The organism is Arthrobacter sp. GmRoot5-12 (assembly GCF_059739365.1).
Genome location: NZ_AP046056.1, coordinates 3,515,846 through 3,572,187 on the forward strand (window position 1 = coordinate 3,515,846; position 56,342 = coordinate 3,572,187).

At 66.0% G+C, this 56,342-nt stretch carries 53 protein-coding genes and 1 tRNA gene (2 of these 54 running past the window's edge); 33 read left to right on the top strand and 21 right to left on the bottom strand.

Going from position 1 to position 56,342, the window contains the following annotated elements:
- The 4 genes in view from hisN to AC6JAM_RS16260 are tightly spaced (at most 44 nt apart) and all read right to left on the bottom strand, a layout consistent with a single transcriptional unit that may run on beyond the window.
- A protein-coding gene (hisN, locus tag AC6JAM_RS16245; protein ID WP_018768451.1) for a histidinol-phosphatase crosses the window boundary here: on the bottom strand, positions 1-31 show its start. It extends 782 nt beyond the left edge of the window; only the first 31 of its 813 coding nucleotides appear in the window; it begins with the start codon at positions 29-31; its stop codon lies off the left edge, out of view.
- Between the two features lie 44 nt (positions 32-75).
- On the bottom strand, positions 76-1,191 hold the full coding sequence (gene rsgA, locus AC6JAM_RS16250) for a ribosome small subunit-dependent GTPase A (protein WP_018768450.1): 1,116 nt from the start codon (positions 1,189-1,191) through the stop codon (positions 76-78).
- Positions 1,175-2,563 carry a 3-phosphoshikimate 1-carboxyvinyltransferase gene (gene aroA, locus AC6JAM_RS16255; RefSeq protein WP_497935259.1) on the bottom strand — a complete coding sequence of 463 codons (1,389 nt, stop codon included), beginning with the start codon at positions 2,561-2,563 and terminating at the stop codon, positions 1,175-1,177. Before aroA ends, rsgA begins: the two co-directional genes overlap by 17 nt.
- 6 nt (positions 2,564-2,569) lie before the next feature.
- Positions 2,570-3,118 (bottom strand): DoxX family protein, encoded by a 549-nt coding sequence (locus AC6JAM_RS16260; RefSeq protein ID WP_018768448.1) that lies wholly within the window; start codon positions 3,116-3,118, stop codon positions 2,570-2,572.
- A gap of 275 nt (positions 3,119-3,393) precedes the next feature.
- On the opposite strand from AC6JAM_RS16260, the gene AC6JAM_RS16265 reads away from it, so the two are divergent.
- A complete protein-coding gene (locus tag AC6JAM_RS16265; RefSeq protein WP_235509705.1) occupies positions 3,394-4,167 on the top strand; it encodes a sigma-70 family RNA polymerase sigma factor in 774 nt (257 codons plus the stop codon).
- A complete protein-coding gene (gene rsrA, locus AC6JAM_RS16270; RefSeq protein ID WP_018768446.1) occupies positions 4,164-4,424 on the top strand; it encodes a mycothiol system anti-sigma-R factor in 261 nt (86 codons plus the stop codon). The genes AC6JAM_RS16265 and rsrA overlap by 4 nt, the downstream gene beginning before the upstream one ends.
- A gap of 104 nt (positions 4,425-4,528) precedes the next feature.
- Here rsrA and AC6JAM_RS16275 read toward each other — a convergent pair whose 3' ends face one another.
- From AC6JAM_RS16275 to AC6JAM_RS16295, 5 genes are all read right to left on the bottom strand, one after another.
- Complete coding sequence (locus tag AC6JAM_RS16275; protein WP_369299106.1) at positions 4,529-4,603, bottom strand: 50S ribosomal protein bL37; 75 nt, start codon at positions 4,601-4,603, stop codon at positions 4,529-4,531.
- Positions 4,604-4,722: 119 nt separating this feature from the next.
- A complete protein-coding gene (locus tag AC6JAM_RS16280; RefSeq protein WP_497935260.1) occupies positions 4,723-5,184 on the bottom strand; it encodes a PadR family transcriptional regulator in 462 nt (153 codons plus the stop codon).
- A complete protein-coding gene (locus AC6JAM_RS16285) occupies positions 5,184-6,017 on the bottom strand; it encodes a DUF4097 family beta strand repeat-containing protein (RefSeq protein WP_018768444.1) in 834 nt (277 codons plus the stop codon). Before AC6JAM_RS16285 ends, AC6JAM_RS16280 begins: the two co-directional genes overlap by 1 nt.
- 87 nt (positions 6,018-6,104) lie before the next feature.
- Complete coding sequence (locus AC6JAM_RS16290) at positions 6,105-6,704, bottom strand: GDSL-type esterase/lipase family protein (RefSeq protein WP_134163829.1); 600 nt, start codon at positions 6,702-6,704, stop codon at positions 6,105-6,107.
- A gap of 155 nt (positions 6,705-6,859) precedes the next feature.
- Positions 6,860-10,678: a multifunctional oxoglutarate decarboxylase/oxoglutarate dehydrogenase thiamine pyrophosphate-binding subunit/dihydrolipoyllysine-residue succinyltransferase subunit gene (locus AC6JAM_RS16295; RefSeq protein ID WP_497935262.1), complete on the bottom strand. Its 3,819-nt coding sequence runs from the start codon at positions 10,676-10,678 to the stop codon at positions 6,860-6,862.
- Positions 10,679-11,271: 593 nt separating this feature from the next.
- Between AC6JAM_RS16295 and AC6JAM_RS16300 the strand changes: the two genes are divergently transcribed.
- The 5 genes from AC6JAM_RS16300 (at position 11,272) to AC6JAM_RS16320 (ending at position 16,423) form a co-directional block, all read left to right on the top strand.
- Entirely contained in the window at positions 11,272-12,606 is a 1,335-nt protein-coding gene (locus tag AC6JAM_RS16300) for a hemolysin family protein (RefSeq protein WP_495634577.1), read from the top strand.
- Positions 12,603-13,673, top strand: coding sequence for a hemolysin family protein (locus tag AC6JAM_RS16305; RefSeq protein ID WP_018768440.1), 1,071 nt, complete (start codon positions 12,603-12,605; stop codon positions 13,671-13,673). Before AC6JAM_RS16300 ends, AC6JAM_RS16305 begins: the two co-directional genes overlap by 4 nt.
- 76 nt (positions 13,674-13,749) lie before the next feature.
- Positions 13,750-14,727, top strand: a complete 978-nt coding sequence (locus AC6JAM_RS16310; RefSeq protein WP_497935263.1) for a metal ABC transporter solute-binding protein, Zn/Mn family — start codon at positions 13,750-13,752, stop codon at positions 14,725-14,727.
- Positions 14,724-15,539: a metal ABC transporter ATP-binding protein gene (locus AC6JAM_RS16315; protein WP_018768438.1), complete on the top strand. Its 816-nt coding sequence runs from the start codon at positions 14,724-14,726 to the stop codon at positions 15,537-15,539. Before AC6JAM_RS16310 ends, AC6JAM_RS16315 begins: the two co-directional genes overlap by 4 nt.
- On the top strand, positions 15,539-16,423 hold the full coding sequence (locus AC6JAM_RS16320; protein WP_056388024.1) for a metal ABC transporter permease: 885 nt from the start codon (positions 15,539-15,541) through the stop codon (positions 16,421-16,423). Before AC6JAM_RS16315 ends, AC6JAM_RS16320 begins: the two co-directional genes overlap by 1 nt.
- Here the strand turns inward: AC6JAM_RS16320 and AC6JAM_RS16325 are convergent.
- Positions 16,401-16,862: a Fur family transcriptional regulator gene (locus AC6JAM_RS16325; RefSeq protein WP_018768436.1), complete on the bottom strand. Its 462-nt coding sequence runs from the start codon at positions 16,860-16,862 to the stop codon at positions 16,401-16,403. The genes AC6JAM_RS16320 and AC6JAM_RS16325 overlap by 23 nt on opposite strands.
- 116 nt (positions 16,863-16,978) lie before the next feature.
- Here AC6JAM_RS16325 and AC6JAM_RS16330 point away from each other — a divergent pair, with 116 nt between their 5' ends.
- The gene (locus AC6JAM_RS16330) at positions 16,979-17,635 is read left to right on the top strand and encodes an MBL fold metallo-hydrolase (RefSeq protein ID WP_018768435.1); all 657 of its coding nucleotides are present in this window, start codon (positions 16,979-16,981) and stop codon (positions 17,633-17,635) included.
- On the opposite strand, the gene AC6JAM_RS16335 is transcribed toward AC6JAM_RS16330, so the two are convergent.
- Positions 17,632-18,744, bottom strand: coding sequence for a PLP-dependent cysteine synthase family protein (locus AC6JAM_RS16335; RefSeq protein WP_326498082.1), 1,113 nt, complete (start codon positions 18,742-18,744; stop codon positions 17,632-17,634). The two genes, AC6JAM_RS16330 and AC6JAM_RS16335, sit on opposite strands and share 4 nt — an antisense overlap.
- A gap of 108 nt (positions 18,745-18,852) precedes the next feature.
- On the opposite strand from AC6JAM_RS16335, the gene AC6JAM_RS16340 reads away from it, so the two are divergent.
- From AC6JAM_RS16340 to AC6JAM_RS16350, 3 genes are read left to right on the top strand one after another with little or no spacing between them, the layout of a single operon-like run.
- On the top strand, positions 18,853-19,767 hold the full coding sequence (locus AC6JAM_RS16340; protein ID WP_056388021.1) for a sulfurtransferase: 915 nt from the start codon (positions 18,853-18,855) through the stop codon (positions 19,765-19,767).
- Positions 19,764-20,957 carry an NAD(P)-dependent alcohol dehydrogenase gene (locus tag AC6JAM_RS16345; RefSeq protein ID WP_268003274.1) on the top strand — a complete coding sequence of 398 codons (1,194 nt, stop codon included), beginning with the start codon at positions 19,764-19,766 and terminating at the stop codon, positions 20,955-20,957. Before AC6JAM_RS16340 ends, AC6JAM_RS16345 begins: the two co-directional genes overlap by 4 nt.
- Entirely contained in the window at positions 20,954-21,382 is a 429-nt protein-coding gene (locus AC6JAM_RS16350) for an HIT family protein (protein WP_018768431.1), read from the top strand. The genes AC6JAM_RS16345 and AC6JAM_RS16350 overlap by 4 nt, the downstream gene beginning before the upstream one ends.
- A gap of 25 nt (positions 21,383-21,407) precedes the next feature.
- Here AC6JAM_RS16350 and AC6JAM_RS16355 read toward each other — a convergent pair whose 3' ends face one another.
- The 3 genes from AC6JAM_RS16355 to AC6JAM_RS16365 form a co-directional block, all read right to left on the bottom strand.
- Entirely contained in the window at positions 21,408-22,391 is a 984-nt protein-coding gene (locus AC6JAM_RS16355; RefSeq protein ID WP_134163838.1) for a beta-ketoacyl-ACP synthase III, read from the bottom strand.
- 30 nt (positions 22,392-22,421) lie between these two features.
- A complete protein-coding gene (hrpA, locus tag AC6JAM_RS16360) occupies positions 22,422-26,390 on the bottom strand; it encodes an ATP-dependent RNA helicase HrpA (RefSeq protein WP_497935264.1) in 3,969 nt (1,322 codons plus the stop codon).
- Between the two features lie 78 nt (positions 26,391-26,468).
- Positions 26,469-26,636 carry a hypothetical protein gene (locus AC6JAM_RS16365; protein ID WP_166673023.1) on the bottom strand — a complete coding sequence of 56 codons (168 nt, stop codon included), beginning with the start codon at positions 26,634-26,636 and terminating at the stop codon, positions 26,469-26,471.
- Between the two features lie 81 nt (positions 26,637-26,717).
- Between AC6JAM_RS16365 and AC6JAM_RS16370 the strand changes: the two genes are divergently transcribed.
- Entirely contained in the window at positions 26,718-27,686 is a 969-nt protein-coding gene (locus AC6JAM_RS16370) for a GlxA family transcriptional regulator (RefSeq protein WP_497935265.1), read from the top strand.
- Positions 27,687-27,699: 13 nt separating this feature from the next.
- Here AC6JAM_RS16370 and AC6JAM_RS16375 read toward each other — a convergent pair whose 3' ends face one another.
- Positions 27,700-28,032, bottom strand: a complete 333-nt coding sequence (locus AC6JAM_RS16375) for a protealysin inhibitor emfourin (protein WP_056388014.1) — start codon at positions 28,030-28,032, stop codon at positions 27,700-27,702.
- Between the two features lie 57 nt (positions 28,033-28,089).
- Positions 28,090-29,142 carry a M4 family metallopeptidase gene (locus tag AC6JAM_RS16380; RefSeq protein ID WP_497935266.1) on the bottom strand — a complete coding sequence of 351 codons (1,053 nt, stop codon included), beginning with the start codon at positions 29,140-29,142 and terminating at the stop codon, positions 28,090-28,092.
- 125 nt (positions 29,143-29,267) lie between these two features.
- Here AC6JAM_RS16380 and AC6JAM_RS16385 point away from each other — a divergent pair, with 125 nt between their 5' ends.
- Positions 29,268-30,218, top strand: a complete 951-nt coding sequence (locus tag AC6JAM_RS16385) for a cation diffusion facilitator family transporter (protein WP_497935267.1) — start codon at positions 29,268-29,270, stop codon at positions 30,216-30,218.
- 83 nt (positions 30,219-30,301) lie between these two features.
- Here AC6JAM_RS16385 and AC6JAM_RS16390 read toward each other — a convergent pair.
- The 4 genes from AC6JAM_RS16390 to AC6JAM_RS16405 form a co-directional block, all read right to left on the bottom strand.
- Positions 30,302-30,374, bottom strand: a tRNA-Arg gene (locus tag AC6JAM_RS16390).
- A gap of 110 nt (positions 30,375-30,484) precedes the next feature.
- Entirely contained in the window at positions 30,485-32,035 is a 1,551-nt protein-coding gene (locus tag AC6JAM_RS16395; RefSeq protein WP_134163841.1) for an FAD-dependent oxidoreductase, read from the bottom strand.
- Positions 32,032-32,904, bottom strand: coding sequence for an FAD:protein FMN transferase (locus AC6JAM_RS16400; protein WP_497935268.1), 873 nt, complete (start codon positions 32,902-32,904; stop codon positions 32,032-32,034). Before AC6JAM_RS16400 ends, AC6JAM_RS16395 begins: the two co-directional genes overlap by 4 nt.
- 3 nt (positions 32,905-32,907) lie before the next feature.
- Positions 32,908-33,399 carry an FMN-binding protein gene (locus AC6JAM_RS16405; protein ID WP_166673024.1) on the bottom strand — a complete coding sequence of 164 codons (492 nt, stop codon included), beginning with the start codon at positions 33,397-33,399 and terminating at the stop codon, positions 32,908-32,910.
- 210 nt (positions 33,400-33,609) lie between these two features.
- Here AC6JAM_RS16405 and argS point away from each other — a divergent pair, with 210 nt between their 5' ends.
- The 10 genes from argS (at position 33,610) to AC6JAM_RS16455 (ending at position 46,286) form a co-directional block, all read left to right on the top strand.
- Complete coding sequence (gene argS, locus AC6JAM_RS16410; RefSeq protein ID WP_018768420.1) at positions 33,610-35,259, top strand: arginine--tRNA ligase; 1,650 nt, start codon at positions 33,610-33,612, stop codon at positions 35,257-35,259.
- Between the two features lie 4 nt (positions 35,260-35,263).
- Positions 35,264-36,736: a diaminopimelate decarboxylase gene (gene lysA / locus AC6JAM_RS16415; protein WP_018768419.1), complete on the top strand. Its 1,473-nt coding sequence runs from the start codon at positions 35,264-35,266 to the stop codon at positions 36,734-36,736.
- Positions 36,737-38,053 (top strand): homoserine dehydrogenase, encoded by a 1,317-nt coding sequence (locus tag AC6JAM_RS16420; RefSeq protein ID WP_018768418.1) that lies wholly within the window; start codon positions 36,737-36,739, stop codon positions 38,051-38,053. It abuts the gene before it with no gap.
- Positions 38,054-39,160, top strand: a complete 1,107-nt coding sequence (gene thrC, locus AC6JAM_RS16425) for a threonine synthase (protein ID WP_497935269.1) — start codon at positions 38,054-38,056, stop codon at positions 39,158-39,160.
- A 2-nt stretch (positions 39,161-39,162) separates the two neighbouring features.
- The gene (gene thrB / locus AC6JAM_RS16430; RefSeq protein ID WP_018768416.1) at positions 39,163-40,137 is read left to right on the top strand and encodes a homoserine kinase; all 975 of its coding nucleotides are present in this window, start codon (positions 39,163-39,165) and stop codon (positions 40,135-40,137) included.
- A gap of 293 nt (positions 40,138-40,430) precedes the next feature.
- Positions 40,431-42,614, top strand: a complete 2,184-nt coding sequence (gene rho / locus AC6JAM_RS16435) for a transcription termination factor Rho (protein ID WP_018768415.1) — start codon at positions 40,431-40,433, stop codon at positions 42,612-42,614.
- 106 nt (positions 42,615-42,720) lie between these two features.
- The gene (gene prfA, locus AC6JAM_RS16440) at positions 42,721-43,794 is read left to right on the top strand and encodes a peptide chain release factor 1 (protein WP_497935270.1); all 1,074 of its coding nucleotides are present in this window, start codon (positions 42,721-42,723) and stop codon (positions 43,792-43,794) included.
- A gap of 37 nt (positions 43,795-43,831) precedes the next feature.
- Positions 43,832-44,719, top strand: a complete 888-nt coding sequence (gene prmC, locus AC6JAM_RS16445) for a peptide chain release factor N(5)-glutamine methyltransferase (RefSeq protein WP_018768413.1) — start codon at positions 43,832-43,834, stop codon at positions 44,717-44,719.
- Positions 44,716-45,528 carry an L-threonylcarbamoyladenylate synthase gene (locus AC6JAM_RS16450; RefSeq protein WP_018768412.1) on the top strand — a complete coding sequence of 271 codons (813 nt, stop codon included), beginning with the start codon at positions 44,716-44,718 and terminating at the stop codon, positions 45,526-45,528. The genes prmC and AC6JAM_RS16450 overlap by 4 nt, the downstream gene beginning before the upstream one ends.
- Positions 45,528-46,286 (top strand): WecB/TagA/CpsF family glycosyltransferase, encoded by a 759-nt coding sequence (locus tag AC6JAM_RS16455; protein ID WP_018768411.1) that lies wholly within the window; start codon positions 45,528-45,530, stop codon positions 46,284-46,286. Before AC6JAM_RS16450 ends, AC6JAM_RS16455 begins: the two co-directional genes overlap by 1 nt.
- Before the next feature lie 42 nt (positions 46,287-46,328).
- On the opposite strand, the gene AC6JAM_RS16460 is transcribed toward AC6JAM_RS16455, so the two are convergent.
- A complete protein-coding gene (locus tag AC6JAM_RS16460) occupies positions 46,329-47,225 on the bottom strand; it encodes a glycosyltransferase (protein ID WP_497935271.1) in 897 nt (298 codons plus the stop codon).
- Positions 47,226-47,500: 275 nt separating this feature from the next.
- Between AC6JAM_RS16460 and AC6JAM_RS16465 the strand changes: the two genes are divergently transcribed.
- The 10 genes from AC6JAM_RS16465 to atpD form a co-directional block, all read left to right on the top strand.
- Positions 47,501-48,613 carry an MraY family glycosyltransferase gene (locus tag AC6JAM_RS16465; protein WP_018768409.1) on the top strand — a complete coding sequence of 371 codons (1,113 nt, stop codon included), beginning with the start codon at positions 47,501-47,503 and terminating at the stop codon, positions 48,611-48,613.
- Between the two features lie 111 nt (positions 48,614-48,724).
- On the top strand, positions 48,725-49,207 hold the full coding sequence (locus tag AC6JAM_RS16470; protein WP_018768408.1) for a Cg1360 family ATP-synthase-associated protein: 483 nt from the start codon (positions 48,725-48,727) through the stop codon (positions 49,205-49,207).
- Positions 49,200-49,538: an AtpZ/AtpI family protein gene (locus tag AC6JAM_RS16475; RefSeq protein WP_018768407.1), complete on the top strand. Its 339-nt coding sequence runs from the start codon at positions 49,200-49,202 to the stop codon at positions 49,536-49,538. Before AC6JAM_RS16470 ends, AC6JAM_RS16475 begins: the two co-directional genes overlap by 8 nt.
- 81 nt (positions 49,539-49,619) lie before the next feature.
- The gene (atpB, locus tag AC6JAM_RS16480) at positions 49,620-50,420 is read left to right on the top strand and encodes a F0F1 ATP synthase subunit A (protein WP_026265641.1); all 801 of its coding nucleotides are present in this window, start codon (positions 49,620-49,622) and stop codon (positions 50,418-50,420) included.
- Between the two features lie 109 nt (positions 50,421-50,529).
- Positions 50,530-50,748, top strand: a complete 219-nt coding sequence (gene atpE, locus AC6JAM_RS16485; protein ID WP_003804776.1) for an ATP synthase F0 subunit C — start codon at positions 50,530-50,532, stop codon at positions 50,746-50,748.
- A 54-nt stretch (positions 50,749-50,802) separates the two neighbouring features.
- Positions 50,803-51,354, top strand: a complete 552-nt coding sequence (locus AC6JAM_RS16490) for a F0F1 ATP synthase subunit B (protein ID WP_018768405.1) — start codon at positions 50,803-50,805, stop codon at positions 51,352-51,354.
- Entirely contained in the window at positions 51,354-52,181 is an 828-nt protein-coding gene (locus AC6JAM_RS16495) for a F0F1 ATP synthase subunit delta (protein ID WP_018768404.1), read from the top strand. Before AC6JAM_RS16490 ends, AC6JAM_RS16495 begins: the two co-directional genes overlap by 1 nt.
- Positions 52,182-52,258: 77 nt before the next feature.
- Positions 52,259-53,896: a F0F1 ATP synthase subunit alpha gene (gene atpA, locus AC6JAM_RS16500; RefSeq protein WP_018768403.1), complete on the top strand. Its 1,638-nt coding sequence runs from the start codon at positions 52,259-52,261 to the stop codon at positions 53,894-53,896.
- Positions 53,897-53,968: 72 nt separating this feature from the next.
- Positions 53,969-54,859, top strand: a complete 891-nt coding sequence (locus AC6JAM_RS16505; RefSeq protein ID WP_018768402.1) for a F0F1 ATP synthase subunit gamma — start codon at positions 53,969-53,971, stop codon at positions 54,857-54,859.
- Between the two features lie 83 nt (positions 54,860-54,942).
- Positions 54,943-56,342, top strand: the 5' portion of a protein-coding gene (gene atpD / locus AC6JAM_RS16510) for a F0F1 ATP synthase subunit beta (protein ID WP_018768401.1). It continues 55 nt past the right edge of the window; 1,400 of the gene's 1,455 nt are visible here — the first part of the coding sequence; the start codon lies at positions 54,943-54,945; its stop codon lies off the right edge, out of view.

The following is a 56,342-nucleotide window of genomic DNA, read 5'->3' on the forward strand; positions in this document are numbered from 1 at the left end:
CATCGTTGTAGCTCGAAGCGGGTTGGATCATGGTTCCAAACTACCGTCTGTGGACGGTTCTGCCGGGAGAACGCGTCAGTTGACGCTGCCGAGCTCCTTGGTTTCCTGTGCTTCCATCCTCGGGTCCGTACCAAGCAGGCGCCGCAGCGAGGCCAGCCGGGCCGCGCCGGTGGGACCTGCGTGTCCGCCTGCCACCCAGTCGTCGAGGCCGCAGTTCACTGCTGTTGCGGTGTGCTTGCAGCCCCGTTCGCAGTTCTCGATGCCGGGGGAGAGGTCCGGGAAGGAGCGCAGGATGCGGTCAGGGTCCACGTGCGCCAGGCCAAAGGAACGGATGCCGGGGGTATCGATGATCCAGCTGCCGGGAGGCGCGTCCGCCAACCGCAAGGCAAGGGCCGACGACGACGTGTGGCGGCCGCGCCCGGTCACGGCATTCACGCCGCCGGTGGCCCGCTCGGCGCCGGTCAGGGCGTTCACCATGGTGGACTTGCCGACGCCGGAGTGCCCCAGCATAACGGTGACCTTGCCATCGAGATGGTCCCGCAGCGCCGCCACTGCGGCGCTGTCCAGCCGCGCCGAGAGCCCGTCATCGGACCGGGCATCGATTCCCGACGCCTGCGCATCCGCCGTCTTGCTGATGATCACCGGGAAGTCCAGGTGCGTGTAGTTGGAAAGCAGGTCCGCGGGGTCTTTGACGTCGGCCTTGGTGACCAGCAGGATGGGTTCGATTCCGGCGTCGTATGCGGCCACGAGCGCGCGGTCGATGAACCCCGTGCGGGGTTCCGGGTTGGCGGCAGCCACCACGATCACCAGTTGGTCGGCGTTGGCCACCACCGCGCGCTCCACGGGGTCGGTGTCGTCGGCGCTGCGGCGCAGGAGGGTGTGGCGGTCCTGGATCTTCACCAGCCGGGCCAGCGTGTCCGGCGCGCCGGAGACGTCCCCCACGAGCGAGACGAAGTCGCCTGCCACAACGGGCGAGCGCCGAAGTTCCCGGGCGCGCGCGGCAATGACAACGCGCTCATTCTCCGAGTCCTCGTCCACTACCGCGGTGTACCGCCCGCGGTCCACCGTGATGATCCGTCCGGTCACGGCGTCGTCGTGGCTGGGGCGGTCTTTGGTGCGCGGCCGGGAGCCCTTCTTGCTGGGACGGATCCGAACGTCCGATTCGTCCCAGGAATCAGTGCTCCGCGCCACTGCCGCGCCCTTCCGGTCCGACTGCGGACCCTTCTCCCTGGGCCAGCATGCCGGCCCACAGCTGCGGGAAATCCGGCATGGTCTTGGCCGTGGTGCCGATGTCCTCCACCTGTACGCCTTCGACGGCGAGTCCCAGGATTGCGCCGGCCGTGGCCATGCGGTGGTCGGCGTAGCTGTGGACGACGCCGGCGTGCAGCCGGGCGGGCCGGATCACCAGGCCGTCGCTGGTTTCCTCTGCGTCACCGCCCAGCCGGTTGATCTCCGATACCAGGGCCGCGAGCCTGTCCGTCTCGTGTCCCCTCAGGTGGGCGATGCCGCTGAGGCGGGAAGGCCCCGTGGCAAGGGCACACAGGGCCGCGACCGTGGGAGCCAGTTCACTGGTGTCCGCGAAGTTGCCGCCCTTGATCTCCGGGCCGCCGGTGACGGTCAGGACACCGTCAGCCAGGGTGACCGAGGCGCCCATGCTGGCCAGGATTCCGCGCCACAGGTCCCCCACCTGCTGCGTTTCAGCAGGCCAGTTGGGAATCCGTACGGTGCCCCGCGTGGCCAGGGCCGCAGCCAGGAAGGGCCCGGCGTTGGAAAGGTCCTGTTCAATCCGCTGGTCGAAGGCGCGGATGGGTCCCGGCGCCACCACCCAGTGGTTGGGGACGGAGTCGTCCACTGAAACGCCGGCACCGCGCAGGACGGCCACTGTCATGTTGATGTGGTCCAGGCTGGGTACCGGCTTGCCCACATGTTCCAGGTGCAGGCCGTCGTCGAACCTTGCGCCCACCAGGAGGAGGGCGGAGACGAACTGCGAGGAGGCGCTGGCATCGATCACCAGATGGCCGCCGCGGACTGCGCCGTTGCCTTCCACCACAAAAGGGAGCGACGACGGCGCGCTGCCGTCTTCGGCGGAAACGGCCACGCCCAGGGCTTTGAGGGCTTCGATGATGGTTCCCATGGGGCGCTTGCGGGCGTGGGGATCGCCGTCGAACACGCTGGCTCCGTTGCGGAGCGCCGCCAGCGGTGGAACGAACCGCATGACGGTGCCGGCAAGTCCGCAGTCGATCCTGGTGTGGGACGCAGCCGCTGCCGCCGGCAGCGGAACCACCTCCAGGTCGGGCCCAAAGGCGCCGTCCCCGGGCACTTCGGTGATGACGGCACCGAGCTGCCGCAGTGCGTCGACCATGAGTGCTGAGTCCCTGGAATGCAGGGGGGCCCGCAGCCGGGAGGGGCCGTCCGCGAGGGCTGCCAGGACCAGGTACCTGTTTGTCAGGGACTTCGATCCGGGCACCGTCACGGTGGCGTTAACGGGCCGGGACGCAAAGGGTGCGGCCCAGTGCTGGACAGGCGTTCCGGACCCGTCCCGGGTGGCAACTGCTGCGGTCATTCGTGTTTATGCTCCCGTAGCGTGTTCGACGGCGCGGCGCACGGCCTTGTCCGCCTTGTTCAGCTTCTTGGTGGTGGTCCTGCGCGCGTCGGCGGCCAGGTGCGAGGCGTTCCGACGGGCATCGGCCGCCAGGTGCTCGGCGCGCCAGGCCAGGCCGGGCTTGCCGGCGGTGTCCACGGAAGCGAGCAGGGCGCCGCCGCTCAGCGAGAGGTTCTTGAGCAGCTGGTTCCGGCGGCTTTCGCGGCCTTCCTTGCTGCTGATATCCGCGCTGCGCCATTCAACGAAGGTGTTCAGGAGCGAAATCACCGTCAACAGGCCCGCGGAGAGCCGGGAAAACTTGCCAAGGCCGAACAGGACGCCGGCCCCTACCTGGGTTCCGCCAATCACACGTGCGAGGGTGGTTTCGTTCGCCTGGAAGGGAAGCGAGGCTGCAGCCTTGCGCAGCAGCGGTGAGAGCTGCTGTGCGGTGTCGTCTGCGTTCCTGAGCTTATCCAGTCCGGCGAGAACGAAACTGGAGGCGAGCATGGGCCGTGCGAGCGTGCGGACAAAGGACATGGATTTCCTCCTGGATGGACGAGCCGCGCCGAGCGGCGGAGTCGGTCCTAGTCTTGCACTTTTGGGGAATATTTGCCCGTGGGAGGCGGTTATGGCAAACAGGTCCGCAACAGGGGCCTGACAATCATTCACCCGAAACAGAGCGGAGTTGGCCCTTGGGGAAGGTGTTGGACGGAACCAGGCAGGCGGGCCCGGTGGCAGTGGACAAGCTGGCCTCGGAACCGCCGGAATACGGCACGCCCCGGGCAGGGAGCCTGACAGTAGACTTGAAGGCAATGAACACCCTGGATCCGGCCGTTGCGGCCATGTATGAGGCTACCCCCGGCGAAGCAAACGGCAGGGCCGGTACCGCGCCTGTGCCTGCCGGACAGGCAGGCCCTGAATCATTGGCCGCAGAAGCGGATGCCGAGGATGCCACGCTGGACGTCGCCACCGAGAGCGTGGAGGAGCGCCGCCTTCGCTTTGAGCGGGATGCCATGCAGTACGTCGACCAGCTGTATTCCGCTGCCATGCGCATGGCCCGGAACCCGTCCGACGCGGAGGATCTGGTCCAGGAGGCCTATACCAAGGCTTTTTCGGCCTTCCACCAGTACAAGCCGGGAACAAACCTGAAAGCCTGGTTGTACCGGATCCTGACCAACACGTACATCAACCTCTACCGCAAGAGGCAGCGTGAGCCCCTGCAGTCCAACTCGGACAGCATTGAGGACTGGCAGCTGGCACGGGCGGAGTCGCACACCTCGAGCGGACTGCGCTCAGCCGAGGCTGAAGCCCTGGATCATCTTCCGGATTCGGACGTGAAGCGGGCGCTGCAGGACATCCCCGAAGAATTCCGGCTGGCGGTCTACTTCGCCGACGTTGAGGGCTTTGCCTACAAGGAAATCTCGGACATCATGAACACGCCCATCGGCACTGTGATGTCCCGGCTCCACCGCGGCCGGCGAATGTTGCGGGACATGCTCGCGGAATACGCCGCCGAGCGGGGATTTAAAACGGCCGCAGATGCCTCGGATGCGGCAGGAAGCAAAGCACAGGAGAACAGGAAATGAGCGACTGCCAGGGATTGGGCGATTGCGACGACACCAGGATGCAACGCATCTACGAATACCTTGACGGGGCGCTGACCCGCGAGGACCTCACGGAAATCAAGAACCACCTTGATGACTGCCCTGAGTGCACGGAACAGTATGACCTGGAGTGCGTCATCCGCAATATGGTCAAGCGCTCCTGCACGGAGTCCGCGCCGGACAACCTGAAGAACGCCATCCTGGACAGGATCCACACCATCCGTCCCGTGGAGGCCTAGGAACAGGCACGCGTTGCGCCGGTCAGGGCCGCAGACAGCAAAGGACCCCGGAAGCCGTTTGGCTTGCGGGGTCCTTCGCTTGAACCGTAGTTCCTGGCATTTGCCTAGGTGTTGGGGCGCTTCCCGTGGTTCGCGCCGCCACGCTTACGGTCACGACGCTTGCGTGCACGCTTGCTCATAGCTGGCCTCCTTACTGTTGGTACTCAAAAGAGCTGCCCTCAAGTCTCCCACATGATGTGGCGGCCCGCGAACCGGGTAGGGGCGGATGACCTGTGGAAGTGCGGCAGCAGGCGCCGCCTTAGGACTGCAGGGTGCTGCGGATGGCCGCGCGGGCGTCGTCGAGGGTTGTCCTGACGGTTTCCAGCGTCACAGGGCTGATGGGGCGGCGCATGGCCTGCCGCCGCAGGTCCGCGCAGAGCTCATCATGGAACTTCTGCACCATCAGTTCCACGTCAAGCCGTTGGACGGAGACGGCGATGTCATTCTCGACCCCCGCCAGATCGTCGCGGCGCCGGTTCAGTTCGGCAAGGCCGGCGGCTGTAATGCGGTAGTTGGTGCGCCGCCCGGCCGGCTCGGTGGCCACCAGGCCATCCTCCTCGAGCTTGCCCAGCCGGGGGTAGATGGTTCCGGCGCTTGGCGAATAAGTCCCCGCGAACCTTTCCTTGAGCGCCTTGATGAGCTCGTACCCGTGCTTGGGCCCGCTTTCCAGCAGCGCCAGCAGGTAGAGGCGCAACGCACCGTGTGCGAAGACGGGCGGCATCAGCCTTGCGCTTCCCCGTCGCCGTCAAGTGGTGCAGGAGCGTGGGATATGGACGTCTTGCCGGATACCGAATTGGTCCGGACGAGCATCAGCTGCCCGTCGGGCCCGGCAATGGTCTCCACTTTGCCGTTGGCCAGGAGGCACTGCCGGCCGTCAAGGATCACCGCTCCGCCGGCAGACTTGGCCACGATGTCGACGCCGACGTCGTGCGGCAGCCTGATAGCCAGATCCCCGGACACCGAGTTGGAGCCGAAGTCCCGGGTGAAGTCGAGCAGTTCAACGTCGAGGTGCCCGCTGACGGTGTTGGTGCGCACGTTGGTGAAGTATCCGGAGGCGGTAACCCTGCCTGAGACGCTCTTGGCCATGAGTACCCCGCGGTGGTTCCTGACCTCCACGCTGCCGCTGATGGTATTGACCTGCAGCTCGCCGGAGGTACTGTCCGCCACTACGGAACCTGACACGGTGTTCAGCCGGACACGGGCAGAGACGCCCGAAACCAGCCCGTCCCCGCTGACGGTCCCGGCCTCCACCTCCACACCCTGGGGAACAGCGATGGTGATGAGCGCGGAGTTGTCGCTGCTGTGGTTGACCGTCTCCATGAGGTTCTTGAACCAGCCCTGGGCTCCGTGCAGCTGGTGCCGCACTTCGAGCCTGCCGCTGTTCAGTGACACGGCTACCGGATCGCCGTGCACGTCGGCGAACTCCAGCCGCACCTGGGACCCCGCGTGCGCCGTGATCCTGAACCTGCCACGGACCATGCCCAGCTTCAGGGCCGTCACGCCGTCGACGTCCATGGTTTGCGGGTCGGTCACACTCCAGTTTTGCTCGGCCATGGTCCCCTCCAAAAGACGATATATCGCGTAGCCCCTACAACGTATCGCCGCAGGCGGGCAGGGTCAAGATATATCTCGAGCGGGCTACTACTGGGGGGCTTCCAGTCCCAGCCACTGGAACCAGCCGCGGTGCAGCACCAGCCATGCCATGAGGCCATAGCCTGCCTGGCCGGGCGTTCCACCGTTTGCGGCAAGGTCCTGGCGCCACTGTTCGTGGTTCAGCAGGGGCGAGAACGTGTCGACGTAGAGGTGCTTGCGGCGGGTGGTGACATCGGCGAAGGCCGTGTTCAGTTCGTCAAGCCGCCGGTTCTGGGCCGGGTCCAGCGTGGGAGGCGGCCCCACGACGAATACCTCGATCCGGTTCTGTGACGCCGAGTCCAGGATATTGGCCAGGTTCAGCCTGCTCCGTGCGGTGGAAAGACCGAATTCAATGTCCCGCCCGGACAGGCCGATGACCAGCCGGTTCTCCGCCTGGGGGCTGAAACGGCGGCCGGCTTCCTCCAGCCAACGTGCCGCAAGCCCCTCGGTGCCTTCCTGCGGACAGGGGAGGGCGTAGCTTTCCAGGAGCATTCCGTCCTGGGGAGTGCGGGCCAGGACGCGGCCCAGCCAGCCAAGTGCCCGGGGATCCCCCAGTCCGGCCAGCAGTTCGTCTCCTACAGCTGCGATCCGCAGCTTCCTGTCTTCCACGCGTTCCTCTTTACTTCGGTACGGGTTTACTTCGGTACGGCCGCTGCATCGTCGCCGCCGCGGCTGCGGGGGTACGGGGCGGCGCTGTCCATCCATTAAACAGAACTGCCCGGCCGGAGTCTGGTATTTCGACTCCGGCCGGGCAGCCTTACTGCTTACTTCCGTGCAAATGCCTGCTTCAGGAGGACATCCTGTTCCGCAGCGTGCCGCTTCATGGAGCCGGCTGCCGTGGAGGCGGATGCCGGCCGGGACACAAGGCGGACCCGCCGGTCAAGGGCCTCGGGCAGGTGCAGGCCGATGAATGGCCAGGGGCCCTGGTTGGCGGGCTCATCCTGTGCCCAGACCACTTCGGCGTTGGGGTACTTGGCGAGCTCCGCCGCGATCTCCTGGTGCGGCAGCGGGTAGAGCTGCTCCACGCGGATGATGGCGGTGGTCTTGTCGCCGGTCTTCTGCCGGGTGGACAGGAGATCGTAGTACAGGCGGCCGGAGACCAGAAGCACGCGTTCGACGGCGGTGGCCGGCAGCTGCTCATGCTCACCAATGACAGGACGGAAGGTGCCGCTGGTGAAGTCCTCCACGGACGAGGCGGCAGCCTTCAGGCGCAGCAGCTGCTTGGGCGTGAAGATGATCAACGGTTTGCGCGGCCGGTTGTACGCCTGGCGCCGCAGCAGGTGGAAGTGCGAGGCCGCCGTGGTGGGGTTGGCCACGATCATGTTGTCTTCCGCGCACAGTTGCAGGAAGCGCTCGATCCTCGCCGAGGAGTGGTCCGGGCCCTGGCCTTCGTAGCCGTGCGGGAGCATCAGGACCAGCGAGGACCGCTGGCCCCACTTCTGCTCTGCGGAGGAGATGAATTCGTCGATGATGGTCTGCGCACCGTTGACGAAGTCGCCGAACTGGGCCTCCCAGAGGACCAGGGCGTCCGGGCGTTCCACGGAGTAGCCGTACTCGAAGCCCATGGCCGCGTATTCGGACAGCAGTGAATCGTAGATCCACAGCTTGGCCTGGTCGTCGGAAAGGTTGCCCAGCGGCAGCCATTCCTTGCCGTTGGCACGGTCGTGGAAGACGGCGTGGCGCTGTACGAAGGTGCCGCGGCGGGAGTCCTGGCCGGCAAGGCGTACGGGGACGCCTTCCATGATCAGGGAGCCGAAGGCTGCGATCTCGCCGAAGCCCCAGTCGATGCCGCCTTCGCGGGACATCTGCTCGCGCTTTTCCAGCAGCTGCTTCAACTTGGGGTGGACCGTAAAGCCATCGGGGATCTCGACGTGTGCCTTGCCTATCCGGGCCAGGGTGTCGGCGCTGATGGCAGTGGAGGCCGGTGCGCTGACGCTGGAATCGGACTGCTGGGCCATGGGCCGCTCGATATCGGACACGGCAGCGGAATCCGCGGTCACGATCGGGATGGGGGAGGTCTGGGCGGCGTGGGTCTCGGCGAAGACCCGCTCCAGCCGTTCCTGGTAGTCGCGGAGCAGCTGCTCGGCTTCTTCCTCGGTAATGTCCCCGCGGCCGATGAGCGACTCCGTGTACAACTTGCGGACGGAGCGCTTGGCCTCGATCAGGTTGTACATCAGCGGCTGGGTCATCGAGGGGTCGTCACCCTCGTTGTGGCCCCGGCGGCGGTAGCACACCATGTCGATGACGACGTCCTTGTGGAAGCGCTGGCGGAATTCGTAGGCGAGCTGGCCGATGCGGACCACAGCCTCGGGGTCGTCGCCGTTCACGTGGAAGACCGGTGCCTGGATCATCTTGGCAACGTCCGTGGAGTACGTGGATGAGCGCGACGACGACGGGGCGGTGGTGAAGCCGACCTGGTTGTTGACCACGATGTGGATGGTTCCACCGGTGCGGTAACCACGCAGCTGGGACAGGTTGAGCGTTTCCGCAACCACGCCCTGGCCGGCGAAGGCAGCGTCGCCGTGGACCATGATGGGCAGGACGGGGAACGACTCGCCCTGGTCAAGGCGGTCCTGCTTGGCCCTGACAATGCCCTCGAGGACGGAGTCCACGGCTTCCAGGTGGGACGGGTTGGCGGCGAGGTAGACCTTGGTCTCCTTGCCGGTGTCCGAGGTGAAGGTACCTTCGGTGCCCAGGTGGTACTTGACGTCGCCGGAGCCCTGGACGGAGCGCGGATCCTGCGTGCCTTCGAATTCGCGGAACACCTGTGCGTAGGTCTTGCCGGCGATGTTCGTCAGGACGTTGAGGCGGCCGCGGTGGGCCATGCCGATGGCAACCTCGTCCAGGCCGTCATCGGCTGCATCGGACATGATGGCGTCCAGCAACGGAATCAGGGACTCGCCGCCTTCCAGCGAGAAGCGCTTCTGCCCCACGAACTTGGTCTGCAGGAAGGTTTCGAAGGCCTCGGCCGCGTTCAGCTTGGAGACGATCCGCAGCTGCTCTTCCCGGCTGGGCTTGGAGTAGGGGTGTTCCAGCTGGTCCTGGAACCACTTGCGCTCGGCAGGCTCCTGGATGTGCATGTATTCGATGCCGGTGGTGCGGCAGTAGGCATCCCGCAGGACTCCGAGGATGTCGCGGAACTTCAGCATCGGCTTGCCGCCGAAGCCGCCCGTGGGCCATTCGCGGTCCAGGTCCCAGAGGGTCAGGCCGTAGGTGAGGACGTCGAGGTCCGGGTGCTTGCGCTGCACGTACTCCAGCGGATCGGTATCCGCCATGAGGTGGCCGCGTACGCGGAAGGAGTGGATCAGCTGCTGGATCCGGGCAACCTTGTTGATCTCGTCAGCCGGATCCACCTGCAGGTCCGCACTCCAGCGGACAGGCTCGTAGGGGATGCGGAGGGCTTCGAAGATCTCGTCGTAGAAGTTCTGTGCGCCCAGCAGCAGCTGGTGCACCAGCTTGAGGAACTCGCCGCTGCCGGCGCCCTGGATGACGCGGTGGTCATACGTCGAGGTCAGGGTGAGGACCTTGCTGATGGCGTTGTGGGCGATGATCTTTTCGCTGGCACCCTGGAATTCGGCCGGGTAGTCAAGGGCGCCGACGCCGATGATGGCCGCCTGGCCCTTGGAAAGGCGCGGCACTGAGTGCACGGTGCCGATGCCGCCGGGGTTGGTCAGGGAGACAGTGGTGCCCTGGTGGTCCTCGGCGGTGAGCTTGCCGTTGCGGGCGCGCTTGATGAGGTCCTCGTACGTGTGCCAGAACTCGGCGAAGTTGAGGGTCTCGGCCTTCTTGATGTTCGGGACCATGAGCAGGCGGGTGCCGTCGGGCTTGGGCATGTCGATGGCGATGCCGAAGTTGACGTGGGCCGGCTGGACCGCAACGGGCTTGCCGTCCACCTCGTCGTAGTACACGTTCATCGACGGGAACTGGGAAAGGGCCCGGATGACTGCGTAGCCAATGAGGTGCGTGAAGGAGACCTTGCCGCCGCGGGCGCGGGCCAGGTTCGAGTTGATGACCACGCGGTTGTCGATGAGCAGCTTGGCCGGAATCGCCCGGACGCTGGTGGCCGTGGGCACCTCAAGGCTGGTGACCATGTTGGTGGCGATGGCCTTGGCAGGTCCGCGGAGGACGGAGACGACGTCCTCCTCCGGCGCGGTGGGGGCCTTGACGTTCTTGGGCAGCTGCGCCGGAATGGGCTGCGAGCCGGTGCCTGCTTCGGTCTTCTTGCCGCCGTCGCGTGCCTCCGTGGCGGGGGCCTTTTTGACCGGCGCAGGGGCTGGCGCAGGAGCGGCAGCCGGGGCGGCGGCGGGTGCCGCCGGGGGAGTGGCAGGGGCTGCGGCCGGCGACGGTGCCGAAGCAGCGGGTGCCGTCTTCACCACGGGCAGCTCGCGCGTAGGAGGATTGGCAGCGTGCGCGGAATTTCCATTGTTGGAAGAACCGTTACCCGAGTCGAAAGATTCAAACAGCGGCCACCACTTGGCGTCCACGGCGTTCTTGTCCTGTTGGTACTGCTCGTACAGTTCGTCAACGAGCCACTCGTTCCCGCCAAATTCCTCTGGTAGACGGTGGCTTGGCTGCTCTGGCACTTGAAATACGCCTCTTCCATGAGTTTGATTTCTCTTTGGCCCCCCGGTGCTTCAGCACTGCGATCGAACCAGTCTCTGCGTCCTCTGAACCCAGACCCTTAGCAAGTCTAGTGAGCATCTTGTGTTAACTGCCAATAAGGGTGACCCAAATCATGAAGTGACGAACATGGGGCTGAATGTGAGCCCAAAATTGCATCTGAATTGCCATCTGATACGCCCGGCTCCTGGAGCGCCAAGGGTCGCCGGGAAGCCCCGCAAAGTGCTGGGGCGGCCGGAGGCCGGGCCGCCCCGGCGGCGGACTGCCGCGCATCCGGCCGGGGCCGCTCCTGTAGACTGAAATTCTTATGGACAGTAAATCTAGGTGCCGGCCTGGGCACTGTCAGCGGAGCTCCACGAGGAGCGCCGCACAGTCCGCCCCCAGAGCCGGCAAACCCCGACAACGCGCCCATCACCAGCCAGCGGCCCAGCTTGCCGCATCCCGTGCGGACCAGTCCTCGGGATCCGCCGACCATCCTCCGCCGGGCCGAAGCAGCTCCTCCCTTTTCCGGTGGGCTGCGCTCCCGGCGGTCCTGCCGCTCCAGGCGGGATGCTGAATGGAGTGGCTCCTCCTGGCAGCAGGCCTGCTGCTGATCGCCGGCACCGGATTCTTTGTGGCCGTCGAGTTTTCCCTCATCGCTTTGGACCAATCCACCGTCCAGCGCGCCATTGACGACGGGGACAGCGGCGCTGTGCCGTTGCTCACCTGCCTCAAATCGCTGTCAACCCAGCTGTCCAGCTGCCAACTCGGCATCACCCTGACCACGCTGCTCACCGGCTACGTCATGGAACCCTCGGTTGGCCACCTCCTCGAGGCGCCGCTGGCCGCCGTCGGACTTCCCGCCGTGGCCGTGCAGTCCATCTCCCTCATCCTCGCCATGGTGCTGGCTACGCTGCTGTCCATGCTCCTGGGTGAGCTGGTGCCCAAGAACATGGCGATCGCGCTGTCGTTTCCCGTGGGCCGGGCGCTGGCCCGGCCGCAGCTGATCTTCACGGCGATCTTCAAACCGGCCATCCTTGTCCTGAACGGCTTTTCCAACAAGGTCCTGAACGTTTTCGGGCTGGAAGCCAAGGAAGAAATTTCCGGCGCGCGGACTCCGGCGGAGCTTGCCTCGCTGGTCCGCAGGTCGGCTGCGATGGGAACGCTCGACGCCGGGACTGCCAACTTCATCGCCCGCACCCTGAATTTCTCAACGCGGACGGCCGCGGACGTCATGACGCCGCGCATCCGGCTCGAGACAATCGACGCCGACCAGCCGGTCTCCGACGTGGTGGACGCAGCACGCAGGACCGGGTACTCCCGGTTCCCTGTTATTGGCGAGTCCGCCGACGACATCCGCGGACTGGTGCACGTCAAGAAGGCCGTCGCTGTTCCGTGGGACCGGCGCCGCAACCTTGAAGCGGGCGCCATCATGACCGAGGTACTGCGGGTGCCCGAGACCATCCACCTTGATGCACTCCTGGCCGAGCTCCGCGAGGGAAACCTCCAGCTGGCCGTCGTGCTTGATGAATACGGGGGTACGGCAGGCATCGCCACCCTTGAGGACCTGGTGGAGGAAATCGTGGGCGAGGTGGCGGACGAGCACGACAAGGTCCGTCCGGGGCTACTGCAAAGCGCCTCCGGCGACTGGTACTTTCCCGGGCTCCTCCGTCCGGACGAGTTGTCCGAACAGATCCCGGGGCTGAGTGTTCCGGACGAAGCGGCCTACGAGACCGTGGGCGGCTACGTCATGAGCAAACTCGGCCGGATCGCCGTGGTGGGGGACTCCGTCCCGGTGGGCGGCGGAACGCTCAGCGTTACCAGGATGGACGGCCGGAGAATCGACCGCATCTGCTTCCACCCGGCGGATCAACCGGCTGCACAGGACGCCAACGACAGGAGCAAGCCATGAGTGACTGGGCGGGCATCCTCTGGCTGGGCTTGCTCCTGCTGGGCAATGCCTTTTTCGTGGCGGCTGAGTTCGCCATCATGTCCGCGCGCCGCAGCCAGATTGAGCCCTTGGCCGACACCGGATCCAAGCGCGCCCAGACAACCCTGCGCGCCATGGAGAACGTGTCCTTGATGCTGGCCTGCGCGCAGCTTGGCATCACCGTCTGCTCCCTGCTGATCCTGCTGGTGGCCGAGCCGGCAATCCACCACCTGCTTGCCGTCCCCATCGAGACGGTGGGCCTGCCGGCGGAAGCTGCGGACGTTGCGGCCTTCGCCGTGGCCCTGATGCTGGTGACCTTCCTCCATGTCACATTCGGCGAGATGGTGCCCAAGAACATCTCGGTGTCCGTGGCGGACAAGGCCGCGCTGCTCCTGGCCCCGCCGCTGCTGTTCATCTCGCGGCTGGTCCATCCGGTGATTTCAGTCCTCAACTGGTCCGCCAACTACATCCTTAAGCTGATGCGGATCGAGCCCAAGGATGAGGTGACGTCCTCCTTCACGCTGGAGGAGGTGCAGTCGATCGTCCAGGAGTCCACCCGCCACGGCCTGGTGGACGACGACGCCGGGCTCATTACCGGTGCCCTGGAGTTCTCGGAGCACACGGCGGAGGACATCATGGTGCCGCTCGGGAAGCTGGTCATGCTGGGGGCTTCCACCACTCCGGTGGAGTTTGAAAAGGCCGTCAGCCGTACGGGATTCTCCCGGTTTCCCATGCTTGATGACGACGACATGCTCTACGGCTACCTCCACGTGAAGGATGTGCTGTCCATTCCGGAGTCCGCCTACGAACTGCCGATTGCCGAGAGCCGCATCCGCTCGCTGGCCAACCTGGCGCTGGGGGACGAGATCGAAAAAGCCATGTCCGTCATGCAGCGCACGGGATCCCACCTTGCACGCGTGATCGGCCCGGACGGCAAGACGCGGGGTGTGCTCTTCCTTGAGGACGTCATCGAACAGCTCGTCGGTGAAATCCGGGACGCGACGCAGGCCACCGGAATCCGCCGGTTGGGCCAGCCGAACGGAAATTGACCTAAATAGGAATCATTCGCATTTAGGTATAGGCTTGCACTGTCGTCCTCCCCATCTGCGTGAACTGAGGTTTCCCGTGCGCCGTACCGCCGCTGCCAGCTCTTTCCTTGCCGCCCTGACGGGCCTTGGCCTTCTGCTCAGTGCGTGCAGCCCGCAGCAGTCCGGGACGCCCGCTTCCACGCAGGGGATCAACGTCGTGGCCTCGACGAATGTGTACGGCGACATTGCCAGGAGCATCGGTGGGGATAAGGTCAGCGTGACCGCGATCATCAACAACGCCGGCCAGGATCCGCATTCCTATCAGGCAACCGCCCAGGACCGCCTCACTGTTTCGAAGGCGCAGCTGGTCATCGAAAACGGCGGCGGCTACGACGACTTCCTTCATACCCTGGTCGAGAGCAGCAAGCTCGACGGCGGTTCGGTGCTGACCGCCGTCGAAGTCTCCGGCCTTGCCCACCCGGAGGAGGAGGCTTCCGCCTCGACCGGGCCGGCCGCCGAAGGCCCTGGCGGGCACGATCACGGCAACTTCAACGAACACGTCTGGTACAGCCTGCCGGCCATGGAGCGGATGGCCGACAGCGTTGCGGCGAAGCTCGGCATGCTGGATCCCGGTTCTGCCGCCACGTTCACAGCCAACGCCGGCGCCTTCAAGGCCTCCCTCTCAGACCTGCACGGCAAGCTGGAGGCCCGGAAAGGCGCGGCGGCCGGAGGACAGGTTGCGGTCACCGAACCCGTTCCCCTCTACCTGCTCGAAGATGCGGGCCTGAAGAACGCCACACCTGAGGCCTACACTGCCGCGATCGAGGAGGGCACTGACGTCCCGCCCGCCGCCATGAAGGAGGCCACAGACCTGGTGGCGTCCGGGACAGTGCGGCTGCTGGCCTACAACGCGCAAACCGAGGGCCCGCAGACGGAAGCGCTGAAGAAGGCTGCTGAAGCCGCAGGGGTTCCGGTGGTGGACTTCACCGAAACCCTGCCTGAGGGAAAGACCTACGTGCAGTGGATGACGGACAATGTGAACAACGTCAGCAAAATTCTGGAGTCAAACAGGTGAAATCCGTCGTCAGCCTCAGCGGGGCGTGCCTCAGGTTCGGTCAGCGCACGCTTTGGGAGGATCTGGACCTGGACATCAGGCCCGGGGAGTTCTTCGCCGTGCTGGGTCCCAACGGCAGCGGCAAAACCAGTTTCCTGAAGGTCCTCCTGGGCCTGCAGAAGCTGCACTCCGGACAAGCGTTACTGGGCGGGCGGCCCGTGGAACGCGGCAGCAACCTGATCGGCTACATTCCACAACAGAAGTCGTTTCCGCAAGACACGCCCCTGCGTGCCCGCGATCTGGTGGCCCTGGGAGTCGACGGGCACCGGTGGGGCATCCGGTTGTCGGCCGGCAAGACAAACCGCAGGGTGGACCAGCTCCTGGAACTGGTGGGCGCCTCCGACTACGCCAAGGTCCCCGTTGGCCAGCTCTCCGGCGGGGAGCAACAGCGGCTCCGCGTGGCGCAGGCACTGGCAACTGATCCGCAGGTCCTGCTCTGCGATGAGCCGCTGTTGTCCCTTGACCTGCACCACCAGCAGGCAGTCAGCGCCCTGATCAACAAACAAAGCCGCGAACACAACAGCGCCGTTGTCTTCGTTACCCACGAAATCAACCCCATCATCGACTACGTGGACCGGGTCCTGTACCTGGCAGGGGGACGGTTCCGGGTGGGGACGCCGGAAGAGGTCATGACCACGGAAGTGCTCTCCGACCTCTACGGCACCCAGGTGGAGGTGATCCACGCCAACGGCCGGATCGTCGTCGTTGGCCTGCCCGATGCCACCACCCACCACCACGCCGAGGCTGACGCCCTGGCAGGGGAGGCAGCGTAATGGACGCCGACAGCATCCTCGGTGCCATCTTCAACTTCGACAACTACGGCGAACTGCTGGTCCTGGTCCAGAACTCAATCTGGGCGGGCGCCATCCTGGGGCTCCTTGGCGGCCTCGTGGGCACGTTCGTCATGAAGCGGGACCTCGCTTTCGCGGTCCACGGCATCTCCGAACTTTCCTTCGCCGGCGCCGCCTTCGCCCTGCTGGTCGGTGCGGACGTGGTTTTTGGCTCGCTCATAGGATCGGTGGCGGCAGCGCTGCTGCTGGGCCTGATGGGTGTCCGGGCCAGGGACAAGAACTCAACCATCGGCGTGATCATGCCGTTCGGCCTGGGACTCGGAATCCTGTTCCTGTCCCTGTACCAGGGCCGGGCCGCAAACAAGTTCGGGCTCCTCACCGGGCAAATCGTTTCCGTGGACACCGTCCAGCTCCAGGCCCTCGCCGGGACCGCTGTCGTGGTGATGCTGGTGCTGGTGGCCATCTGGCGGCCGCTAACCTTCGCCAGCGTGGATCCCGAACTCGCCGAGGCGCGGGGAGTCCCGGTCCGCACGCTGGCCCTCGTCTTCATGGTCCTCCTGGGCGTCAGTGTGGCCTTGTCCATCCAGGTGGTCGGCGCCCTGCTGGTGCTTGCGCTGCTGATTACGCCGGCGGCCGCGGCCCTGCGGGTCACGTCGTCGCCGGTTGCGGCGGTGGTCCTGAGCGTCGTTTTTGCTGTCACCGCAACGGTGGGCGGAATCCTGCTGGCACTGGGCGGACGGATCCCCATCAGCCCCTACGTCACCACGTTGTCGTTCCTGATCTACGTGGCCTGCCGCGCCATCAGCTCCGTGCGCGCCGCGCGCGGCATCAACGGGCGGGTCCTTACAGCTTCCCGGCAGCCTTAAGGGCGGTGCAGTCAGGGCACAGGCCGAAAATCTCCACGGTATGGTCCACCTCGGTAAACCCATGCTCGGCGGCCGTGCGCACCGCCCACGTTTCGACGGCGGGTGCCTCCACCTCCACTGCCTTTCCGCAGTTCCTGCACAGCAGGTGGTGGTGATGCGCGGTCACCGCACAGCGCCGGTACACGGCCTCGCCGTCGCCATTGCGCAGCACATCCACCAGTCCCTCATCGGCGAGTGACTGCAGGATCCGGTAGGCAGTGGCCAATGACACGGACACGCCCTGGTTCTGCAGGATGCGGTACAGCTCCTGCGTGCTGACGAAGTCGTCCAGGTGGTCCAGGGCCGCACTGACGGCCTTGCGCTGCTTGGTAACGCGCTGTTCCCTGCCGCCTCCTGCCGGGGATGGGGCGGCGGAATCAGCCTTGACGCCGATCGGCATGGACGAACTCGCTTCCGTGGGGGGCAAACACCAAGATTACCAGCCGGAGCTTCATGGGCCGGAGTGCAGGACAGGGTCCGTGGACAGGCTTCCGGGGCGGACCCTAGGCTGGCGCTATGAAGCTGACCAAGTACACCCACGCCTGTATCCGGCTCGAGAAGGAAGGCCGCATCCTGGTACTGGACCCCGGCACCTTCTCCGAATCAGCCGAGGCGCTGTCAGGGGCGCAGGCAGTCCTGGTAACCCACGAACACGCAGACCATCTTGACAGCAAGGCCGTGGTGGCCGCCCTCGAAGGAGATCCGGGCCTGGCGCTGTATGCCCCCGGGGGCGTGGCCGGGCAACTGCGCCGGGAAGCCGCCGCCGCGGCAGACCGCATCCATACGGTGGAACCCGGCCAATCCTTCCAGGCCGCCGGCTTCGACATCCGCAGCTTTGGCGGCCAGCACGCCCTGATACACCCGCAGATCCCGGTGGTTGCCAACATCGGTTTCCTGGTGGACGGAAACGTGTACCACCCGGGGGACTCGTTCATCATCCCGGACGGAATCCAGGTCCAGACGCTCCTGGTCCCGCTGCACGCGCCGTGGAGCAAGTCCGCCGAGGTTGTTGACTTCGTCATCGGTGTGCGGGCGCCGCGCGCCTTCCAGATCCATGACGGCCTGCTCAACGACAACGGCCTGGGCATCGTTGAAGGCCATGTCAAGCGGATCGGCGCCAAGTACGGCACCGAATACAGGCACCTGGCCGCCCGCGAGTCCGTGGAGGTTTAGGCCGGCGCGCCGGTCCACTCCCCGGTGTCCAGGAAGCGCGAAATCACGGCCTCGTAGGGCGCCGGATCCAGCCCCTGGGAAGCCAGCCAGTCCTGGTTCCAGTAGTTGCCCGCATACCGTTCGCCGCCGTCGCACATCAACGACACGATGCTGCCCTTGCGGCCCTCGGACAGCATCTGGGCCACCGTCTGCCAGACTCCCCACAGGTTGGTTCCGGTGGAGGGACCTGCATGCAGGCCGGCGAATGAGTTCAGGTGCCGCATTGCTGCCACCGAGGCGGCATCCGGCACCTGGACCATCCGGTCGATCACCGTAGGGATGAAGCTCGGCTCCATCCGGGCCCGGCCAATGCCTTCGATGCGCGAGGGCAGGCCGGTGGGCCGTCCGGCTGCTTCCCCCAGCCAGCCTGGATAGAAGGCCGAGTTCTCCGGGTCCACCACCAGCAACCGTGTGGGATGGCTGTGGTAGCGCAGATACCGGCCGATCGTGGCGCTGGTTCCGCCCGTACCGGCGCCAACCACGATCCACTCCGGCACCGGATGCGGCTCCAGGCTGAGCTGCCCGAAGATCGATTCGGCGATGTTGTTGTTCCCGCGCCAGTCGGTGGCCCGCTCCGCGAACGTGAACTGGTCCATGTAATGCCCGTTGCAGGTGGCGGCTACTTCTTCGGCTGTCGAATACACATCCGTGGCGTTCTCCACCAGCAGGCAGGAGCCGCCGAACTTTTCGATCAGCGCGATCTTTTCCGGGCTGGTGGTGCGGGCCATCACGGCGACAAAGGGCAAACCCAGCAACTGGGCGAAGTAGGCCTCCGAGACCGCGGTGCTGCCGCTTGAGGCCTCCACGATGGTGGTGTCCGCCCGGATCCAGCCGTTGACCAGCCCGAACAGGAACAGGGACCTGGCCAGCCGGTGCTTCAGGCTGCCGGAGCGGTGCGTGGACTCGTCCTTGAGGTACAGCTGGATGCCCCACTGTTCCGGCAGCGGCACGGAGTACAGGTGCGTGTCCGCGGAACGGTTGTTTTCGGCGGTGATGGTGCGGATGGCCTGGTCGGCCCAGTCCCGGTCCGTTCCGCCATCGTTCCTGCCGGTGCTGCCCTCGATCGTCACCAGTCCAGCCTACCCGCGGGCCGGGAACTCCCCGTCTAGAGTGGGACCGGCGGCCGTCCAGGCAGAATATCCCGCGTCCGCCGTCAGCACGCTGCAGAAGGAGCACCGATGAAACCGTTGATGGACGTTGCCGCCCTCCAGGCCAGGCTCGGCGCCGGGCGCCGGACGGTGCTGCTGGACGTGCGCTGGGTCCTGGGCGATCCGCACGGCCACGAACACTATCTCGCAGGGCACCTGCCGGGTGCCGTCTTCGTGGACCTGGCCTCCGAGCTGTCCGACCCGGCGGTTCCGGACCGGGGACGGCACCCCCTGCCCTCCTCCGGACAGTTCCAGGAGTCGGCCCGGCGCTGGGGCATCAAGAAGGGCGACGTCGTGGTCGCCTACGATGACAGCGCGAACATGGCGGCCGCAAGGGTGTGGTGGATGCTCCGCGATGCCGGCCTCAATGAGGTGTACCTGCTCGACGGCGGCCTGGCCGCCTGGCGTGCCGCCGGCCTGCCCCTCGAACCGGGCCCGGTCCATCCCGCGCGCGGCGACGTGGAGCTGGGCAGCGGGCAGATGCCAGTGGTCGACGCCGGTGCTGCCGCAGCCTGGCCGAGGGATGGGCTGCTGTTCGATGCCAGGGCAGGGGAGAGGTACCGGGGCGAGGTCGAACCGGTTGATCCCCGTGCCGGACACATTCCGGGAGCGGTGAGCGCCCCCACCACCGGGAACGTGGACGACGCCGGGCGGTTCCTGCCGCGGGAAGAGCTGCGGCGGAGGTTTGAATCCCTTGGCGTGGTGGCAGGCCTCCCGGTGGCCGTCTATTGCGGGTCCGGCGTCACGGCCGCCCACGAGGTGGCTGCACTGGAACTCGCCGGGTTTCCGGCAGCCCTGTACCCAGGCTCCTTTTCGGAGTGGTCCAACCGGCCCGGGCTGCCGGTGGCCGTGGGTCCGGAACCCGGGGGCGGCGGAACGGAGGCCCGGGAGGGCGGAAGGCCGGCTGGAAACTCCGCAGGCGGCGGGGGTAGCGTCGCACTATGACACCAGGACGCCCGGTACCACCGCCCCTAGCAAAACCCATAGATCCAGCCCAACCCAACGACCCCTCCAACCCTCTGGATCCCGTATCTGATGCTGCCCCCGCCGCTGAAGCCGGGTCGCTTGCCGGCGCCTGGGGTGCGGTCTCCCGGGAGAGCGGACTGGTGCCGCTGACCGTGGCCCGGCGCGCGCCCAAGCCGGACGACGTGGAGATCGCCATCGAGTTCTGCGGGCTCTGCCACTCCGACGTGCACGCAACCCGCGGAGAATGGGGCGGCCAGGCGTACCCCCTGGTTCCCGGCCACGAAATCGTGGGAACCGTCAGCAGGATCGGCGCGGACGTTACCGACTTCGCCATAGGCGACCGGGTGGGCGTGGGCTGCATGGTGGACTCCTGCCGCGAGTGCGACAGTTGCCTTGACGGCCTTGAGCAGTACTGCGAAAACGGGATGACCGGCACTTACGGTGCCAAGGACCGGCGGAACGGTGACGCAATCACCCAGGGCGGGTATTCCTCGTCCATCGTGGTGGACCGCCGGTACGTCCTGCGTGTCCCGGCGTCGCTGGACCCGGCCGCCGTCGCGCCCCTGCTGTGCGCCGGCGTCACCACGTTCTCCCCGTTGCGGCACTTCGACGTCGGGGAAGGGGACGTGGTGGGCGTCGTCGGGCTGGGCGGGCTCGGCCACATGGCCGTCAAGCTTGCAAAGGCGATGGGGGCGAAGGTGGTGGTATTCACCACGTCAGAGTCCAAGGTGGCGGCCGCGCTGGAGCTTGGCGCGGACGAGGTTGTCCTGTCCCGGGACGGGGAGGCGATGGCGGCCGCGGACCGCACGGTGGACCTCATCATCGATACCGTTGCCGCCCCGCACGACCTGAACCCCTTCTTCCGCACCCTGCGCGTGGACGGGGCATTGTTCCAGCTGGGACTGCCCTCCGAGGCGATGCCGCCGGTCAACCCGGGTGCTCTGATCCGGCGCCGGATCGCCTATGCAGGGTCCTTGATCGGCGGGATTGCCGAGACCCAGGAGATGCTGGATTTCTGCGCTGAACACGGCGTGGTGGCCGACATTGAGATGGTGACCGCTGCCCAGCTGAATGAAGCTTACGACCGGATGGTCGCAGGAGACGTTAAGTACCGGTTCGTGCTGGATACCGGCACGCTGCAGGCAGCCGCTGAGGAGACAGACGCATGAGCACACTGTTCACGAAGATCATCAAGGGTGAGATCCCCGGCCGGTTTGTGTGGCGGGAGGACGACGTTTCGGCGTTCCTGACCACCGGCCCGCTCGCGGACGGCCACACGCTGGTGGTTCCCACCGAAGAAGTGGACCGCTGGACGGACGCGTCGCCGGAAACACTGGCCAAGGTCATGGAAGTGGCACGGCGCATCGGTGCCGTCCAGGTGGACATTTTCGGGGCACGCCGGGCGGGCCTTATCGTGGCGGGCTACGAAATCAACCACCTGCACGTCCACGTGTGGCCATCGCAAAGCATGGCCGACTTCGACTTCGGATCGGCGGACCAGAACCCGGACCCCGCAGTCCTCGACGCCAACGCGGAGAAACTGCGCGACGGCCTCCGGGCCGCCGGGTACGGGGAGTTCGTGCCCGGCAGGTAGGACGCGGGGAAGGCTGGCAGGGAGATCAGTCCCGGCGCGGCGTCATCGCCACCATGCCCGCATAGGTGAAGCCGCCGCCGAAGCCGAAAAGCAGTGCGGGGACGTCCGCCGGGATCCTTCCGGAGTGCCACCATTTGCTCAGCCCCAGCGGCACGCTGGCAGCGGACGTGTTCCCGGACTCGGTGACGTCGGTGATGACAATCCGGTCCGACAGCCCCAGGGCCTCGGCCAGCGGTTCGATGATGCGGAGGTTGGCCTGGTGCGCGGCAAGGACCTGGATGTCGTCCATTGCCAGCCCCGCCCTGGCCACCGTCTCGCGGGCACGCTCCGGCGCTTTGGTCAGGGCCCACCGCAGCACCTCGCGGCCGTTCTGCGAAAACCTGCCCGACGGCGGGGAGATCCGGACAGCATCGGCCATGCCGCCCTCGGACCCCCACACCACCGGGCCAATGCGGGGCGTCTCCGACGGACGCACGACGGCGGCGCCGGCGCCGTCCGCGGTGAGCACCGCCGTCGCGCGGTCCGTCCAGTCGGTCACGGCTGAGAGGGTTTCCGCGCCAACGACGATCGCGTGGGAGGCGCTGCCGCTGCGGATGGCCTGGTCGGCCACGCCGAGGGCGTACTCAAAGCCCGAACAGGCCGTATTGACGTCCATGATGGCCGGTCCCCGGCCGTCCCGTCCCAGGCCCAGCGCCTCGGCCACCCGGCCCGCGGTGTTGGGGGAACGTTCGGCGGCCGTGGTGGTGGCCACCACCACGAGGTCGACGTCCGCGGCCGCGACGCCCGAATCGGCCAGGGCCATCCGTGCCGCCGGAACCGCGAGGTCCACCACTGTCTCGCCCTCGCCGGCGATGTGCCTTGTGACGATGCCGGTGCGCTGGCGGATCCACTCGTCGTTGGTGTCCATCATGCCCTCGAGCTCATGGTTGTCCATGATGCGCGCGGGCTGGGCGTGGCCGAGCCCTGCAATCTCTGTCCCTGCCGGGCCCTGGGCAAGCGTGAGCTTCATTGGATTCCTCTCCTTGGTGGCTGGCCGCCGCTAGGCGGGGGCCAGTGCTTTGTTGAGCACGGCGCGGATCCGCTTCTCAGACACTGAATACGCGGTGCCGAGCTCGACGGCGAACAGGCTTACCCGAAGTTCCTCGATCATCCAGCGCACCTGGGTTAACTCGCGTCCTGCCCGCCGTCCGGGCAGCAGCGCCGAGACGGCATCGTCGTAGTCGTCCTCAAGCCGCTGGACGACAGCCATGTTAAGGGCGTCGCGCTGGACGTTGCCGGGCAGCCGCTCCAGCCGCTTCTCGATGGCCGCCAGGTACCGGGGCATCTGGCTGAGCTGTGCGTAGCCCGTGCGTGCCACAAAACCGGGATACACCAGTTGTTCCAGTTGGCTCTTGACGTCGTTGAGCGCGCTGATCAGGGCCAGGCTGGTGGTGCCCTTGAGCTGCTTCTCGATCCGGCGGGTGCTGGCCAGGATGCGCTCCACCACGGCGGTGACCGTGAAGACGGTGTCGATCAGTTCGGCACGCACCAGCTCATACAGCTGGTCAAAGGCCTTCCGGTCCCAGGGAAGGTCTGCGGGGGTGAGCTTGTCGATGGCCGCCAGCGCGCAGTCCGCGATGAGGGCGGATACCGAGCCGTGCGGGTTCTGGCTGAAGGTCAGCTTTTCCGTGTTGCTCAGGTGCTCCAGGACGTAGCGGTCCGGCGCCGGAACCCGCAGGGCAAGCAGGCGGATCACGCCGCCGCGCATCGCGTCGAGCTGTTCCTCCTGCGTCTGGAAGACCCGCAGCGACACTGAGGTTCCCTGGTCCACCAGGGCCGGGTACCCGGTGACGGTGTGGCCTTTGACCATGCTGCTCACCTGGCGTTCGATGGTGCCGAAACTCCATTCCGTCAGGCCTTCCTGCTCCACGAACCCGGCCGCGGCGGAGGTTCCCGGCACCCCGGCAGCCTGCGGGCGTGCGGCTGCTCCGGCGTCGGACGCCTTGCCGTTCCTGCGCTGCTGGGCCTTGCCGCCGGCGCCGGGCGCAGTGGAGGCCGGCGTGGCGCCGAGCGAGTCTGCAATCGCACGCCGGGTGGCAGGAGCCAGCCTCTCCTGCAGTTCGGCCAGGTCCTTTCCTTCGCCCAGCACCTTGCCGCCGCTGTCCACCACCTTGAAACTCACGCGCAGGTGCGCAGGCACGGCGTCCCAGTTCCAGGAACCGGGTGGGATGATGGCGCCGCGGATCCCCCGCAGCGCGAGTTCCAGCGACGGCTCCAGCTCATCCCGGGCAGGATCGAAGTCCGCTTCGAGGACCGCCACCGCCTGCCGGGCAACATCGGGGGCAGGAACGAAGTTCTTGCGGACCTGCTTGGGCAGCGACTTGATCAACGCGGTCACCAGCTCCACGCGCTGGCCGGGGATCAGCCAGCGGAACGGGGCATCGTCCAGCTGGTTGAGGAACAGGACGGGAACTTCGGCCGTGACGCCGTCGGACGGGTTGGGCGGTGAACCAGGAGCCACGGGGTGGAACTCGTACGTCAGCGGAAGCTCGAAGCCCTTGTGCAACCAGGTCTTGGGGTAGGCCGATTCATCCAGGTCATCGGCGTCGTCACTGAGGAGCAGCGATTTGTCGTAGTCCAGGAGGTCCGGATTCTCCCGGCGGGCATCCTTCCACCATTTATCGAAGTGCCGTTCGGAAACCACGTCGGGGCCGATCCTGGCGTCATAGAACTCGAACAGCGTCTCGTCATCCACCAACAGGTCGCGGCGGCGCATGCGTGCCTCGAGTTCCTCCACCTCATGCAGGAGCGCCCGGTTGCGGTGGAAGAACTTGTGGTGGGTCTTCCAGTCACCCTCCACCAGGGCATGCCGGATGAACAGCTCCCGGGCCACGACCGGATCCACCCTGCCGTAGTTAATCCGCCGCTGGGCAATGATGGGAACGCCATAAAGGGTGACCTTTTCGTAGGCCATGACCGCGCCCTGCCGCGTGGACCAGTGCGGTTCACTGTAGGTGCGCTTCACCAGGTCCGGTGCCACCTGCTCGGCCCACAGGGGATCGAATTTGGCCGCCACCCTGGCCCACAGGCGGCTGGTTTCCACCAGCTCCGCTGCCATGACGAACGTGGGGGACTTCTTGAACAGCGCGGAACCGGGGAAGATCGCGAACCGGCTGCCGCGGGCACCTGCATACTCGCGCTTGCGCTCATCCAGGATTCCGATGTGGCTCAGGAGCCCGGACAGCAGGCTGATGTGGATCCCGTCATGGTTGCCCACGGGATCGGCCAGGCGCTTGTTGTCCAGGGCGATCCCCAGCGGCCGCGCAAGCTGGCGCAACTGCGCGAAGAGGTCCTGCCACTCGCGAACCCGCAGGTAGTTGATGAATTCGGCCCGGCACAACCGGCGGAAGGCCGACGAGGACAGTTCCTGCTGTTTCTCCTGCAGGTAGTTCCAGAGGTTGAGGTAGCCGGTGAAGTCCGAGTTTTCGTCCCGGAAGCGGTTGTGCTTTTCCGCGGCCAGCTGCTGCTTGTCTGTGGGCCGTTCGCGGGGGTCCTGAATGGTCAGCGCGGCCGCCAGGACCATGACTTCGCGGACGCAGCCGCGTTTTCCGGCCTCCACGATCATTCGGCCCAGGCGGGGATCGACGGGCAGCTGGGCGAGTTTCTGTCCGACGGCGGTGAGGCCGCCGCCTGCCCCGGGCTTACCGCCGTTGTCTTGCGGGCGTGGGGGAGCCAGGGCGCCGAGCTCGCGAAGGAGGGTAACGCCATCGTTGATGGCCCGCGTTTCCGGCGGCTCGACAAAGGGGAACTCCTCAACGTCCTTGGGGCCCTTTGCCACGCCCATGGCGGTCATCTGGAGGATGACGGCGGCGAGGTTGGTGCGCAGGATCTCCGGATCCGTGAACCGGGGCCGGGACTCGTAGTCCTCCTCCGAGTAGAGCCGGATGGCGATGCCGTCAGACACCCGGCCGCAGCGGCCGGAGCGCTGGTTGGCCGATGCCTGCGAGACGCGTTCGATGGGCAGGCGCTGGACCTTGGTGCGGTGCGAATACCGGGAGATGCGGGCCGTGCCCGTGTCGATGACGTACTTGATGCCCGGCACCGTGAGCGACGTTTCCGCCACGTTGGTGGCAAGCACGATCCGGCGCTTGCTGCCGGGGTGAAACACCTTGTGCTGCTCCTGCAGGCTCAGGCGCGCGAACAGGGGAAGGATCTCGGTGTTGGACAGCCTTCGGTTGGACTGGATCCGGGCCTGGAGTGCGTCCGCGGCGTCGCGGATCTCCCGCTCGCCGGAGAAGAAGACCAGGATGTCACCGGGCGCCTCCGCCGCGAGCTCGTCCACCGCATCGCAGACGGCATCCAGGGGATCGCGGTCCTCCTCGAGTTCATCGTCCGAGGGGTCGTCGTCGTCGGCCTTGGGCTGGGACAGCGGCCGGTAGCGGATTTCCACTGGATAGGTCCGGCCGGAGACTTCGACGATGGGAGCGGGTTGTTCCGGGGTCCCGAAGTGGTGGGCGAACCGTTCCGGGTCGATGGTGGCCGAGGTGATGATCACCTTCAGGTCCGGCCGCTGCGGCAGGATCCGCTTGAGGTAGCCCAGGATGAAGTCGATGTTGAGGCTTCGTTCGTGTGCCTCGTCAATGATGATGGTGCTGTACCTGCGCAGCAGTCTGTCCCGCTGGATCTCGGCAAGCAGGATGCCGTCGGTCATCAGCTTGACCTTGGTTGCCTTGCTTACCTCACCGGTGAAACGGACCTGGAAGCCCACCTCCTGGCCGATGTCCACGCCAAGCTCTTCCGCAATGCGCTCGGCCACGGTCCGGGCTGCCAGCCGCCGGGGCTGCGTGTGGCCGATCAGTCCCTTCTCGCCCAGGCCAAGTTCCAGGCACATCTTGGGGATCTGGGTGGTCTTTCCGGAGCCGGTCTCGCCGGCGATGATGGTCACCTGGTTGGCCGCGATCGCGGCCATCAAGTCCTCGCGGCGCTCGGAAACCGGCAGCTCGGCGGGATAGGAGATATGAAAAGTCATGGCTGCAGACAGTCTACTGCGGGAGCCCCGGCTTCCCGTTTGTACTGCCGGCAGGTGTCCGGCGCCTTTGGTTCTGCCCTAGAAAACGCGGAGCGTGTAGTTGATGCTTGGGAGGTCCAGGGCGGACCAGGCTTCGTGGGATTCAGCAGGAGGCGTGTGCCCCCGGCCATCACGCAAAAGCGCTGAAATGGTTGCTGCGGCCACGAGGAGGATCAGGAGGATGAGGAGGCTTATGAGGATTTCCATGCCTCCATGCTTCTCCATCCTGCAACAGGGAAAAAGTGGCAGAAATGCCCAAAAAGACATAATTCCTGCCACAATGGAAGCATGCTCAAATCAGTGGCCGTCATCGTGGTTCCCAACTTCTCGATGTTCGAGTTCGGCACTGCCTGCGAGGTATTCGGCATCGACAGATCCGGCCGGGGGAGCGGCGTCCCGGCCTTCGACTTCCGCGTCTGCACGCCGGAGCCTGGCGACGTCCGGTTGAAGTCAGGCCTGACCCTCAACGTGGGCCTGGGACTTGAAGCCACCGAAGATGCGGACCTGGTCATCATGGCCCCCTACGGGAGGGGCGACGAGTTGCATGAATCCGTAGTCGAGGCGCTGAGGGCTGCTGATGCAAGGGGGGCATGGGTGATGTCCATCTGCTCGGGCGCTTTTGCCTTGGCCCGCGCCGGCTTGCTGGATGGGCGCCGCTGCACCACGCACTGGCACTACTCCGGCCAACTGGCCGCCGAAAATCCCGGCGTGCAGGTGGACGAAAACGTACTCTACGTGCAGGACGGCAACATCATTACGTCCGCAGGGACCGCCGCCGGGATCGATGCCTGCCTCCACCTTGGGCGGGTCGAACTCGGGGCCAAGGTGGCTGCCGCGATCGCCAGGGACATGGTGGTTCCTCCGCACCGCGACGGCGGCCAGGCGCAGTTCATTGACCGGCCAATGCCGGCCTGCGGCTCAGCTCCCATGGAGGAGCTGCTGCGCTGGATGGTGGAGAACCTGGACCGCGAGCACACGGTAAGCGAACTGGCGGCACGCGTGCACCTGTCGGCCAGGACGTTCGCCCGGCGCTTCCGGTCCGAGACCGGAGCGACGCCTGCCGCCTGGCTCAATTCACAGCGGGTGCTCCGGGCCCAGGAACTCCTTGAGTCCACGGACCTGAACATCGAAGAAATCGCCAGGGAGTCCGGCTTCGGGCACCCTGTCCTGCTGCGGCACCACTTCGCCAAGGTCCTGGACACCAGCCCGCAGTCATACCGCCGCGCTTTCCGCGGCCAACTGGCTGTGGCGGGGTAGCACCCTTTGCACCCTAGCCCGGGGCGGGCTCGTCGCGGCGTTCCTGGGCGCGGAGTTCCTCGGCCGCTTCCCGTGCGCTGTCCACAAGAATCCGCCAGGGTCCGGTGACGGCCTGCTCGGGAAGTGCTGCCCTGCGTTGCCCTGCCCGGATCGAGTAGATGAACCTGTCCGGTTGGGCTTCCGCAAATTGCTCGGCAGCTGCCCTTGGCGTCTTGGGTACCGAATCCCACGGGCAGGCCTCGACCAGGGGCTGCCATTGGCTGAGGTCGCTGTCCGATTGCGCATCGACCGTCCACACCCGCGTAACCGCAGCTATCCCGCCGCTCCGTTCCACCTTGATCTTCATGGCATGGCCCCTGGGCTTCCCTGTGGCCCGGCGGCCAGTGACGGTCAGCCGGGGTGGTTAAACCTTGACCTTCACAGTTTCCCACGCCCCCGTTACGGCGTCATGCTCTTTTGACCCCGAACCGAACAGGTCCGCGGCGGCCCGTGCCGTGGCGCGGGCAAAGACGGTGAAGGTTGCGGCCGGCGGCATCGAACCGCTGGTAAGGGTCTCGTACCAGATGCGGCCGGGCGCCTCCCAGGCATTGCCGCCGAGGGCGTTCGCCACCAGGTAGAACGCGCGGTTGGGGATGCCGGAGTTGATGTGGACACCGCCGTTGTCTGCGCTGGTCCGGACATACGAGTCCATGGAGTCGGGTTGCGGGTCCTTGCCCAGCACGTCGTCGTCGTACGCCGTTCCGGGCGCCTTCATGGACCGAAGGGCCTGCCCCTGGACCTTGGATGTAAAGAGGCCTTCACCGATCAGCCAGCTGGCCTGGGCGGCGGACTGGTTCTTGACGTACTGCTCAACGAGGGCGCCGAAGACATCTGACATCGACTCATTAAGGGCGCCCGCCTGGTTCCGGTACGCAAGCCCGGCCGAGTACTGGGTGACCCCGTGCGCCAGTTCGTGTCCAATAACGCTGAGGGACCTGGTGAACCGGTCAAAGACGTCGCCGTCGCCGTCACCGAACACCATCTGGGTGCCGTTCCAGAAAGCGTTGTCGTACAGGTTGCCGAAGTGCACCGTGGCATCGAGCTTCATGCCGCGTCCGTCAACCGAATCCCGGCCGAAGGCGTCGGCATACAGCCGGTGCGTGTGACCCAGGCCGTCGTAGGCTTCATCGGTGGCGGCGTCGCCGGTGGCGCGCCCGCCTTCTTCCCGGACCAGCCTGCCCGGGAGCGTTTCTTCGCCGCCGGCATCGTAGATGGTGCGGTCCACCGGGCCCGGCTTGACCTGGCGCAGCCCGGGCGGGAGGACCGGGACGGCCTGTGCACGTGCTGCCTGGAATGATTCGATGTGGCCAAGGGCCTTCCGGGCCGCGCTTGCCGCCGAAGAGAATCCCGGTGCGTCCTGTTGGGCCAGCCGGCGCAACAGGTAGGGCGGAACGATGGAACAGAACTGAACTTGCATGGCGTACTCCCTCAGCTAGGTGCTTTCAGCCTAAGAGGAGCCTCCGACAATTGACTGCAGGCGGCCGCCGCGAATTCGGTTGGCTTCCGGGTGCTGCAGCAGGCCCAGATGGGTACGGTAGGCGCATGGCTGACACCGAAAAGCACAACAAGCCCGGCTCCACCCTCCTCACGGTCATCATCGCCTTCGTAGCCAATACGCTCGTGGCGGTGGCGAAGTCGGTGGCCGCAGTCCTTTCGGGCTCGGCCTCCATGGCAGCGGAGGCAGCCCACTCCTGGGCGGACACAGGAAACCAGGTGTTCCTGTTCTTCGCCGAGCGCCGTTCAGGCAGGCCCAGGGACAAGAGCCATCCCATGGGCTACGGCCGTGAAGCCTACGTGTGGTCCATGTTCGCCGCGTTCGGACTCTTTACCGCCGGCGCGGTGGTGTCCATCATGCATGGCATCCAGGAGATCATCGAGCCGGAGCCGGCCGCAGATTTCATGGTGGCCTATGTGGTCCTGGCGGTGTCTTTCGTCTTCGAAGGCATCTCCTTTGTCCAGGCTTTCCGGCAGACCAGGAAGGCGGCCCATGAGCTGGACCGGCACACGATGGAGCAGGTGCTCATCAGCTCCGATCCCACCCTGCGCGCCGTCTTCGCCGAGGACGCTGCCGCGCTGATCGGCCTTGTCATAGCCTTCGTGGGCGTGTTCCTGCACCAGGTCACCGGATCGCCGTTGCCCGATGCAATCGGTTCGATCGCGGTCGGCGTGCTGCTGGCCGTCGTCGCCGTCGTCCTGATCGACCGCAACAGGCGCTTCCTGGTGGGCCAGGGCGTCACCCCCGACATTGAACGGTCCATGGCGCAACGGGTGCTGGCGCACCCCGAGATCGCGCGGCTCACGTACCTGCACCTGGAATTCGTCGGTCCCCGCAAGCTGTACCTGGTTGCGGCCGTGGACCTGCAGGGGGACCATCCCGAACATGAAGTGGCGGTGGTCCTGCGCCGGATCGAGCGTGAGCTGGAAGACCATGCAACTGTCGAGGAAGCCGTGCTGACCCTGGCCACGCTTGACGAGGTTGCCCTGCATTTCTGATCCTGCGGCTTCCGCAGCGCAGCAGGAAAGGCCGGAAAACGAAAGAACCCCCGCCGCTTCAGTGAAGCGGCGGGGGTTTTCTGTGCCCTCGATAGGATTCGAACCTACGACCTTCTGCTCCGGAGGCAGACGCTCTATCCCCTGAGCTACGAGGGCAATCCGTATTTCCTGCCGTTCCCGGCGGGACGTCCTAGAGCTTAGCAGGAAGGTGGCCCGCAAGGGAAAACCGACACCAAGGCCAGGAATGGACAGGCAAAGAAGCGGTTTCAATAGCCGGCGAAGGAGTCCGTCCGGACCCGGCGGGCACCGGCGCTCTTCGCCGCCCGGCGGAGCGATGCAACGCTTGCCGGGGACCCCGAAACATAGACGTCACGGGCGGCGATGTCCGGCACGAGCGCCGCAAGGGCCCCTCCGTCCAGCCGGGCTCCCGGGCCGGTGTTTGCGGCAGCGGAGGCCAGGCCGGAGGGCGGCCGGGAACCGTCCGCCAACCGCACGAGCACCCGGATGCCGGCGTCCCGGAGTTCCTCCGCGTAGGCCACTTCCCCTGCGCTATGGGCCAGGAGCAGGAGCACGGCGTCCCGCTCCCGCAGGCCCCCGGAGGACAGGTATGAAACGAAGGGCGTGATGCCGATTCCCGCCGCGATGAGCAAGACCGGCCGGTGCGGATCGCGCGGCAGGACAAAGTCGCCGCCCACCGCCGTGGCTGCCACTTCGTCGCCCGGCCGCAGGGCCAGCAGCGCCTCCTTTGCCGCAGACAAGGGACCGGCCGTCCGCACGGCGAACTTCACCAGCCGCTCCCGCGGTGGGCTTGTCAGGCTGAACACCCGGCGTCGGCCCTTGCCGTCCGGCCTGGCGTGCGGCAGGTCCAGTTCCATGTACTGGCCCGGAAGGAAGCGCACCGGCCGGGCCGGGTTGAACGTGAACTCGGTGGTGGCGGGCGTCAGCTGCCGGGTGCCGGTGAACCGGAGCTTCACGGCCCCGCGCTGCCCTGCCAGGAAGGCCAGCAGGTTGCCTGCCAGCAGGGCTGCCTCGGGCGAGTTGGCGAACAGGCCCAGGTTCCAGGGGACGGCGAAGAGCACTCCCACCACGGCGGCCAGCGCCAGCTGGTGCCTGCGGCGGGGCGGCAGGGTCAGGGGCTCGGTCAGCATGAATCCCACGAAGAACAGGACCGGCCGCTGCGCCAGGGCCTGGTAGATGCCCATGCCCGCCGTCATGCCCGATCGAAGCAGTTCAAGGGTGATGATGGCGGTGGCCACCAGCGTGAACATGGATGCCATCAGCACTTTGCGGGTCCGGTACAGGACCAGCAGCACGCCCGGCACCAGCAGCCACAGCATGGCAGGAGTTGCCGCCCACCACGTTGCGATATTCAGCCCGGTGAGGCCGGTGGCGAAGGCGCCGGCGGCGGCAGGATTGAAGATGTGCCGGCCGCGCCACGCCAAGGCATATTTGGAGGCGGAGGCCAGGACGCATGCCAGTGCCACCCCGGCCAGGTCCAGCGGCTGCAGGGACGGCCAGAACAGGAAATACAGCAGCAGCCCCGTGATGAGGGAGGACTCCGTGTGGGGGTTGACCCGGAAAAGCGCCGCCAGCGCCCGGTTGGAGGCGTAGGTCAAGCCCAGGCACAGCGCCAGGTGCGCGAGCATTTCCGGGATACCGAACGTCAGCCAGCCCAGGATGTTGAGCAGGATGCTGTAGGCGGCCAGGACCGCCAGGACTGTTAGGACAACCCGGTACATGGTGAACCTGCCCACGGCGGTCCCCATCCGGCCGGCCAGGGACGGCGCCGGGGGGTGCGGTGTTTCCACGGGACTCATGAGAACAGCATCCCTTCGAATTCGGCGGAGTAGGCGGCGCTGCCGTCGGAAAAGACGGTCAGCCACGAAAAATCAAAGCTTTCCTGAAGCGTGGCGCCGGGAACAAAGAACAGGGCCGTGGCGAGTGCGTCGGCCACCATGGCAGTCCCCGCCAAGGCCCAGGTGGCGACGGCGGTCCGCACCGGCTGCCCGGTGGTCCCGTCCAGGACGTGGTGGAGTCCGTCCCCCCAGGCGCGGCGGTTGGCAGCCGACGCACACAGGGCGCGACCGTCCAGGTAGATCGTCCCAATCGCCTGTGCAGGGTTGTAGGGGTGTTCAAGCGCCACGCTGACGGGTCCTGCCCCGCGGGCCAGCAGGTCGCCACTGGCGTCGATGACGAAGGCGCCGATGCCGGCGGCCGCCAGGTCCGCGGCCAGGAGGTCCACCAGCAGGCCCTTGCCTGCGGCGCCGATGTCCAGCAGCACGGGGGCGCTGGCCGTCAGGACGGTTCCGGACCACGTGAGCACCGATTCCCAGGCCGGCGCAGGCAGCGGCGGACCGGCCGGCCGGAGCGAATACGCTGCGTCATACCCCAGGCGCTCCAGGCTGCCGCCAATCAGCGGCGTCATGGCGCCGCCGGTCACCCGGTAGAGCAGGCTGTAAAGCTCGCCCAGCGGAGCAGCCTCGTCCGGAAACTGATAACGCCCCGGCTCCCGTGCCAGGTCCGACACCAGCGAGTCGGCCCGGAAACGGGACCAGTCGGCGTCGAACTTCTTAACCGTGTTAAGCACGCGTGCGCGCAGGGACGCGGGCAACGGCAGGGGAGTGGTGATGTCCCAGCCGGTTCCGATCCCCTGGAACAGGAAGTCATCCCAGTCCGTGACGGACACCGCCTACTGCGCCTCCGCCTTGATCTTGTCCACGGCCTGGTTGAAGCCTCCGCTGGTCAGGGAGGAGCCTGCAACCTTGGAAACGTTCAGTTCATCGATGTTCCTGCCCACCACCTGGGCAGCGATGCCACCGGCGAACTGGCCCTGGAACTTGCGGGTGTTCGGATTGGACGGGTGCTGGGTGATCTGCACGTCCGTGACCTTTCCCGCCGCGAGCGTCAGCTGAACGCCCACCGTTTCCGTGCCGTTGGGTGACACGTAGTTCCCGTCCGCGCTGTAGGTGCCGTCTCTGTAATTGCCGCCGCTGCCGGCCAGGGCGGAAGAACCCGCAGAAGGAGTGGACGGGCTTCCCGCAGCGCCCGGGGTGCTGTCCGCCGTGGATGGTGCACAGCCGGCCACGGTTCCTGCGAGGGACAGGCCTGCAAGGCTGGCGAAGATACCCTTGCGGAGCGCGGCGCTGGATATGGCGGGGCTTTGAGGGGTGGAGGGTCTCATGAAGGCTCTCGTTTCACTGTTGGGGCTGTACCGGTCTCTTTGCGCAATGCCGTCTTTGCGCAATCCCGTGCGGCAGTGGTTACGGTCTAGTCAACGCCGGATGGGCCGGAATGGTTCACCGCGGAGCCGGGCCCACCCGTCCATGGAGCCGGAAGGGCGGCCCAGGCCGCCAAATTCTTTGCTGTCACTGGCCCCCGGTAGTCTAGAGGGGTGACTCCCGAAGAACTTTCCCTCGCCATATCCGCCTGCCTCAAAGACGCCGTCGCCGCCGGTGATATTGACCTTGCGGCGTCAGCCATTCCGGCTGAGGTGCGCGTGGAGCGGCCCAAGAACCGGGACCACGGCGACTGGGCCACCAACATTGCCCTCCAACTCGCCAAGCAGGCGGGTACCAACCCGCGCGAATTCGCCACCCTCCTCAGCAGCCGGTTGAAGACCATCGACGGCGTCTCCGCCGTCGACATCGCCGGCCCTGGCTTCCTGAACATCACGGTGGACGCCGCGGCCGCCGGCGCCCTGGCAAAGGTCATTGTCGAGGCCGGCGGGGACTACGGCACCAACACGGCGCTCGCCGGGCACACCGTCAACATGGAGTTCGTGTCCGCAAACCCCACCGGGCCGCTGCACATCGGGCACACCCGCTGGGCCGCTCTGGGCGATTCCATCGCCCGCGTGCTGCGGGCGTCCGGGGCCGACGTCACGGCCGAGTACTACATCAATGACGCCGGCTCGCAGATGAACACCTTCGCCACCTCCGTCTACAACCGGCTGCACGGCCTTCCCGTGCCGGACGGCGGCTACCCGGGACAGTACATCGCGGACCTGGGCCACGAAGTGCTCACTGCCCACCCGGACATCCGCGAGCTCACTGAAGTGGCGGCCCTGCCGGTCATCCGCGCCGCCGCCTATGAAGCGCAGATGAAGGACATCAAGGCCACCCTGGCGGACTTCGGCGTCGAGTTCGACGTCTTCTTCTCCGAACAGGAACTGCACGACGCCGGCGCCATTGAAAGTGCCGTGGCCCGCCTTCGCGAACAGGGCCACGTGTTCGACGACGGCGGGGCGGTCTGGCTGCGGACCACGGACTTTGGCGACGACAAGGACCGCGTGATGGTCCGGGCGAACGGCGAGCCCACCTACTTTGCCGCTGACGCCGCCTACTACCTGTCCAAAAAGGACCGCGGCTTCACCGAGAAGATCTACCTCCTGGGCGCCGACCACCACGGCTACATCAACCGGCTCAAGGCCATTGCCGCCGCTGCCGGTGACGACCCCGAGGTCAACATCGAGGTCCTGATCGGCCAGCTGGTGTCCGTCAACGGTGCCAAGCTGTCCAAGCGCGCCGGCAACATCATCGAACTCAAGGACCTGATCGAGTGGCTGGGCAAGGACGCCGTCCGCTACTCGCTGGCCCGGTTCCCCGCCGATTCACCGCTGACCCTTGACCCGGACCTGTTGAAGAAGCACAGCAACGAGAACCCGGTGTTCTACGTGCAGTACGCCCATGCCCGCTCGCGCGGCGCCGCACGCAATGCCGTGGCTGCGGGCGTGGACCGTTCCGCGTTCGACGCCTCGCTGCTGGACCACGCCACGGAAAACGAGCTGCTGTCCTACCTGGGCAGCTACCCGTCCATCGTGGCCAAGGCAGCAGAGCTGCGCGAACCGCACCGCGTGGCACGGCACCTTGAGGCCATCGCCGGGGCCTACCACCGCTGGTACGACGCCTGCCGCATTGCCCCCATGGGCGACGAACCCGTGACCGACCTCAACCGCACCCGTCTGTGGCTCAACGACGCCACCAGCCAGGTGCTGGCGAACGGACTCGACCTGCTGGGCGTTTCGGCGCCGGAACGGATGTGACCCGGTGACGCACACAGCAGCCCAGGCTTCTCCGCTTGCCCCGGAGTGGCTCACGGTTCCGGACGACCTCAATGCCCTCCACGAACCGATGTGGGCCCGCGACGTGGCACGCAACGGGGACGGCGAACTCAGCATTGACGGCATCCCCGTCAGCGAGCTTCAGCGGCAGTACGGCACCCCGCTTTTCGTGATGAGCGAGAACGACTTCCGTGCCCGGGCCAGGGCATTCAGCGACGCCTTTAACGATGCCTTTGCCGATATTTGCGGGGGAGTGGACGTCTACTACGCCGGAAAGTCGTTCCTCTGCACCGCGGTGGTCCGCTGGGTGGAAGAGGAAGGGCTGCGCCTGGACACCGCCTCGGGCGGCGAACTCGCCGTGGCCCACCGGGCCGGAATTCCCGGCGCGGACGTCGCGCTGCACGGCAACAACAAGTCCGACGGCGAAATCCACCGGGCCCTGGACATGGGACTGGGCCGGATCGTGGTGGACAGCCTGGCCGAACTCCACAGGGTGGGCACCATCGCCGAGGCCCGCGGTGAACAGGCCAAGGTCATGCTTCGGCTGACTCCCGGCGTGCACGCCCACACCCACGAGTTCATCGCCACTGCCCACGAGGACCAGAAGTTCGGCCTCTCCATGGCAGCCGACACCACTGACGAGGCCGGGATCTCGGCCGCCGAGGAAGCAGTGGCGGCGGCCACAGCCCATCCCGGCATCGAACTGCTGGGCCTGCACTGCCACATTGGGTCGCAGATCTTCGAACCGGACGGTTTCGCGCTGGCCGCCGAGAAGCTCCTTCGCTTCCTGGCCGCCATGCAGGAAAAATACTCCATCACCCTGCCGGAACTGGACCTCGGGGGCGGATACGGGATTGCCTACACCCCGGTGGACACCCCGCGCCCCGCCGCTGAAATCGCCACGGCGATGGCCGCCGTCGTGCGTTCCACCTGCGCCGAGCTGGGCATTGACGCGCCCCGCATCTCCATCGAGCCCGGGCGCGCCATCGTGGGCAGCACCACGTTCACCCTTTACGAGGTGGGCACCGTGAAGACGGTCCGCGTGGATGCCCCTGCGGCTTCCGCGGACGGTGACGCGGGCAACAACGTTACGTATCCCCGCCGGTATGTTTCGGTTGACGGTGGCATGAGCGATAACGCCCGGCCAGTGCTGTACGACGCGGATTATTCGGCCGTTCTGGCCTCGCGGACGTCCGGCGCGGCGCCGCAGCTGTCCCGCGTGGTGGGCAAACATTGCGAGAGCGGCGACATAGTTGTTAGAGATGTATATCTGCCCGAGGACGTGGCAGCCGGTGATCTGCTTGCTGTACCGGGAACCGGCGCCTACTGCTGGGCCCTCTCGAGCAACTACAACTATCTGGCCCGGCCGGGCGTTGTCGCGGTGCGCGACGGATCTTCCCGGCTGATTGTCCGCGGGGAAACCGAAGAAGACCTGCTGAACCGCGACATGGGAGCCTGAATGACGGAAATGCGAACGCTGAAAGTAGCCCTGCTGGGCTGTGGCAACGTTGGGGCCCAGGTTGCGCGGATCCTCCTTGAGGACGCCGATGCCCTTGCCGCCCGGACAGGTGCCCGCCTGCAGCTCAGCGGCATCGCCGTGCGCAACGTCAACGCCCCGCGCGACGTTGACCTGCCGCAGGAGCTCTTCACCACCGACGCCGACACCCTGGTCAAGGACGCCGACCTGGTCATCGAACTGATGGGCGGCATCGAACCGGCCCGCACCCTGATCCTCTCCGCCCTGCGCAACGGCGCGTGCGTCGTGACGGGCAACAAGGCGCTCCTGGCCCAGGACGGCCCCACCCTCTACGAAGAGGCTGACAAGGCCCACGTCCAGCTCTCCTACGAAGCTGCCGTGGCCGGTGCCATTCCCATCCTCCGCCCCATCCGCGACAGCCTCTCGGGCGACCGGATCACCCGGGTGCTGGGCATCGTCAACGGCACCACCAACTTCATCCTTGACCAGATGGATTCCACCGGTGCCCAGTTCGCGGACGCCCTCGCCGAGGCCCAGCGCCTTGGCTACGCGGAAGCCGACCCCACGGCCGACGTCGAAGGCCACGACGCCGCCGCCAAGGCCGCCATCCTGGCCTCGCTCTCCTTCCACACCCGCTTCGCCCTGGAGAACGTCCACTGCGAGGGAATCACCAACGTCAGCGCTGCCGACATCGCCGCGGCGAAGGACGCCGGCTTCGTGATCAAGCTGCTGGCCATCGCGGAGAAGCTGACCGACGCCAATGGTGAGGAAGGCGTGTCCGTCCGTGTCCACCCCACCCTCCTGCCGCGCGAACATCCGCTGGCCGCGGTCCGCGGTGCCTTCAACGCCGTGTTCATCGAAGCGGAAAACGCCGGCGAGCTGATGTTCTACGGCCAGGGCGCCGGGGGAACCCCCACGGCGTCTGCCGTTATGGGCGATCTCGTGTCGGCCGCCCGCCGGCTGGTCCTGGGCGGACCCCAGCGCACGGAAACCACCACCGGCCACGTCCCGGCGCTGCCCATCGAAGCGGCCACCACCAGCTACTACATCGGCCTGGATGTTGCAGACCAGCCCGGTGTGCTTGCCCGGATCGCCCAGCTGTTCGCCGAGCACGGCGTCTCCATCGAAATCATGCGGCAGACCATCCACCGGGATGCGGAATCCAACGTGGAGTCGGCCGAACTGCGGATTGTCACCCACCGCGCATCAGAGGCTGCCCTTGCAGCCACCGTCCAGGCCGTAAAGGGCCTGGACGTCATCAATTCAGTTACATCCGTTCTGCGGGTAGAAGGAGTCTAAGTGGCTCACCAATGGCGCGGCGTCATCCGCGAATACGCTGACCGTCTGCCCGTGACGGAGTCCACCCGGGTGATCACCCTGGGGGAGGGCGGCACCCCGCTGGTCCACGCGCAGAAGCTCTCAGAACTCACCGGTTCCGAGGTCTACCTGAAAGTGGAGGGGATGAACCCCACCGGGTCCTTCAAGGACCGGGGCATGACCATGGCCATGACCGCGGCGGTAGCCTCCGGTGCGAAGGCCGTTGTGTGTGCGTCCACCGGCAACACGTCCGCTTCAGCCGCTGCCTACGCAACCGCCGCCGGCCTGAAGTGCGCCGTCCTGGTGCCCGAGGGCAAGATCTCCATGGGCAAGCTGAGCCAGGCGATCGCCCATGGCGCCACCCTCCTGCAGGTGGATGGCAACTTCGACAACTGCCTGGACATCGCCCGCAAGCTGGGGGAGTCGTACCCCGTCTTCCTGGTCAACTCCGTCAACCCTGCCCGCATCCAGGGCCAGAAGACCGGCGCCTTCGAAGTGGTCGATGCCCTGGGCGACGCACCGGACATCCACGTCCTGCCCGTGGGCAATGCCGGCAACATCACGGCATACTGGAAGGGCTACAAGGAGTATTCAGCCCCCTTCGAATCCGACACGGCCGGCACCCTGCCCGCCGTCGCCACCAGGACGCCCGCCATGTGGGGCTTCCAGGCAGCCGGGGCAGCACCGTTCGTGGCGGGCCACCCGATCACCGAGCCGGACACCATCGCCACGGCCATCCGCATCGGAAACCCCGCTTCCTGGGACGGGGCCGTAGGGGCACGTGACGAATCCGGTGGACTCATCGATGCCGTCACCGACGAGGAAATCCTGACCGCCCACCGCTGGCTGTCGGCCAGGGAAGGCGTGTTCGTGGAGCCCGGCTCCGCTGCCGGCGTGGCGGGCCTGCTCAAGAAGCACGCCGCCGGCGAGGTTCCCAGCGGCAAGACCATCGTCATCACCGTCACCGGGCACGGCCTGAAGGACCCCCAGTGGGCCCTGCGCACGGAAGACGGCAGCGAAGTCCAGCCCGTCAAGGTACCGAATGACGTGGTTACTGTCGCCGCTGAGCTGGGACTGGAAGAAAAATAGCCTTGGACACCACCTCGCAGGCCACTGTCGGACTGCACCTGATCGAGCCCGGGCAGCGCGTCAGCGTCCGGGTGCCCGCCACCAGCGCCAACCTCGGTCCGGGCTACGACAGCCTGGGGCTCGCTCTGGCCCTGCATGACACCCTCACCGTGGAAAGCCTCGACACGGATGAACTCGTGTTTGAGCTCCGCGGCGAGGGCGCGGACACTTTGCCGCGGGATGCCAGCCACCTGGTGGTCCGCGCCATGGACGCGGCCTTCGAGCGGCTGGGCTACCGGCACGGCGGACTGCGGGTGGTTGCGGACAACGTCAACCCGCACGGCCGGGGGCTGGGCTCATCCGCGTCAGCGGTGGTGGCCGCAGTTTCGGCTGCAAATGCCATGGTGCCGGCCGGGGACCAGCGCGGAAAGGATTGGATCCTCCAGCTCACCAGTGAACTGGAGGGCCATCCGGACAACGTGGCACCCGCCATCTTCGGCGGCCTGGCGCTGTCATGGCAGGACAGTGAGCAGTACAGCAGCACCAGTGCCACGGTGGCCACGTCCGTCATCCCCATCGTGGCGGTACCTGACTACGAACTCTCCACCGAGGCAGCCCGCGCCCTGTTGCCGGCATCTGTGGGACACCACGCTGCCGCCATGAACTCCGGCCGGGCGGCGCTGCTGATCCACGCGCTGACGCAGAACCCCGAATTCCTGCTGCCGGGCACCGAGGACTACCTGCACCAGAGCTACCGCGCGGACGCCATGCGGCCCAGTGCCGCGTTGATCGGCGCACTCCGCAAAGCGGGCTACGCGGCCGTGGTTTCCGGTGCCGGGCCCACCGTCCTGGTGCTGGCAAACGGTGAAGACCAGGCAGGCAAGGCCCTCGCCTTCATCAAGGCCTACACGGCGGAGAACACGCCGGACATCGGCTGGCGCGTCCTGAAGCTCGCAGTGGACGTTGAAGGTGCTAAGGTTGAACTGCACCGGCGGTAATTCCGCCTATCTGATCTGCTCCTGCATTCAGTTGCTATTTGATCTACGACTGTGAATGTATTCCGGTGCCGCCTGCTTGGTCTGTCGCAGGAATCTGCAGCATTCAACTGCCCCTGAACCGTCAGTCCGGCGCTGCGCCATGGGCGCAGTGCAAGGTGAATCAGTATCCGGCCCTGCTGGCCGAAATCCAACCGGCAAGGCCGAAATCCCGGCTGCAGATCTGAACTGCAGCCCAGATCAAATCATCGCGCCCAGCTCCCAGTCTGGACGCCGTCGAGGGGGAAGGATCCTTCGTGACCGAAACCACTGAGCTGTCGCCAGCTGTGGAACACTCAACTTCTGCTGCCGAATCACCGGCCGCAACCGCCAAGAGCAGCGGCCTTGCCGGCCTGAAGCTCGCCCAGCTGCAGGCTCTCGCCAGCCAGCTCGGTATCTCGGGTGGATCCCGCATGCGCAAGGGGGACCTGGTCTCGGCCATTTCCGCCCACCGTGCCGGAACACTCACTGCCAAGGCCCCCGCAAAGGCTGCGGCAAAGGCTACGGAATCCGCCGTGGCCCCGGCCGCAGCTGCACCGGCTTCCGCTCCGGAGGCCCCGGCCGCCGAAGCTCCCGCCGCGGAAGGCACCCGTGCCCGTGGACGCGGCCGCAGCCGCCGCGCCGTCAGTGACGGCGTGGTTTCCCCGGCAACCGAAGCTCCCCTTGTGGAAACCCCCGCCGCACCTGCCGGCGCCACCGTCGAGGCGCCGTCGGCCGCCCCTGCGGAAACTGCGGAGGCCACTGAAGGCGCCCCTGAGCGCCGCCAGCCGCGCACCCGCAACCGCCGCCGCAGCGAAGCCGCTGCCGCCGTCCAGGAAGCCCCGGCCGAGACCCCGGCAGAACAGCCCGCCACGGAACAGCGTTCAACCGAGCAGCGTTCAACGGAGCAGCGTTCAACCGAGCAGCGCACCGAAGCCCCCGCAACCGAAGCAGGCGACGCCGGCCAGCGCACCGAACGCCGTGAAGGCGGCCGCACCCGCGGCCGTGACAACACCTCCCGCGACTCGGACGGCGGCCGTGACAACAGCGGCAGCCGCGACGCCGGCCAGCGTGAAGGTGCCCAGCGTGAAGGTGCCCGGGACAACCGCGACAACGATGACAGCGACGGCGGAAGCCGCCGCAACCGCCGTAACCGCCGCGACCGGAACGACCGCAACGACCGCTCCGGTGGCCAGGACCGGGACAACTCCCGCAACGACCGCTTCCGCGACCGCAACGACCGCCGCCGTGGCCGCAACCAGGGCCCGGACGTGGACGACGTCGAAATCACCGAAGACGACGTGCTGCTGCCCGTCGCCGGCATCCTGGACGTCCTGGAGAACTACGCGTTTATCCGCACCTCCGGCTACCTGCCGGGCCCGAACGACGTCTACGTCTCCCTCGCCCAGGTCAAGAAGTACAACCTGCGCAAGGGCGACGCCGTGGTCGGCGCCATCCGTGCACCGCGTGACGGCGAGGACCGCAGCCAGCAGTCCGCCCGCCAGAAGTTCAACGCCCTTGTCCGCGTCACTTCCGTCAATGGCAAGACGCCTGAGGAACTCAAGGACCGCGTCGAATTCGCCAAGCTCGTCCCGCTGTACCCCTCCGAGCGCCTGCGCCTCGAGACGGACCCCAAGAAGATCGGCCCCCGCGTCATTGACCTGGTGGCCCCGATCGGCAAGGGCCAGCGCGGCCTGATTGTTTCGCCGCCCAAGGCCGGCAAGACGCTCATCCTGCAGTCCATCGCCAACGCCATCACCACCAACAACCCTGAGGTCCACCTCATGATGGTGCTGGTGGACGAACGTCCCGAAGAAGTCACGGACATGCAGCGCACCGTCAAGGGTGAGGTCATCGCCTCCACCTTCGACCGTCCCGCCGACGACCACACCACCGTGGCCGAACTCTCCATCGAACGCGCCAAGCGCCTCGTGGAGATGGGCATGGACGTGGTGGTCCTCCTGGACTCCATGACCCGCCTGGGCCGCGCCTACAACCTGGCAGCACCGGCCTCCGGCCGCATCCTGTCCGGTGGTGTGGACTCCGCAGCCCTCTACCCGCCCAAGCGCTTCTTCGGTGCCGCCCGCAACATCGAAAACGGCGGCTCGCTGACCATCCTGGCCACCGCCCTCGTGGAGACCGGATCCAAGATGGACGAGGTCATCTTCGAAGAGTTCAAGGGCACCGGCAACATGGAGCTCCGCCTGTCCCGCCAGCTGGCCGACAAGCGCATCTTCCCCGCCGTGGACGTCAACGCGTCCGGCACCCGCCGCGAGGAAAACCTGCTTTCCCCCGAGGAAGTCAAGATCATGTGGAAGCTGCGCCGCGTCCTCTCCGGACTCGAGACCCAGCAGAGCCTTGAACTGCTCACCAACAAGATCCGGGAAACCCAGAGCAACGTCGAGTTCCTCATGCAGGTCCAGAAGACGACGCTTGGTGCGAAGTCGGATAACGACAAGTAGCTGAGTCAGGGGCGGGGCCGTCGCATAATCTGCGGGCCCCGCCCTTTGGCGTGTCCTACCAGCCACCCGGCGAAACTAGACTTGTACAAGTCGAAAGAGGTTTTAAATGTTTGAGTCCGTACAGGGCCTGCTTGATGAGCATGATGCCATCCAGGCGCAGCTGGGGAATCCTGCTGTCTATGCTGACCAGCGGCTTGCCCGGAAACTGGGGCGGCGGTCGGCTCAGCTCAATGGCATTGTCGAGGCCTACCACAAGTGGGAAGGCATCCGTGATGACCTTGCCGCCGCCAAGGAGATGGCGTCCGAGGACCCCGAGTTCGCCGCCGAGGTGCCTGAACTCGAAGCCGCGATGGAGACTGCCGCGGCCAAGCTGCGCCGCCTGCTGATTCCCCGGGATCCTGACGATGCCCGCAACGTGATCCTTGAGGTTAAGGGCGGTGAAGGCGGCGACGAGGCCGCGCTGTTCGCCGGCGACCTGCTGCGCATGTACACCCGGTACGCCGAGTCGCGCGGCTGGAAGACCGAAATCATCTCCGCCACCGAATCGGACCTCGGCGGGTACAAGGACGTCCAGGTGGCGGTCAAGGGCAACTCCAACGACCCCGCCGAGGGCGTGTACGCACGGCTGAAGTTCGAAGGTGGCGTGCACCGCGTTCAGCGCGTGCCCGTCACCGAATCCCAGGGCCGCATCCACACCTCCGCTGCCGGCGTGCTGGTCCTGCCCGAGGTTGACGAGCCCGAAGAACTCGAGATCAGCCCCAACGACCTCAAGATCGACGTCTACCGTTCCTCGGGCCCCGGCGGGCAGTCCGTCAACACCACCGACTCCGCCGTCCGCATCACGCACCTTCCCACCGGCATTGTGGTGGCCATGCAGAACGAAAAATCACAGCTGCAGAACCGCGAGGCCGGCATGCGCGTCCTGCGGGCACGCATCCTGGCGCACCAGCAGGAGCAGATCGACGCCGAGAACTCGGCCCAGCGGAAGTCGCAGATCCGCACCATGGACCGTTCGGAGCGCATCCGCACCTACAACTACCCGGAAAACCGGATCGCGGACCACCGCACCGGCTACAAGGCCTACAACCTTGACCAGGTCATGAACGGGGACCTGGAGCCGGTCATCCAGTCCGCCATCGAGATGGACGAGCAGGCGCGGCTGGACGCCATCGGCGACTAGTCCGCCCGGCGCACCATCAGGACACGAAATACAGGACATGACATTCGGGCCAGGCCAGTCGCTCGCTGATGCCGTCAGCGAGGCCACCGCCATCCTGCGGGACGCCGGCGTTCCCAGCCCGCGCGTGGACGCGGAGCTGCTTGCGGACCACCTGCTGAACGTAGGGCTCGGCCGGCTTCGCGCCATGATGCTCGGCGATGCGCCGGCACCGGAAGGCTACGAAGCCCTCGTGGCCGAACGCGCCGGCAGGACTCCGCTGCAGCACATCACCGGCGTCGCCCACTTCCGCTACCTTGAACTGGCCGTGGGGCCCGGGGTGTTCATCCCGAGGCCGGAGACCGAATCCGTCGTCCAGCTGGCCATCGACCACGTCAAGGACATGCAATGGCCCCGGATCGTGGACCTGGGGACCGGTTCCGGCGCCATTGCCGGATCCATTGCGAACGAGGTACCGGGCGCCGAGGTCCACGCCGTCGAATTCAGCGCGTTTGCGCACGCCTGGGCGGCCAAAAACCTGGCACCGTTGGGCGTCAACCTGGTCCTGGGGGACCTGCGCGACGCCTTTCCGGAACTCAACGGGACAGTCGACGTCGTGGTTTCCAACCCGCCCTACATCCCCGCCGAGGCCATCCCCAACGAACCGGAAGTGGCCCTGCACGACCCGCCCGAGGCGTTGTACGGCGGGGGAGCCGACGGCATGGAACTTCCGACGGCGGCGGCCGCCTCCGCTGCCCGGCTGCTGCGTCCCGGCGGCTACTTCGTCATGGAACACGCGGAAGTCCAGTCCGGCTGGATAGCCGCCATGCTTGCCAGGACCGGATCCTGGACAGCCATCACGACGCACCTGGACCTCAACGGCAAGGAGCGCGCCACAAGTGCCGTGCTCGCGGACCAGGCCATACGGAATGAAAGAATGGGCCAGTGACCACTACTTATGACTGCACCATTGACGACGAACGGGCACGCGGCCTGGAACATGCCCAGCGCGCCATCAGCGAAAAGAAGTGCGTCGTGCTGCCCACGGACACCGTCTACGGCATCGGCGCAGACGCGTTCTCGCCGCAGGCCGTCACTATGCTGCTGGTGTCCAAGGGGCGCAGCCGCACCATGCCCCCGCCTGTCCTGATTCCCCGCATCAACGCCCTGGACGGCCTGGCCACCGAGGTTTCGGCCGAAGCCCGCAAGCTGGCAGAAGCCTTCTGGCCCGGCGGCCTGACCCTGATCCTGCACGCCCAGCCGTCCCTTGACTGGGACCTGGGCGAAACCAAGGGAACGGTGGCGCTCCGGATGCCCGCCGACGAGGTCGCCCTGGAACTGCTGACCCTGACGGGCCCGCTGGCCGTTTCCTCTGCCAACCGCACCGGCCAGGCCCCTGCGCAGACTGCCGCAGCGGCGCGGGAACAGCTGGCGGACTCGGTGGAGGTTTACCTGGAGGGCGGCCCGCGCCCACTGGAAGGCGAAGCCGGCGTGCCGTCAACCATCGTGGATGCCACCGGCCCCATCCTGCGCGTGGTGCGCAACGGGGCAGTGAGCCTGGACCGGTTGCGCGAGCACGTCCCGGGCGTCCTGGGCCTGGGTGAAATCCCTATGGCGGAGAAGGAAGCGGCACCGGCGCAGCCCGCGGCAGGGGAGGACGGGAACGACGCCGGGTCCGCGCCTGCTGCGTCCGGCTCCTCCGCGGTCACGGGTACAGCAGCGGAACCCGCCACGCCGGCCGGAGACCCGCAGCCTTGATGACGCTGGAGCGCCAGCGCATTCCCGTCCTGGACGTCCATGCCACTCCGCTGCGGGTGCCTGAACTCGTTGCGGAACTGAGCAGCTACGTGGCGGAAGGTTCCACGCGCACCGTCCTGGGCCACAACCTGCACAGCGTCACGCTGGCCTTGTCCGACGCCGGGTTCCGCCGCCTCTACGAGGAAAGCGATGTGGTGCTCCTGGACGGGGCGCCGGTGCTGTGGCTCTGGGGGAGGACCGGCAACGCCGACGGTCCGGTCATGGACTACCGGCTGGGCTCCACCGACTGGCTGCCGGCCCTGAACCAGGTCCGGGGGCTGGAACGGATCGCCGTGATCGGGGCCGGTCCGGACGCGAACGCCGGAGCTGTCAGCCGGCTGAAGGCGATCGTTCCGGGCGCCCGCGTGTCCGGCCTGCCCGGCGAAGGCTGGGGTCCTGCCCTGGAGGAAGCCGCCGTCGCATGGCTGCACCGTGAACAGCCCCAGATGGTCCTGCTTGGCCTGGGAATGCCGCTGCAGGAGGACGTGCTGCAGCGGCGGCTGCGCGACATGCCCCCGGCCGTCTACTGTGCCGTGGGCGGCGCCATCGAGCAGTTGGCCGGGGTCCAGAAGCTGGCGCCGCGGTGGCTTGGCAGGATGGGGCTGGAGTGGGCCTGGCGCCTGCTCCTGCATCCCCGCCGCGTGGCGTACCGGGTCCTGGGCGAGCCGTGGGTGCTGCTGTGGCTCCTGGCCGCGCGCCGGCTGCGGACCAGGGCCTGAACCGGCCGCGGCTGGTCTGAAACCGGGAGAGGGGCGCGCTGGCTAGAACTTCTGGTCCTCCAGGGGGCCAAAGCCCTTGCCCCGCAGACCCGTGCCAAAGGCGCGCGCCCAGGCCACAAAGCCCGGCAGGTCGCGGCGCTGCAGGAAGTAGCCCAGGTACCCGCCGGCGTCGGCCACAAAAGAGCGCACCCGGAAGTACCGGCGGATGAGGTAACCGCGGTTCCGGTAGTAGTAATAGCGCTTGAAGGCGGAGTCGGGGACGATGACATGCCAGCGGGCGCCGTAGACATGCTGCGTTTCCGTGAAGGCGTGCGGATGCGTGATGGCCGTGGTGGTGACCGTCCCAAAACGTATGCCGGCCTTGCGGAGCCGGATGGTGAAATCGACCTCGTCGCCGCGGATGAACAGCCGCATATCCGGCAAGCCCACTTTGAAGAACACGTCCGAGCGGATCAGCGCGCCGTTGAAGAAGTGGCCGTCGTCCGGAAGGAAACCGAGCTTCTCCACCTCTGCCCGGTCGTGCGTCACCTTGCCGTCCAGGCGGAAGAAAAAGGACAGCCGGTCGGGATGGCCCGGCGCCGTGACAAGGGGAACCACAGCCTCCAGGTCGCGCGCCTCGGCCCCGCGCAGCAGCGTGGCGAGGCATTCGGGATCAGCCGGCTCGGCGTCGTCGTCCATCATCCAAATCCAGCGGGCACCGCTGGCGACTGCCTTGAGGGCGGCCAGCGCAAATCCGCCCGCGCCACCGAGGTTGGCTTCGGACCGGACGTAGTCCACATTGCGGTGCTTTTCGGCCACCTCCCGTGCAGGCGTGGTGCCACTGTCCACCAGGCAAATGGTGTCCACGCGCAGGCTCTGCGCGTTGATCGAATCCAGCAGCACAGACAGTTCCTTGGGCCGGTCGAACGTCACGGCGGCAACCGCAATGCGGGGGGTCATGGAGGTCCTTTCAGCATGGCCGCCAGGGAGTTCCCCGCCTGATATGCGCCCGTGTGGCGCGGAGCCATGGTGCCGGTGGCACTAGTATCTTTGACTAGAGTCCACTGTAATACAGCCCTGTACGGCACCGAACACTGCCTGCTGCGCGCTCGGCGACGGAGAAGTTTCATTTATCGAAGAACAGATTCCCGGCCAGTGAGCCCACCGACCACGGACCGGCTGCCAGGGCAGCCGAGCGGCTTCGACACCACCAATCCTGAAACGGCTCCAGTCCCATGATCATGTACATGCTCATGGGGCTGGTGGCTGCCATTGTGTCCTACGCTGCCACGTGGGGCGCCCGCATCGTGGGGCACCGGCTTGAACTGCACCTGCCCATCCGCAGCCGTGACATGCATTCCACCCCCGTTTCCAGGCTTGGCGGCGTGGCGATCTTCCTCGGTGTCATGGTGGCACTGGTCCTCGCCAGCCAGTCCTTCTTCGTCAAGGACATCTACCGGAACAATTTCTCCCCCTGGGGGGTCCTCGCCGGTGCAGCGGTGATCGTCCTGGTGGGCGTGGCGGACGACCTGCTGGACATCCGTTGGTGGGTGAAGCTGATCGGTCAAAGCGCCGCCGGACTCACCGTGGCCATCTGGGGTGTCCAAATGACCATCGTCCCGTGGGTGCCCGACCCCATCTACCTCCAGGACGGGACACTCCGCGTGGTGCTGACGGCGGGACTCATCGTCACCACCATGAATGCCTTCAACTTCATTGACGGACTGGACGGCCTTGCTGCAGGCGTGGCCATCATCGGCGGAACGGCGTTCTTCTTCACCGCCTACTGGGTGCACCGGAACGCTGTGCTGCTGGACTACTCGGACCTGGCAACCCTCATTACGGCCGTCCTGGTAGGCGGGTGCCTGGGGTTCCTGCCACACAATTTCTTTCCGTCGAAGATCTTCATGGGCGATTCCGGCGCCATGCTGATCGGGCTGCTCATGGCCTCGGCCGGCGTCGTGTCCACAGGACAGATCTCCTCAGGCCTGTATGACCGTGCCAACGGTATTTCCACCGTGATTCCCATCCTGCTTCCCTTCGCCGTGCTCTTCCTTCCGCTGCTGGACCTGGGCCTCGCAGTGGTCCGCCGCACGGCCCGCGGGCGTTCGCCCTGGTCCGCCGACCGCGGGCATCTGCACCACAAACTGCTGGACATCGGCTACTCCCACCGCACCGCCGTGATCCTGATGTATCTCTGGACCGCCGTGCTGTCCTTCGGCGGCCTGGCCTTTGCCGTTTTCCCCTGGCAGGTCGTTCTCGCCGTCGACATCTTCGCCACCCTGGTGATGGGACTGGTGACCGCATGGCCATACCTTTCCCGCGGCAACGGGGAAACTGCGGCGTAATGCCGGTTCTGAATTATTTCTATCTCATGTAGAATTTAGGGGCAGCCCAAGCTGCCACTCCACCCCCTGCCTCCTGGCCATTTGCCATGTGGTGCCGACGATTGGGATCGAATGACCTCCAACGCCGAGTCCGGACCTGCCTCCGGCAACGGACACGTTGGCGCCTCCGGTCCCACCCGCTCGCTGTGGCTGAACCTGCTTAAGCGCAGCTCGATCGCCGCCGGTGCAGGGCTCGCCCTGTGTGCCATTCCCGCCGGACTCCTCAACGGAGCAAGCGGCGCGGTCTCCAGCGTGCTCGGTGGCCTGCTGGTCATGCTGTTCTTCGGCATCAGCCTGCTGATCGGCCACTTCGTGGGACGCGGGAACCCGTCCGGCGCGATAGGGATGTTCGTAGCCACCTATTTCATCAAGGTAGTTGGCTTCGCCGTCGTCCTGTTCGTCATCGGCGCCCCTGAATGGCTCCACGGCCGCTGGTTCATCATCGGCGCCGTGGTGGCGGTCGTCCTGTGGCAGGCCGCTGAGATCCACGGATTCAGCAGGGCCCGCCTCCAGATCTACAACGATCCAGATGACAAGGGAGCAACCCATGCGTGACCAGAAGAAGCCCGCGGCTGCCGCACATGGCAAACGCGGATCCAACGGCTCCGCAGCAACCGATTCCGACGCCTCCACCGATGGCGGCTACAACGCTGGAATGGCTGTATTCAGCTACATCATTGGCGGAATCATCGTCTGGAGTTTGATAGGGTGGGGACTGGATTATCTGTGGGGAACGCGCTGGATTGTGCTCGCAGGCGCTCTGCTCGGAGCCGTCGGAGGTTTCTACCTTTCCCACATGCACGGCCTCACCAGTTCCCGAAAAATTGCTGATGAGCGCCATGCTCCCAGCGCACCGTCCCAGGACGGAAAAGATAGTGCCAAATAATTTCACAGGGGGAACAGCAGGCTGTCAGGCTGCCGGACCCCGCCCAACGCCCAATGATGGACACTGCAGAGAGGAAACGCGTTGATCGCGCTTGCGCTCCCGGCCCAAGATTCAGGAGAGTTCACTCCTCCTGGTATTAACGAAATGCATTTGCCGGCAATCCTGCCGTGGGGTGCCGCAGAAGGATTCTCCAAGCAGATGCTGCTGGTCCTCCTCTCTGTCGTCTTTATCGCAGTCTTCTTCGTGCTCGCCGCACGCAAGCAGCAGCTGGTACCCGGCAAGCTCCAGTTCGCCGGAGAGGCCGCCTACGGCTTTGTCCGCAACGGCATTGCCAAGGACATCATCGGCGGCAGGGACTTCATGAAGTACGTCCCCCTGCTGTTCAGCCTGTTCTTCTTCATCCTGGTCAACAACATCTACGGCGCCATCCCGGTGTTCCAGCTCCCCACGTTCTCGCACGTGGGTGGAGCGTACGTGCTGGCCGGCCTGGTCTATGTCACCTGGATCGCCATCGGCGTGAAGAAGAACGGCCTGCGCTACTTCAAGCTGGCCACCGTCCCCTCGGGCGTGCCGTGGTACATCCTGCCGATCGTCATCCCGATCGAAATCATCTCCAACTTCGTTGTCCGGCCCGTCACGCACAGCCTCCGTCTGTTCGCGACCATGCTGGCCGGCCACCTGATCGTGATGATCGCCGGTTCCGGCATCGAATACCTCATCATGCAGGAGAACGTGCTGCTGAAGGGAACGTCCGTCCTGGTGCTGGCAGGTGCCATCGCCATGTACATGCTCGAAGCCCTGATCATGGTCCTGCAGGCCTACGTCTTCACGCTGCTGACCGCGATCTACATCGAAGGCGCCCTCCACGCCGACAGCCACTAGGCACCCTGCCGGAAGCGACGCTCCGCCGGCCCACCACAGTCTTCCCCTCGCGGGGATGAAGCAACCCAAACAACCTGCCACACAAAGTGGCATCTTGAAAGGAAAAAAAATGGAAGGCTCCATCAACGGCTCCCTCAACCTCATCGGCTATGGCCTCTCGGCTATCGGCGGTGGTATCGGTGTGGGTCTCGTGTTCGCTGCCTACATCAACGGCGTTGCACGTCAGCCGGAAGCCCAGCGCGTCCTGCAGCCGATCGCATTCCTTGGCCTGGCGCTGACCGAAGCACTCGCCATCCTGGGCCTGGTCTTCGCTTTCGTTCTCAAGTAAACCTTCAGAACTTCAGCGAACATTCAGAACCGAGTAGATAAGGACGGGTGAAATATGCATCAGCTGATCATCTCAGCCGCCGCTGAAGGCGACGTCAACCCACTTATTCCCAATGCCTGGGAAATGCTGGTTGTCTTCGTGGGCTTTGCCATCCTCTTCTTCATCGTGGTCAAGTTTGTTGTCCCGATGTTCGAGAAGACCTTCGCAGAGCGTGCCGAGGCCATCGAAGGCGGTATCGCCAAGGCTGAAAAGGCCCAGGCTGAGGCGTCTGCTGCACTCGAAGAGTACAAGCAGCAGCTGACCGACGCCCGCACCGAAGCCAACCGCATCCGTGAGGAAGCCCGCGCCGAAGGTGCCCAGATCCTCGCGGATCTCAAGGAGAAGGCGGCAGCAGAGTCTGCCCGCATCACCGCGCAGGCCCACGCACAGATCGAATCCGAGCGCCAGGCGGCCGTTGTGTCCCTGCGCTCTGAGGTAGGCACCCTGGCCACCACCCTGGCAGGCCGCATCGTGGGCGAATCGCTCAACGATGATGAGCGTGCAGCGCGGGTTGTGGACCGCTTCCTGGCAGATCTGGAGTCCCAGAACGCAGGTGCAGCTAAGTAATGGCAGGCGTATCGAGCGAATCGCTGGCAACAGCGCTGGCAGAGTTGGAAGCAAAGCTTCCCACCGCGTCGCTGCAGCTGGCAAAGGAACTCTTCGGAATTCTGGGAATGGTGGACAGCTCGGCTGGCTTGCGCCGCGCCCTGACTGACCCGTCCCGCAACGGTGACGAAAAGTCGGCGCTGGTCAAGCAGCTGGTTGGCGGGAAAGTCTCCGCTGATGCTGCAGACATTGCAGGCGGACTGGCCAGCTCACGCTGGGCAAACGCCCGTGATATCGGCGATGCACTCGAGACTCTTGCCGCAACGGTGGTCATTTCCGTTGCTGAAAACAAGTCGGCCGTTTCTGCCTCCGGAATCACTGGCCTGGAAGAGCTGGAGAACGACCTGTTCTCCTTCAACCAGGCTGTTGCCTCCAGCCACGAGGTACAACGTGCTCTGTCCGAACCACAGGCCAGCGGTGCAGCCAAGGTTGTACTTGCGGAGAAGCTTGTGCCCGGCGCCAGTGAGGAAGCGAAAGTCCTCATTGCCCAGGCTGTAACCCAGCCCCGCGGCATCAAGCCCACCCGGCTGGTGCAGCGGTTCGCCGAGCTTGCGGCCAAGCGGCAGCAGCGCTGGATTGCAACGGTCAGCGTGACCCGTCCTTTGACGCAGACGCAGCTTGCCCGCCTGCAGGCTGGCCTGAATGCCATGTACGGGCGGGAACTGAAGGTCAACCTCAATGTTGACCCGGCACTCATTGGCGGCATCCGCGTCCAGGTTGGTGACGAAGTGCTTGACGCTTCGGTCCTCACCAAGCTGGGCGAGCTGCAGCGCCAGCTGGCCGGCTAGCCGGACAAGCACAACCTAACTGATAGAAACCCCGGTCATCGCAAGGTGATCACAAAACAGGAGAGCAGGGACTGCAGATGGCCGAATTGACCATCAACGCCGACGACGTCCGTAATGCGCTGAACGAGTTCGCGGCGTCCTACGAACCCGGGAACGCAGAGCGCGTAGAGGTCGGCCGCGTAACCACCGCTAGTGACGGCATCGCCCGTGTTGAGGGTCTTCCCTCGGTCATGGCGAACGAGCTGCTGCGCTTTGAGGACGGCACCCTGGGCCTCGCCCAGAACCTCGACGTCCGCGAAATCGGCGTCATCATCCTCGGCGACTTCACCGGCATCGAAGAAGGCCAGGAAGTCCACCGCACCGGGCAGGTTCTGTCCGTGCCCGTGGGCGACGCCTTCCTCGGCCGCGTTGTTGACCCGCTGGGCGTACCCATCGACGACCTCGGCGAGATCAAGGCTGAGACCACCCGCGCACTGGAGCTTCAGGCTCCCGGCGTGACCCAGCGCAAGTCGGTGCACGAGCCGATGCAGACCGGGCTCAAGGCCATCGACGCCATGATCCCGATCGGCCGCGGCCAGCGCCAGCTCATCATTGGTGACCGCCAGACCGGCAAGTCCGCCATTGCGATCGACACCATCATCAACCAGAAGGCCAACTGGGCTTCGGGCGATGTGACCAAGCAGGTCCGCTGCATCTACGTCGCCATCGGGCAGAAGGCGTCCACCATCGCCGCCATCCGCCAGACCCTCGAGGACAACGGCGCGCTGGAGTACACCACCATCGTGGCTTCTCCCGCTTCCGACCCCGCAGGCTTCAAGTACCTGGCACCGTACGCCGGCTCGGCCATTGGCCAGCACTGGATGTACGGCGGCAAGCACGTCCTGATCGTGTTCGATGACCTGTCCAAGCAGGCCGAAGCCTACCGCGCCGTGTCGTTGCTGCTGCGCCGCCCGCCGGGACGCGAAGCCTACCCGGGCGACGTCTTCTACCTGCACTCCCGCCTGCTGGAACGTTGTGCCAAGCTCTCCGACGAGCTCGGTGCCGGTTCCATGACGGGCCTGCCGTTGATCGAGACCAAGGCGAACGACGTGTCCGCCTACATCCCGACCAACGTCATCTCCATCACGGACGGCCAGATCTTCCTGCAGTCCGACCTCTTCAACGCCAACCAGCGGCCCGCTGTTGACGTGGGTGTCTCGGTGTCCCGCGTTGGTGGTGCCGCTCAGGTGAAGTCCATGAAGAAGGTCTCCGGTACGTTGAAGCTGGACCTGGCCCAGTACCGCGACATGCAGGCGTTCGCGATGTTCGCATCCGACCTCGACGCCGCATCCCGCCAGCAGCTGACCCGCGGTGCCCGCCTGATGGAACTGCTGAAGCAGGGCCAGTACTCGCCGTTCCCGGTCGAGGACCAGGTTGTGTCCATCTGGGCCGGCACCAACGGCTACCTGGACGACGTTCCGGTCGAGGACATCAGCCGCTTTGAGTCCGAGTTCCTGGAGCACCTGCGCCACAAGTCCTCGATCCTGACCACGCTGGCCCAGACCAACGTGCTGGACGACGACACCGTTGCGGCCTTGAAGTCCTCGATCGTCGACTTCAAGAAGGGCTTCTTCGGCGAGGGCGACAACCTGCTGGTCGGTGCCGGGCATGAGGAGCACGCCCCCATCGACGAGGCCCAGGTTGACCAGGAAAAAATCGTCAGGCAGAAGCGCTAGTTCCACTGACCGGGTGAACCGGGCCCGCGGGTCCGGTTCACCCGGTGCATGGAACGCTAGGAAAGGATAAGTATGGGAGCCCAGATCCGGGTCTACCGCCAGAAGATCAGCTCGACCACGTCGATGCGCAAGATCTTCAAGGCGATGGAACTGATCGCTACCTCGCGCATCGGCAAGGCCCGTGCGCGCGTAGCAGCTTCACTGCCTTACGCGAACGCGATTACGCGCGCCGTTTCTGCTGTCGCCAGCCAGAGCGAGATCGACCACCCGCTGACCACTGAGCCGGAGCAGATCCGCCGTGCCGCCGTCCTGGTAATCACCTCGGACCGCGGCCTGGCCGGTTCCTACTCGGCCAGTGTCCTGAAGCAGGCGGAAGGTCTCATCGAGCTTCTTCACGAAGAAGGCAAGGAAGTCAAGACCTACGTCCTCGGACGCAAGGCCCAGGCGTACTTCGATTTCCGGAACCGCGAGTACGCGCGGGTCTGGACCGGTGGTACAGACGCGCCCGAGTTCGCGACGGCACGTGAGATCGGCGAAGCGCTGCTGTCGGAATTCGCAACCGACTTCGAAGAGGGCGGCGTGGAGGAAATCCACGTTGTGTACACCCGCTTCAAGTCCATGGTCACCCAGGAGCCGACGGTCATTCGCCTGCTCCCGCTTGAAGTCGTGGAAGAGCAGGCCGCATCCGAGTCGGACCTTCTGCCGCTGTACGAGTTCGAGCCGGAAGCCGAGCGGGTTCTTGACGCCCTGCTGCCGCGCTACATCGAATCCCGTATCTTCGCAGCCATGTTGCAGGCAGCAGCATCCGAGCTCGCCGCCCGCCAGCGGGCGATGAAGTCCGCAGGCGACAACGCAACGGACCTGATCAAGAAGTACACGCGTCTGCGCAACACGGCCCGCCAGGCCGAAATTACGCAGGAACTCTCCGAGATTGTTGCCGGTGCCGACGCTCTTGCGTCCTAGCCTCCACCACCTCGGTTCCCGCGGAACCTGCACCACCACAGATACACTTAACCCCACGCCATCTACTGAATGAAGTGAGAGAGATGACTGCCACTGCTACCGAACACGTAGCCGCAACGTCCGGTGCAACCGGCCGTATTGCGCGCGTAATCGGCCCGGTTGTCGACGTCGAATTCCCGGCTGACGCAATCCCGTCCATTTACCACGCACTGACCACCGAGATCACCCTCAACGGTGTCACCAAGACCATCACGTTCGAGACCTCCCAGCACCTGGGTGACAACCTCGTCCGCGCCATCTCCCTCCAGGCCACCGATGGACTCGTCCGCGGCACGTCCGTGGTGGACACCGGCGCCCCGATCTCCGTTCCCGTCGGTGACGGCGTCAAGGGACACATCTTCAACGTGCTGGGCCAGCCCCTGGACGTTGCCGAGTCGGAACTGGAGATCACCGAGCGCTGGCCGATCCACCGCAAGGCCCCCAGCTTCGCCTCCCTCGAAGGTTCCACCGAGATGCTGGAAACCGGCATCAAGGTCATCGACCTCCTCACCCCGTACATCAAGGGTGGAAAGATCGGCCTCTTCGGCGGCGCCGGCGTGGGCAAGACCGTGCTGATCCAGGAAATGATCACCCGTGTTGCCCGCAACTTCGGCGGTACCTCGGTCTTCGCCGGTGTTGGCGAGCGTACCCGTGAGGGCAACGACCTCTGGGTTGAAATGGAAGAGGCAGGGGTCCTCAAGGACACTGCCCTTGTATTCGGCCAGATGGATGAGCCGCCGGGAACGCGTCTGCGTGTGGCCCTGTCCGCGCTGACCATGGCGGAGTATTTCCGCGATGTGCAGAACCAGGACGTGCTGCTCTTCATCGACAACATCTTCCGCTTCACCCAGGCCGGCTCCGAGGTATCGACCCTGCTGGGCCGCATGCCTTCCGCCGTGGGCTACCAGCCCAACCTGGCGGATGAGATGGGCCTCCTTCAGGAGCGCATCACCTCCACGAAGGGCCACTCCATCACCTCGATGCAGGCCATCTACGTCCCCGCAGATGACTACACCGACCCGGCTCCGGCCACGACCTTCGCACACCTCGACGCGACCACGGAACTTTCCCGTGAAATCGCCTCCCGTGGTCTGTACCCGGCCGTTGACCCGTTGACGTCCACTTCCCGCATCCTGGATCCCCAGTACATCGGCAAGGACCACTACAACACGGCAGTCCGCGTGAAGCAGATCCTGCAGAAGAACAAGGAACTCCAGGACATCATCGCCATCCTCGGTGTCGATGAACTCTCCGAAGAGGACAAGATCGTCGTGTCCCGTGCACGCCGCATCCAGCAGTTCCTCTCGCAGAACACCTACACCGCCAAGCAGTTCACCGGCGTTGAGGGCTCCACGGTTTCCATCAAGGACACCGTTGAAGGCTTCTCGGCCATCTGCGACGGCGAGCTGGACCACGTCGCGGAGCAGGCGTTCTTCAACGTCGG

What these genes read in the sequence shown, in the direction of transcription:
- aroA (WP_497935259.1), bottom strand. Translation starts at nt 2,563, where the DNA reads ATGACCGCAGCAGTTGCCACCCGGGACGGGTCCGGAACGCCTGTCCAG.
- AC6JAM_RS16260 (WP_018768448.1), bottom strand. Translation starts at nt 3,118, where the DNA reads ATGTCCTTTGTCCGCACGCTCGCACGGCCCATGCTCGCCTCCAGTTTC.
- AC6JAM_RS16265 (WP_235509705.1), top strand. Translation starts at nt 3,394, where the DNA reads ATGAACACCCTGGATCCGGCCGTTGCGGCCATGTATGAGGCTACCCCC.
- rsrA (WP_018768446.1), top strand. Translation starts at nt 4,164, where the DNA reads ATGAGCGACTGCCAGGGATTGGGCGATTGCGACGACACCAGGATGCAA.
- AC6JAM_RS16280 (WP_497935260.1), bottom strand. Translation starts at nt 5,184, where the DNA reads ATGCCGCCCGTCTTCGCACACGGTGCGTTGCGCCTCTACCTGCTGGCG.
- AC6JAM_RS16285 (WP_018768444.1), bottom strand. Translation starts at nt 6,017, where the DNA reads ATGGCCGAGCAAAACTGGAGTGTGACCGACCCGCAAACCATGGACGTC.
- AC6JAM_RS16300 (WP_495634577.1), top strand. Translation starts at nt 11,272, where the DNA reads ATGGAGTGGCTCCTCCTGGCAGCAGGCCTGCTGCTGATCGCCGGCACC.
- AC6JAM_RS16305 (WP_018768440.1), top strand. Translation starts at nt 12,603, where the DNA reads ATGAGTGACTGGGCGGGCATCCTCTGGCTGGGCTTGCTCCTGCTGGGC.
- AC6JAM_RS16320 (WP_056388024.1), top strand. Translation starts at nt 15,539, where the DNA reads ATGGACGCCGACAGCATCCTCGGTGCCATCTTCAACTTCGACAACTAC.
- AC6JAM_RS16325 (WP_018768436.1), bottom strand. Translation starts at nt 16,862, where the DNA reads ATGCCGATCGGCGTCAAGGCTGATTCCGCCGCCCCATCCCCGGCAGGA.
- AC6JAM_RS16330 (WP_018768435.1), top strand. Translation starts at nt 16,979, where the DNA reads ATGAAGCTGACCAAGTACACCCACGCCTGTATCCGGCTCGAGAAGGAA.
- AC6JAM_RS16340 (WP_056388021.1), top strand. Translation starts at nt 18,853, where the DNA reads ATGAAACCGTTGATGGACGTTGCCGCCCTCCAGGCCAGGCTCGGCGCC.
- AC6JAM_RS16345 (WP_268003274.1), top strand. Translation starts at nt 19,764, where the DNA reads ATGACACCAGGACGCCCGGTACCACCGCCCCTAGCAAAACCCATAGAT.
- AC6JAM_RS16350 (WP_018768431.1), top strand. Translation starts at nt 20,954, where the DNA reads ATGAGCACACTGTTCACGAAGATCATCAAGGGTGAGATCCCCGGCCGG.
- AC6JAM_RS16355 (WP_134163838.1), bottom strand. Translation starts at nt 22,391, where the DNA reads ATGAAGCTCACGCTTGCCCAGGGCCCGGCAGGGACAGAGATTGCAGGG.
- hrpA (WP_497935264.1), bottom strand. Translation starts at nt 26,390, where the DNA reads ATGACTTTTCATATCTCCTATCCCGCCGAGCTGCCGGTTTCCGAGCGC.
- AC6JAM_RS16365 (WP_166673023.1), bottom strand. Translation starts at nt 26,636, where the DNA reads ATGGAAATCCTCATAAGCCTCCTCATCCTCCTGATCCTCCTCGTGGCC.
- AC6JAM_RS16370 (WP_497935265.1), top strand. Translation starts at nt 26,718, where the DNA reads ATGCTCAAATCAGTGGCCGTCATCGTGGTTCCCAACTTCTCGATGTTC.
- AC6JAM_RS16375 (WP_056388014.1), bottom strand. Translation starts at nt 28,032, where the DNA reads ATGAAGATCAAGGTGGAACGGAGCGGCGGGATAGCTGCGGTTACGCGG.
- AC6JAM_RS16380 (WP_497935266.1), bottom strand. Translation starts at nt 29,142, where the DNA reads ATGCAAGTTCAGTTCTGTTCCATCGTTCCGCCCTACCTGTTGCGCCGG.
- AC6JAM_RS16385 (WP_497935267.1), top strand. Translation starts at nt 29,268, where the DNA reads ATGGCTGACACCGAAAAGCACAACAAGCCCGGCTCCACCCTCCTCACG.
- AC6JAM_RS16395 (WP_134163841.1), bottom strand. Translation starts at nt 32,035, where the DNA reads ATGAGTCCCGTGGAAACACCGCACCCCCCGGCGCCGTCCCTGGCCGGC.
- AC6JAM_RS16405 (WP_166673024.1), bottom strand. Translation starts at nt 33,399, where the DNA reads ATGAGACCCTCCACCCCTCAAAGCCCCGCCATATCCAGCGCCGCGCTC.
- AC6JAM_RS16420 (WP_018768418.1), top strand. Translation starts at nt 36,737, where the DNA reads ATGACGGAAATGCGAACGCTGAAAGTAGCCCTGCTGGGCTGTGGCAAC.
- prfA (WP_497935270.1), top strand. Translation starts at nt 42,721, where the DNA reads ATGTTTGAGTCCGTACAGGGCCTGCTTGATGAGCATGATGCCATCCAG.
- prmC (WP_018768413.1), top strand. Translation starts at nt 43,832, where the DNA reads ATGACATTCGGGCCAGGCCAGTCGCTCGCTGATGCCGTCAGCGAGGCC.
- AC6JAM_RS16455 (WP_018768411.1), top strand. Translation starts at nt 45,528, where the DNA reads ATGACGCTGGAGCGCCAGCGCATTCCCGTCCTGGACGTCCATGCCACT.
- AC6JAM_RS16460 (WP_497935271.1), bottom strand. Translation starts at nt 47,225, where the DNA reads ATGACCCCCCGCATTGCGGTTGCCGCCGTGACGTTCGACCGGCCCAAG.
- AC6JAM_RS16465 (WP_018768409.1), top strand. Translation starts at nt 47,501, where the DNA reads ATGATCATGTACATGCTCATGGGGCTGGTGGCTGCCATTGTGTCCTAC.
- AC6JAM_RS16470 (WP_018768408.1), top strand. Translation starts at nt 48,725, where the DNA reads ATGACCTCCAACGCCGAGTCCGGACCTGCCTCCGGCAACGGACACGTT.
- AC6JAM_RS16475 (WP_018768407.1), top strand. Translation starts at nt 49,200, where the DNA reads ATGCGTGACCAGAAGAAGCCCGCGGCTGCCGCACATGGCAAACGCGGA.
- atpE (WP_003804776.1), top strand. Translation starts at nt 50,530, where the DNA reads ATGGAAGGCTCCATCAACGGCTCCCTCAACCTCATCGGCTATGGCCTC.
- AC6JAM_RS16490 (WP_018768405.1), top strand. Translation starts at nt 50,803, where the DNA reads ATGCATCAGCTGATCATCTCAGCCGCCGCTGAAGGCGACGTCAACCCA.
- AC6JAM_RS16495 (WP_018768404.1), top strand. Translation starts at nt 51,354, where the DNA reads ATGGCAGGCGTATCGAGCGAATCGCTGGCAACAGCGCTGGCAGAGTTG.
- atpA (WP_018768403.1), top strand. Translation starts at nt 52,259, where the DNA reads ATGGCCGAATTGACCATCAACGCCGACGACGTCCGTAATGCGCTGAAC.
- AC6JAM_RS16505 (WP_018768402.1), top strand. Translation starts at nt 53,969, where the DNA reads ATGGGAGCCCAGATCCGGGTCTACCGCCAGAAGATCAGCTCGACCACG.